The sequence below is a fragment of the Micromonospora sp. NPDC023644 genome (genome assembly GCF_040640115.1).
Lineage (GTDB): Bacteria > Actinomycetota > Actinomycetes > Mycobacteriales > Micromonosporaceae > Micromonospora.
In genome coordinates, this window is sequence record NZ_JBFABA010000018.1 from 57672 (window position 1) to 111579 (window position 53908).

General features: G+C 75.6%; 20 protein-coding genes (1 of these 20 running past the window's edge). 6 read left to right on the forward strand and 14 right to left on the reverse strand.

Annotated features, from left to right (window positions below; all coding sequences use genetic code 11):
- Positions 1 to 271 carry the end of a VWA domain-containing protein gene (locus tag AB0G08_RS16210; protein WP_358087982.1) on the forward strand. Its footprint begins 1172 nt before the window's first position, so 271 of the gene's 1443 nt are visible here — the last part of the coding sequence; its start codon lies off the left edge, out of view; its stop codon occupies positions 269 to 271.
- Positions 272 to 276: 5 nt separating this feature from the next.
- A complete protein-coding gene (locus AB0G08_RS16215) occupies positions 277 to 2001 on the forward strand; it encodes a hypothetical protein (protein WP_358087985.1) in 1725 nt (574 codons plus the stop codon).
- Between the two features lie 162 nt (positions 2002 to 2163).
- Here AB0G08_RS16215 and AB0G08_RS16220 read toward each other — a convergent pair whose 3' ends face one another.
- The 5 genes from AB0G08_RS16220 to AB0G08_RS16240 all read right to left on the reverse strand — a co-directional run bounded on the left by AB0G08_RS16220 (position 2164) and on the right by AB0G08_RS16240 (position 5743).
- Positions 2164 to 2544 carry a VOC family protein gene (locus AB0G08_RS16220; RefSeq protein ID WP_358087988.1) on the reverse strand — a complete coding sequence of 127 codons (381 nt, stop codon included), beginning with the start codon at positions 2542 to 2544 and terminating at the stop codon, positions 2164 to 2166.
- Between the two features lie 21 nt (positions 2545 to 2565).
- Positions 2566 to 2811 (reverse strand): DUF5988 family protein, encoded by a 246-nt coding sequence (locus tag AB0G08_RS16225; protein ID WP_357873360.1) that lies wholly within the window; start codon positions 2809 to 2811, stop codon positions 2566 to 2568.
- 252 nt (positions 2812 to 3063) lie between these two features.
- On the reverse strand, positions 3064 to 3801 hold the full coding sequence (locus tag AB0G08_RS16230; protein WP_357873362.1) for an ABC transporter permease: 738 nt from the start codon (positions 3799 to 3801) through the stop codon (positions 3064 to 3066).
- Positions 3798 to 4739 carry an ABC transporter ATP-binding protein gene (locus AB0G08_RS16235; RefSeq protein ID WP_358087991.1) on the reverse strand — a complete coding sequence of 314 codons (942 nt, stop codon included), beginning with the start codon at positions 4737 to 4739 and terminating at the stop codon, positions 3798 to 3800. The genes AB0G08_RS16230 and AB0G08_RS16235 overlap by 4 nt, the downstream gene beginning before the upstream one ends.
- A 320-nt stretch (positions 4740 to 5059) precedes the next feature.
- Positions 5060 to 5743 carry an HAD-IA family hydrolase gene (locus AB0G08_RS16240; RefSeq protein WP_358087994.1) on the reverse strand — a complete coding sequence of 228 codons (684 nt, stop codon included), beginning with the start codon at positions 5741 to 5743 and terminating at the stop codon, positions 5060 to 5062.
- A 232-nt stretch (positions 5744 to 5975) separates the two neighbouring features.
- Between AB0G08_RS16240 and AB0G08_RS16245 the strand changes: the two genes are divergently transcribed.
- Positions 5976 to 7385, forward strand: coding sequence for an acyl-CoA synthetase (locus tag AB0G08_RS16245; protein WP_358087996.1), 1410 nt, complete (start codon positions 5976 to 5978; stop codon positions 7383 to 7385).
- Here AB0G08_RS16245 and AB0G08_RS16250 read toward each other — a convergent pair.
- Complete coding sequence (locus AB0G08_RS16250) at positions 7382 to 8044, reverse strand: 4'-phosphopantetheinyl transferase superfamily protein (RefSeq protein ID WP_358087998.1); 663 nt, start codon at positions 8042 to 8044, stop codon at positions 7382 to 7384. The two genes, AB0G08_RS16245 and AB0G08_RS16250, sit on opposite strands and share 4 nt — an antisense overlap.
- Before the next feature lie 173 nt (positions 8045 to 8217).
- Between AB0G08_RS16250 and AB0G08_RS16255 the strand changes: the two genes are divergently transcribed.
- The gene (locus AB0G08_RS16255; protein WP_358088001.1) at positions 8218 to 8697 is read left to right on the forward strand and encodes a cold shock domain-containing protein; all 480 of its coding nucleotides are present in this window, start codon (positions 8218 to 8220) and stop codon (positions 8695 to 8697) included.
- Positions 8698 to 8739: 42 nt separating this feature from the next.
- Here AB0G08_RS16255 and AB0G08_RS16260 read toward each other — a convergent pair whose 3' ends face one another.
- The gene (locus AB0G08_RS16260) at positions 8740 to 10119 is read right to left on the reverse strand and encodes an AMP-binding protein (RefSeq protein WP_358088004.1); all 1380 of its coding nucleotides are present in this window, start codon (positions 10117 to 10119) and stop codon (positions 8740 to 8742) included.
- Between the two features lie 1388 nt (positions 10120 to 11507).
- On the opposite strand from AB0G08_RS16260, the gene AB0G08_RS16265 reads away from it, so the two are divergent.
- A complete protein-coding gene (locus AB0G08_RS16265) occupies positions 11508 to 14366 on the forward strand; it encodes an AAA family ATPase (RefSeq protein WP_358088006.1) in 2859 nt (952 codons plus the stop codon).
- Positions 14367 to 15206: 840 nt separating this feature from the next.
- A complete protein-coding gene (locus AB0G08_RS16270) occupies positions 15207 to 18023 on the forward strand; it encodes an AAA family ATPase (RefSeq protein ID WP_358088009.1) in 2817 nt (938 codons plus the stop codon).
- A gap of 474 nt (positions 18024 to 18497) precedes the next feature.
- Here AB0G08_RS16270 and AB0G08_RS16275 read toward each other — a convergent pair whose 3' ends face one another.
- The 7 genes from AB0G08_RS16275 to AB0G08_RS16305 form a co-directional block, all read right to left on the reverse strand.
- A complete protein-coding gene (locus AB0G08_RS16275) occupies positions 18498 to 19337 on the reverse strand; it encodes an ABC transporter permease (protein ID WP_358088012.1) in 840 nt (279 codons plus the stop codon).
- Complete coding sequence (locus tag AB0G08_RS16280) at positions 19334 to 20386, reverse strand: ABC transporter ATP-binding protein (RefSeq protein ID WP_358088014.1); 1053 nt, start codon at positions 20384 to 20386, stop codon at positions 19334 to 19336. The genes AB0G08_RS16275 and AB0G08_RS16280 overlap by 4 nt, the downstream gene beginning before the upstream one ends.
- An 87-nt stretch (positions 20387 to 20473) precedes the next feature.
- Complete coding sequence (locus tag AB0G08_RS16285; protein WP_358088017.1) at positions 20474 to 25963, reverse strand: type I polyketide synthase; 5490 nt, start codon at positions 25961 to 25963, stop codon at positions 20474 to 20476.
- 25 nt (positions 25964 to 25988) lie between these two features.
- Positions 25989 to 35483, reverse strand: coding sequence for a type I polyketide synthase (locus tag AB0G08_RS16290; protein ID WP_358088020.1), 9495 nt, complete (start codon positions 35481 to 35483; stop codon positions 25989 to 25991).
- 49 nt (positions 35484 to 35532) lie between these two features.
- Positions 35533 to 40533, reverse strand: a complete 5001-nt coding sequence (locus AB0G08_RS16295) for a type I polyketide synthase (protein WP_358088023.1) — start codon at positions 40531 to 40533, stop codon at positions 35533 to 35535.
- 36 nt (positions 40534 to 40569) lie between these two features.
- Positions 40570 to 51528: an SDR family NAD(P)-dependent oxidoreductase gene (locus tag AB0G08_RS16300; RefSeq protein WP_358088026.1), complete on the reverse strand. Its 10959-nt coding sequence runs from the start codon at positions 51526 to 51528 to the stop codon at positions 40570 to 40572.
- Positions 51529 to 51575: 47 nt separating this feature from the next.
- The coding region (locus AB0G08_RS16305; protein WP_358088029.1) for an SDR family NAD(P)-dependent oxidoreductase at positions 51576 to 53908 on the reverse strand (2333 nt) is incomplete at its 5' end.

The window sequence follows — 53908 nt, forward strand, 5'->3', positions numbered from 1 at the left end:
CGACGTCGCCCTGCTCGCCCGCGTCGTGGACGTCCTGGACGCCGCCGGCGGCCGGGTCCGCCTCAAGCCCGACGTCGACGCGCGGCTCACGCAGTCCTCCCTGGTCGTGGCCCACTACACCTCCCGGTGGGGTCCGCAGGAGCCGCCGGCACAGCGGGCCGGGCCGACCGCGCCGTGGCGGCACTGCGGCGAGGAGCAGAGCGGCGCGTACTGCGAGGGATGCGGGGCCCACCACGCTGCGGCGGACCGGCCCGGCGCCGGCCGGCCCTGACGCCGATGGACCTGGAGATCGGCAACCAGGTCGCCGGCGTCGTCAGCGGCGCGCTGGCCCTCGCCACCGCGGTCGTCGCCGTCCGCCGCCACACCCGGGGCCGGCGCGGCTGGTGGACCTCGCTGCGCCCCGTCTGGCAGCGGGAGGCGGACGCCGGCATCGTCCACCCGCGCCGCTTCGGGGGCTACGTCAAGCCGCTGTCCGAGGTGTACGTGCCGCGCCGCGCGGTGCCGCGACTCGCCCCGTCCGGCGACGGCGTCGACGTGGCGGACCTGCTCACCGGCGCCGGCAACGTGCTGCTGATCGGGGAGCCGGGCAGCGGGAAGACGGCGCTCGTGCGCTACGAGAGCGCCCGGTCGGCACGGCGGTGGCTCGCCGGGCGCGGCCGGCGCCGGCGCTCCCCGGCCGGGCCGGTGCTGGTGAGCCTGCCGGCCGCCGCCCTGGTGCACCAGCCGCTGCCCGCCGCGCTCGCCGAGGCGTACCCGGGCGAGGGCGCCCCGCTCGACGTCGAGCAGGCCCCCGCCCCCGGCCGGCGGTGGCTGGTCTGCGTCGACGCGCTCGACGCCGTCGCCGACCCGGACGAGCGGGCCGTCGTCCTCAACCGCCTCGCGGAGCTGGCCCGCTCCCCCGGCCCGGCCGGCACGCCGAGGCCCTGGCGGGTCCTGGTGACCACGCGGCACCTGGCGGAGGACGAGCTGGCCGTGCTGGGCGACGGCTACCCGGCGTACCACCTGGCGCACTTCACCGACGCGGACGTGGCGCTGCTGGCAGCCCGCTGGTTCCCCGACGGCGCCACCGCCCGCCAGTTCCTGGACTGGACCCGCGCGCAGCGCATCACCGAGCCGGTGCACAATCCGCTCACCGCCACCGTCGCGGCGCTGGTCTGGGAGGGCGGGCAGGCGGATGCGGCCACGGGGCCCGGCCCGGCCGCCCTGCTCGACGAGTTCGTCCGCGCCCTGCTGCGCGGCGGCCGCGCCAGCCTCGACACCGCCTGCGAGGCGCTGCGGCGCCGCCCGCCCGACGGCGGGTCCGTCGCCGCCTGGCTCGACACCCGGCACACCGACCTCGTCGAGGTGGCGGCGACCGCCGCCGTCGCCGGCGGCGACCCGGTGGCGGCGGTCGTCGACTGGTCGGCGGCGCACGCCCCGGCTCCCCCGGCGGCGGTGCTGCCCGACTGGCCCGTCCACGTACGGCGGATCCTGCTCGCCACCGACCTCTTCCGGGCCGACCGGCACGCGCTGGCCTCGGTCTGGCCGAGCCTGGTGGAGTACCTGGCGGCGGGCCCGCTCGCCCGCGACTGGCGGCCGGACGAGTGGGTGACGCTGATGAACACCAGCTCGGCGCGGTTCGTCGCGTTGCAGGCGATCAGCCGGGCCGCCGTCGCGCCGGCCTTCCTGCGCGCCCGGCTGGCGGAGCCCGACGGGGCGATCGCCGCCGGTCACCTGCTCGCCGGCCGGGGCACGACCGGGGCCGGCACGCCGTCGTTCCGGGCGGACGTGCTGGCGGCGCTGCTCACCCACTGGTCCGGTGGCCCGGACGGCCCCGCCGGCCGGGACGCCGCGCGGGAGTGCTTCTCGCTGTTGACGACGCTGGCGGCGGACCGGGCCGACCGGGACCTGCTGCACCAGATCGCCACGGATCCGCAGCGGCCGGGAGACGTCCGCCGGGCGGCGGCGCTCTTCTTCGCCGTACGCACCCGCAACGCCCACCGGGCCCGGGCGGGGGGTTGAGCGCCGGGCCGGGCGACGGCGGTGCGTCAGGAACGGTGACGCCGGGGACCGGCAGGGGCCGGCGGCTCCTCGGCCGGTCCTGGGGGCGGCACCATGGCGAAGGGCCCGCGCTCGGTGAGCGCGGGCCCTTCCACGTGATCCGACGCAGCGGTGGGGGCTCGCCTACGCCGCCCGCTGCGGGCCGACGACGGCCCAGCACAGGCCGGCGGGATCGCGCAGCGTCACCTGACGCGACGGGTCCGCCGGCGTCTCGACGCGGGCACCGGCGGCCACCGCCCGCCGCAGCACCGACTCGGGGTCCGTCCGCTCGATGGTCAACACGTCGTCCCCGCCCTCGGCCGCCGACGACGCGCCCGCCTCGTACCACTCGCTCACGGTCAGGCGGTGGCCGCCGACGGCCAGTTCCGCGTGCAGGACGTGCCCGTCGAGCAGGCACTCCCGTTCGATCGCGACGGCGTCGAAGACGTCCGTGTAGAAGGCGATGGCCTCGTTCGTGTCGCTGACCGTCAGGTAGTGCCCCGGCCGGTGGTTCTGTGCCCTCATGAGACTGGTGCCGCCCTTCCCCTACTCGGCGATCCGGGTCCGACCGGTCCAGCGGAAGACCACCGGGAGGTCGACCGCCCCCGGGGTGGCGCCCCGTTCGAAGTGCTCGTACCCGCCGTAGTGCAGGACCTTGATCTTCTCCTCCGCCTGCGCCACCCGGCGGCTGCGCAGGTCGGCCGGCAGATCGACCGGGCCGCCCTCCAGGACGACGTCGATGACGCCGACCGCGTCCCGGGTGACCAGATCAGCTTGCGAAACGTCCTTCATGACACGACCTCCGTCGCATTCGCACACCTCGGACGAGCCGCCGCGATGCGGCGGACGCGTCCACACAGGCCTGACGACACCCGTTGCCGGGTGAACGGACGCCGCGCGGTCGAACGCCCTTGTCGGTGACCGGCCGCCCGTTCTGCTCCGAACGTAATTCAGATCACATCAGGCCGACACCCTTAGGGCACCCCTAGGAACGGCCCTGGCCAGCCACGACGCCCCCCGCCCCGACCACGTACGTGGGGAGGGTCACTCCCACCGGAAGAACCGGGTGGCCGCCACGGAGCCGACGACGGCCGTCACGGCCAGGGCGATCAGCTGCGGCAGCTCGGGGTTGGCGCCCGCCCACGCCGCACCGAGCGTGTCCACCGTGGCACCCAGCGGCGAGTACTCGGCGATGGCGGCCAGGGCGGCCGGCATCCGGTCGCGCGGCAACCAGGCGCCGGCCAGGAAGAGCAGCGGGAAGAACAGCGCCGGGCCGATCGACTGCGCCGCCCTGGCCGACGGCGCCAGCGCCGCGATCAGCAGGCCGACGGCGAAGAGGCACGCCACCCCGAGCAGGAAGGCCAGCACGAACCCGGGAACGTTGGCCGGCGCCGGCTGGTCCAGCAGGAACCGTACGGCGGTCGCGGTGACCACCGCGCCGAGGACGCCCATCACGAGGTTGACCACCACCTGGGCCACCAGCAGGAGGCCGGGCTGCACCGGGGTGGTCGCCAGGCGGCGCAGCACCCGACGTTCCCGGTAGATGCCGAGCGCCATCGGCAGGGTGAAGAGCGCGAGCATGCCGATGGTGAGGGCCAACGCGAGCGACGGCAGGAAGGTCTGCTCGGCGTGCTGCCCGGTGTCGGCTGCCGTACCGGCACGCTGCGGCAGCCCGAAGACGAGCATCAGGCCGATCGGCAGGGCGAAGACGAAGAACAACGACACCGGTTCCCGCAGGAACAGCTTCGTCTCGACGGCGATCAGCTTGGACAGGGCGCTCACGACGACCTCCCGGGGGTCGGGGACTGCGCGGCGGTCCGGCCCGAGCGGCCGGTGAGGGAGACGAACGCGTCGTCGAGGGTGGGTTGCTCGACCCGCAGGGCGTCGTAGCCGATCCCGCGCCCGTTGAGCACGGACATGACCGCCTGGAGCACGTCCTTCGTGCCGGTCACCGTCACCTCGTCGCGGTAGCGCGACACCCCCGTCACGTCGGGCGACGCGAGCAGCAGGGCGTCCTCGACGGGCTCGGCGGGACGGAAGTGCACCCGGTGCTCGCTGCCGACGCGGGTGAGCAGGCCGGCGGGGCTGTCGATGGCCACCACCCGCCCCTTGTCGATGATCGCGAGCCGGTCGCAGAGGCGTTGCGCCTCCTCCATGAAGTGGGTGACCAGCACGACGGTGACGCCCCGGTCGCGGATCCGCTCGACCAGGTCCCAGGTGTCCCGGCGGCCCTGCGGGTCCAGGCCGGTGGTCAGCTCGTCGAGAATGGCGACCTCCGGCCTGCCGACCAGCGCCAGGGCCACCGACAACCGCTGCTTCTGCCCGCCGGAGAGCTTCTGGAAGTAGGTGTTGCGCTGCTCGGCCAGGCCGAGGTCGGTCAGCAGCTCGTCGATGTCGGCGCGGTTGCGGTAGAAGGACCGGTACAGGTCCAGCGCCTCCCACACCCGCACCTTGTCCGGCAGCTGGCTCTCCTGGAGCTGGGCGCCGACGCGCTGCCGCACCTCGGTGCGGTCGCGGATCGGGTCGAGCCCGAGCACCCGGATCGTGCCGCCGTCGGCGCGGCGCAGCCCCTGCACGCACTCGACGGTGGTCGTCTTGCCGGCCCCGTTCGGGCCGAGCACGCCGAAGATCTCGCCCTGTTCCACCGTGAAGGAGACGTCGTCGACCGCGATCTTCTCGCCGTACCGTTTCTGCAGATGATCGACTTCGATGACCGGCATGGGGGGTGGTCCTCCTTCACGTGCGGGTTGCCGTCGAGAAGGGCGGGACCCCTCGGCTGATCGCGGCGTCGGCTTACGGGAACGGGCCGGTGCCGGCCGGAGCCAGGCCGACCGACGCCCGACATCATCCGGCCAACCGATGCGCCGATCAACTGTTCAGCTGACGAATCGGGGGTACCGAACCGGGAGTCGACCCGGGACAGGGGTGCCGGCCGGAAACGTGGCTCAGGGGCAGGGGTGCCGACCGGTCACCGCAGGTGTCCGTCGCCGCGGACCTGTCACCGCCGGGCCGGGACCTGTCACCGCCGGGCCGGGACCTGTCACCGCCGGGCCGGGCAGAGCGGCAGCAGTTCGTCGAGCCGGCGCAGGACGACGTCCGGGCCGGCGGCGCGCAGGGTCTCCTCGTCGGACTCGCCCCACAGCGCGGCCACCGCCACCACCCCGGCCGCCCGCGCGCTGGCCAGGTCGCTGGGCGCGTCGCCGACCATCAGCGCCTCCCGGGGCCCGGCCCCGAGCAGGCGCAGCGCACGCCGCACGATGTCGGGGGCGGGCTTCGGCCGGGGAACCTCGTCCGAGCCCACCACGTGGTCGACGAGCGGCAGCAGGTCGAGCCGGCCGAGCAGGTCCCGGGCGCGGACCCCACTGCGGCCGGTGGCGACGGCCAGCCCGATCCCCCGCCGGCGTAGCGTGCCGAGCAGCTCCGGCGCCCCGTCGACCGGGGTGACCCGGTGCGCGAGGCGGTTGCTCTCCCGGACGAACGGCCCGGCCAGCGCCGCCGGCAGGCCCATCAGCTCCAGCACCTCCGGCAGGTACCGGCCCGGGTGGCGGCAGTACTCCTCCACCGGGGCCGGGCCGCCGCCGACCACCTCGGCGTACGCGAGGGCGAACGCCTCCCTGGCCACGGCGAGGCTGTCGACCAGCACCCCGTCGAGGTCGAGCACCACCGCGGAGACACCGTCGGGTGCCGCCGTCCACGCCGTCGCGTCCGCGTCCACAGAGGCCACCTTCCGCCCGTCCGACCCGGCCCACGCCCGCCGGTAGGGGTGGCAGGCCCCGGGGACCCCCGACTACGGTCAGGACCGTCGTCCCGGGCCCGCCGGCGCGGCGCACCGCGCCCACCTGCCGGGATCCACCGGCGCCCGACCGACCATACCGGCGGCCCGGGTGCCCGTCGCCCGGTGCCGGCGCGCCCGGCCGGGTCGGCCCGGGTCCGAGCCGCTGGAGAGGGGTCGCACCATGCCGCTGCTGAGCTGGCTCTCGCAGGGCGCCGACGAGCGTCCGGACGCGATCCGGGTCGACGACCGGGCGGTGTCCTGGGTGGAGCTGCGTCGCCTGGCCGCGGCGGTGGCCGACGAGCTGCACGGGGTCGACCGGGTGGCGATCGAGGCCACCGCGACCCTGGAGACGGTGGTCGGAGTGGTCGGCGCGCTGACCGCCGGCGCGGCGGTCGTGCCGGTCCCGCCGGACGCCGGGCCGATGGAGCGCGAGCACATCCTGCGCGACTCGGGGGCGACGGCGCTGCTGGCCCCGGCCGGCGCGGGCCGGACCACCGACGGCGCGGGCCGGACCGTCGTGCCCGTCGACCTGACGCGGCGGTCGGACACCGTCCACCCCGAGCCCGACCCGGCCCGTACCGCGGTGATCCTCTACACCAGCGGCACCACCGGCGCCCCGAAGGGCGCCGTGATCTCCCGCCGGGCGGTCGCCGCCTGCCTGGACGGGCTGGCCGACGCCTGGGCGTGGACGCCGGACGACCAGCTGGTGCACGGCCTGCCGCTGTTCCACGTGCACGGGCTGGTGCTCGGCGTGCTCGGGCCGCTGCGGCTGGGCAGCCGGCTGCACCACGTCGGCCGGCCGCGCCCCGAGCGGTACGCGGCCGCCAAGGGCTCGATGTACTTCGGCGTGCCGACCGTGTGGTCCCGGATCGCCGCCGACCCGGACGCGGCACGGGCGCTGCGTCCGGCGCGGCTGCTCGTCTCGGGCAGCGCGGCGCTGCCGGCGGCGGTCTTCGCGGACCTCGCCGCCCTCACCGGGCACCGGGCCGTCGAGCGGTACGGGATGACCGAGACCCTGATCACGGTGAGCGCCCGGGCGGACGGCCCGCGGCGGCCGGGCACCGTCGGGCTGCCACTGCCCGGGGTGCGCACGCGGCTGGTCGACGAGAACGGCGCGGCACTCCCCGCCGACGGGGCGGCGATGGGCGAGCTCCAGGTCGACGGTCCCACCCTGTTCGACGGGTACCTGAACCGTCCGGACGCCGACGCGGCGAGCCGCACCCCGGACGGCTGGTTCCGCACCGGGGACGTCGCCACCGTCGACCCGGACGGCTGGCACCGCATCGTCGGCCGGGCCTCCACCGACCTGATCAAGAGCGGCGGCTACCGGATCGGCGCCGGCGAGGTGGAGGACGCCCTGCTGGCGCACCCGGGGGTGCGCGAGGCCGCCGTGGTGGGGACCCCGCACCCCGACCTCGGCCAGCAGGTCACCGCGTACGTGGTGGGCGACGGCGTGGACGGGGCCGAACTGATCGACTTCGTGGCCCGGCACCTGTCGGCGCACAAGCGGCCACGCGAGGTACGCCTGGTCGACGCGCTGCCCCGCAACGCCCTCGGCAAGGTGCAGAAGACCAGGCTGACCGCGGACTAGGGCTGGACGGCCGGGATGCTGATCGCGGTGGCCACCAGTCCCCGGTCGACCAGGAACCTGCCGGCGAAGGCCGTCACCGTCGCCCCGCCGAGGACCGGGCCGGGCACCAGCAGCCGGGCCTGGAAGGTGCCGGCCGGATCGATCGCGATGTCGGCCTCGGAGAAGTCCAGCCACCGGCCGGTGAGCGGGAACCACGCCTTGTACACCGACTCCTTCGCGCTGAACAGCAGGCGGTCCCAGCAGACGGTGGGGTGGGCCGCGCCCAGCGTGGCGGTGCGCGTGCGCTCCGCCGGCAGCGCGATCGCGTCGAGCACCCCGTCGGGCAGCGGCGCGTGCGGCTCGGCGTCCACGCCGAGGGTGGCGAACGCCGTCGTACGGCCGAGGACCGCCGCCCGGTAACCCTCGCAGTGCGTCATGCTGCCGACCACCCCGGCGGGCCAGACCGGGGCGCCCCGCACGCCGGAGACGATCGGCGCCGGGGCGAGGCCCAGCTCGCCGAGGGCCAGGCGGGCACAGTGCCGCACGGTGGTGAACTCCCGGCGCCGCTTCTCCACCGACCGGGCCACGAGCGCCTCTTCCTCGGGGAACAGGGTCAGGCCGGTGGGGTCGGTGAAGGACTCGGCCACCGCCACGGCGGAGGGCAGGATCTGCTCGATCACGTTCGCCGATGCTAGGCGCTGCGGCGACCCTCGCCGCCCCGGGGCCGCCGGTACCCTGCACCATAGGGGTCGGGTACGGGTGCCGGGCCACGCGGGCGGCTGCCAGTCTGGGGCGGGCCCCGATCCCACGGGCGGGGCACGCGGATCTTGGGTCGGATGGATGCGGGAAGCGGATGCTCACTGGCAAGGTGGTGCGGTTCGACGAGGTGCGGGGCTACGGGTTCATCGCCCCGGACGACGGCAGCGACGACGTGTTCGTGCACGCGAACATGCTGGACGGTGACAAGTGGGCGTTGGCGCCCGGTGTCCCGGTGGAGTACGACGCGGTGCAGACCGACCGCGGCCCCAAGGCCGTGCTGGTGCGGGTGGTCGGCGCTGCCGCCGGAGCGGAACGGAACGGGGCGTCCGGCCCCGTCGCGCCGGCCCGGGCGGGCACGACGGTCACCGGCGGGCGCAGCCGGGACGGCGGGCAGGCCACGGGCGGCGCGGAGGACGACGAGGGCCTCTGCGACGTGCTCTCCGAGCGGGCCTTCTGCGCGGAGACCACCGAGGCGCTGGTGACCTCCGTGTCGGACCTGACGGGGGCGCAGATCGTGGCGGTTCGCGCCCGGATGCTGGACCTGGCCCGGCGGCACGGCTGGGTGGAGGGCTGACCGCGCGGCGCGGGAGTCGGTGGACCGGCCGCCCCGGCCGGTTCAGCCGGCGGCGACCAGCAGGGACTTCCTGATCCGGCCGAGCGCGCTGCGCGGCAGCTCGTCGACGAAGTGCACCCGCCGGGGACGTTGACCGGCCGAGAGGTACCGGCCCACGTGGTCGATGAGCACCTGCGCGGTCAACCCCTCGGCGACGACGTACGCGGTGACCTGCTCGCCGAGCGCGTGGTGCGGCGTGCCGACGACGGCGGCGTCCCGGACGCCGGGGTGACTCAGCAGCGCCTCCTCGATCTGCCCGGCGTGCATCCGCCGTCCCCGACTGTGCAGCACGTCGAGTCCGCGCCGCCCGATGATCCGGTACGAGCCGTCCTCGGCGACGGTGGCCAGGTCGCCGGTGGCGTGCCAACGACCGGCGGCGACGCTTCGCCCGCCCTCGACGTAGCCGCTGAACAGCGTCGGCCCGCAGATGCTCAACTCGCCGACCGATTCGCCGTCGGCCGGCACCGGGCGGGCCTCGCGGTCCAGCACCCGGGTCTCCACGCCGGGCAGGGGGGTGCCGACGGCACCGGCGACCGTGCGGTCGTCGGCCCGCCCGGTCAGCGCGACGAGCGTCTCGGTGGTGGCGTACGCCTGCACCGGTGCGTGCGAGGTGAGCAGCCGGAGCCGTTCGGCCACGGCGCGGGCCAGTGGGGCGTCCGCGGAGACCAGCATCCGCGCCGCGGACAGCGACCGGGCCCACCGGGCGTTCAGCGCGATCCTGGACCACTGTTCGGGCACCGCCAGGTACATGGTGCCGATCGGCCCGGCGGCGGCGTTCCGGTCGAGGTGGACGAAGCGGCTGCCGACCCGCAACGCGCCGAGCAGGCCGACGACCAGGCCGTACGCCCGGAACAGCGGCGCGCCCTGGACCACGACGTCCTCCTCGCTCCACCGCCACGCGTCGGCGAGCAGGTCGAGGTCGGCGGCGATGGCGCGACGCGAGATGCGCACCCCGCGCGGCGGCCCGCCCGCGCCGCCCGTGTAGAGGATGACCGCGTCGGCGCCGGGCGCCGGCTCGGGGTGCGGCGTCGAGGAGCGCTGGCGCAGGTCGACCGGGACCGTGGGCAGCCGGTGGGTACCGGAGGGGTTCCGGCCGAGCAGCACCGTCGCCCCGGACTGCCGCAGGATCCGGCCGCGTTCGCACTCGTCGGCGTCGGGGGGCAGCGGCACGAGCGGGACACCCGCGTGGACGGCGCCGAGCATTCCGACCACCGTCTCCAGGGTCGGCGTGCCGTCGACCGCTACCGCGCCCGCCCCCCTGATCCGGTCGGCGACCGCGGTGACGCAGCCGAGCAGGGCCTCGCTGGAGAGCGTGCCGCCGGCCACCCTGACCGCATCGGCCCGGTCCGCGCCAAATCCCCGCAGCGCCGGCAGCAGTGTCATCTGTGCTATCCCCTGCGCAGGGCGTCGACGAGTCGCGGCGGCAGCTGGGACATCACGACGGCCACGGAACCCTTCAGGTCATGGGCCCGCATGGCCCAATATCCGGCTATCCCGACGTTGGAAACGGGTGCCCCGAAATTAGGCCCGGCTATCGGCCCGGCACAACCCCTAGCTGCCCGACCCGGGTCCCCTGCCGGCGCTGACAGGCCAGGTAGGACAGGATTTCGGCCCTCCTCCGGCGACAGCAGGCCCGACCGCCCTTCCCGTGGCCGACACACAGGATGGACAACGGCTCCTCGGGCCTGACGGACATTGGAGGTGGCTTTTGCGGTCGAATTATCGATCAGCCCGGATAAACCGGCCGGACATTGGCATGGGCCACCCTTTTCCAGCATCGCGTTCCGCCATTCATACAGCGGTGCCGACGTCCACCGACAGACCCTGGGCGCATAATTCTTTTTTAACAACATAATCGTTTAATTTCCCAAAGGTCCGAATCGGTCGCGGGCCGGACGACGGTGCCGAGTCCCGATCCCCGCCTGGCCCCGACGGCCCGCGGTCGCACTTCGGCCACGCGATGTCTCACCAAGCAACAATCGGGAATCCTTCTAATTGCTTCCCCACCCACCGGGGGTCGGGCCGACCCCCGGAACCCGGGCCGGCGGGCCGGCCGCGCCGTCCACCCTGGGCGCGGGGTCCCGTCGCCGAGCCGCTGCGGCGCGCGGCCACCGGGCCGCAGCCGGCCATGCTGACACTGAGTTGAGCAGCGCTTACCCGAATGGCCTCCGTACTTCGCCCCACCTCCGGCGGGACGCCAGCAGGACCGGCGACAGGGGGCGGTCCCGGCACCGGCGGACGGCGGACCGGAGCCCCGCCGGGGGGCGGAGGCGCAGACGCGAACCGGACCCCTAGCACGCAAGATCGCGCCCGCCAATCGCCGAGCGGGCCGAAAAGGGCGGGACCAATGGGCCACAAAGGCGCCCTGTCACGTTACGAGATCACGCGACGACTTTCCGCTGTCAAACGCGCATCGAAGGCCCGGCCGGACCGGCGGCGACATAGACCCGATGTTTGCCCATCCTTTACAAACCTCGGCTTGCCGCCCAATTGCCGGACTGCCATACTCCCACCATCACAGTGGTCGATAGGGGGAGACCGACCCGGAGGGGTGGGGAATTATCGCCGACGCTGGCAGGGGGCGACCAGGAGTCGCCAGCCGATCATGTCGGTCGATGTTTCGCCGGCTTCGCTCGATGGTCGTCTATATTTGCTAATAATGGAATGGGTCAAGAATTGCCGGTCTCCGATTTCGTCGAGCTCCAGGGCCGTGCAGGGCGGACGGCTCGTCGGGTGACCGCGCACCACACCCTCCCTCAGGGGCCACGCCGATGGAGCTGATCGAACGGTCGTGCCAGCTCAGCCTGCTGGAGAGCCGGCTGACGGACCTGTGGCGAAACGACGCCTCCACGACCGACCGGACCGTGACCGTGCTGACCGGTCCGGTCGGCTCCGGCAAGACCACGCTGTTGCAGGCCTTCGCCCGGCGGGCCTGCGGCTCCGGAGCGCGTGTCCTCGGCGCGAGTGCCTCCCGCGCCGAACGCACCGTCCCGCTCGAGGTCGTCCGGCAACTCGTCCGGGCGGCGCCGTTGAGTGGCGCCGGCAGTCCGGACACCCTGGCCCGCCTCGAGCGGCTACTGGACGCGGGCGCCCTCACCTGGACCGACGCCGACGACACGGACCGCGAGGAGACGGCCCTGGCCACCGCCGCGATCGGTGGCGCGCTGCTGGAGATGACCACGCAGGGGCCGCTGGTCATCGCGGTCGACGACGTCCACCACGCCGACGTGCCGTCGCTGCGGTGCCTCGACTACGTGGCCCGACGGATCTCCGCCCTGCCCGTGCTGATCGTCCTGACGGAGGCGCCGCGCACCCGGCCGTGGCGTCCCGACGTGCACGCCGAACTGCTACAACCGGCGAGGCTGCAGCGCATCCGGCTGTCACCGCTCACCGCCGAGGGGACGTTCCAGCTGCTCGCCCAGCGACTCGGTGTTCCGGTCGCCCGGACCATCGCCGAGGAGAGCCACCGGATCAGCGGTGGCAACCCGCTGCTGGTGCAGGCGCTCGCCGAGGACCAGGCCGCCGCGCCCCGGCCCGCCGACCGCCCGGTGGCCGGGGAGTCCTTCCGGGAGGCGGTGCTGAGCTGCCTGTACCGCTGCGACCACCTGGTGCTCAATGCCGCCCGGGTGCTGGCCGTGACCGGCGAGCCGCTGCACGGCAACCTGCTGCCCCAGCTCGTCGACGTACGGTCCCGGGCCGCGCTGGGCGCGATCGACGACTCGACCAGCGCGGGGTTGATCACCGCGCAGGGGCTACGCCATCCGGCGGTGTGCCAGGCCGTGATCGACGGAACGACCGCCGAGGAACGCGCACGGCTGCACCTGGAGGCGGCCTGCCTGCTGCACGAGGACGGAGCGGCCCCGGCCCGGATCGCGCCCCATCTGGTCGGGATCGACGAGCTCGCCGAGTCCTGGATGGCGCAGACCCTGCTGGACGCCGGGGAGCAGGCGTTGCTCGACGGCGAGGTGGAGACCGCGCTGCGCTACCTGCGCCGCGCGCACCGGGGTTGTGCCGGCGAGTGCCTGCGGGCGCGGATCCGTTCCGCGCTGGTCCGCGCCGAGTGGCGCCTCGACCCGCAGGCCGCGATCCCCCACCTGGTCGGTGTCGTCACCGCCATCCGCGCCGGGCACCTCGGCAGCCAGCAGGCCGCCGGTCCCATCCAGTACCTGCTCTGGCACGGTGAGATCGACAAGGCCGTCGAGCTCGTCAGCCACCTGAGCGAACGGGCGGACAGCGCCGATCCGAGGTCCGCTGCCGAACTGCTCGTCACCACGAGCTGGATGTCGACCCTCTACCCCGGGGTGATGGTCGACCGCCCCGCGCCCACCGTGGCCGCCCGGGACCCGCTCACGCTGGCGAAGGTCAAGCGCGGGATCGCGGGAGCCACCCTGCTGTCCGCCGTGCTCGACCGCGGCGACGCCAGCGCGGTCGAGCAGGCCGAGCGGGCGCTGTCGACCACCGGGCTGGACGGCGAACCGAACATGTGGACCGCCGTCTGCGCGCTCATCGCCATGATCTACGCCGACCGGCTGGACCTGGCCGGCGACTGGTGCGACCGGCTGGGCCGCGACCCCGCGACCCCGCGCTACCCGACTCCGTCGGCGATGCTCACGGCCCTCCGGGCGACCGTCGCCGGACGGCTCGGCGACCTGCCCCGAGCCGAGAAGCTGGCGGACGAGGCGCTGGGTCAGCTCTCGCCGAAGGGCTGGGGGGTGGTGATCGGGATACCGCTCGCCGTCCGGATCCGGGCCCTCACCTTCATGGACCAGCTCGACGCGGCGGCGACCTGCATCCAGATGCCGGTGCCCCCGGCGATGTTCGAGACCCCGATCGGGCTGCACTACCTCCAGGCCCGTGGGATGCACGCCCTCGCGGCGGGCAGCCCGGAGGCCGCACTGGCCGACTTCCAGCTCTGCGGACAGCTGATGAGCCGCTGGCGGCTGGACTTCTCGGGCCTCGTCCCGTGGCGGACCGAGTCGGCGCGGGCGTTGCTCCGGATGGGCCGCCGCCAGCAGGCCGGCAGGCTGGTCCGCGACGAGCTGGCCCGGCTGCGCCCCGTCCACGTCCGGCACCGGGCCGCCGCCCTGCGGGTCCTGGCCGCCACGGAGGAGGGGCCGGACCGGATCCCGCACCTGCGCAGCGCCGTCCGGCTGCTGCGGCAGTGCGGCGACCGGATGGAGCTGGCGCACAACCTGGCCGACCTCGGGCACGCCTACCAGCAGGTCGGCGACCGGCGGCAGGCCCGCGTCGCGTCGCGGTCGGCCCGGCTGCTCGCCGAGGAGTGCGGCATCCCGATGCTGCGGCCCGGCGCCCCCACCGCCAGGAACGGTGCCGCCGAGGGCCGCCCCGACACGACGGCCGTGGTCCACGGGCTGACCGACGCGGAGTGCAGTGTGGCGACCCTCGCCGCCCAGGGGCACACCAACCGCGAGATCGCCGAGAAGCTCTTCCTGACCGTCAGTGCGATCGAGCAGCGGTTGACCCGGATCTACCGCAAGCTCGACGTCAACTCACGCAGCGAACTGGCCGCCCGGCTACGCCTGAACCGACCCGGCGCGACGGTCCTGGACCCAGCGCCGCGAGGCCCCGGCGACCCGGGCCGCTGGCCTCCCGGGCCCCGGCTGCGCTGACCGCCGCAGGCCGCCAACCCGGCCTACCGCCCACCCGGGCTCCGGCCGGCGCCGGCAGTCGCGACCGTTCCGACCGTCCCGGCGTCCCCCCTCGACCCGCGCCACCGTCGATCGTTCGCCGGCCGGTGAACCCAGTTCCCGCCGACCGTCGCCGGCCGTTCACCGTGGCCTCCGCCTCCGCCTCCGCCTCCGCCTCCGCCGAGCGTCGCCGGCCGTCCAAGCGGACCTCGCCTCCGCCGATCGTCGCGGCCGTCCACGCGGACCTCGCCTCCGCCTGCGCCGATCGTCGCGGTCCGTCCACTGCGGACCTACCCCTCGTCCGCCGTTCGTCGTCGGCCTATCCGCCGCACGGCCCCCGCGATGCCCGGCCGGTCGCCGCCACCGCCCGTCGCCGGGAGTCCGCTCGCGGCCACTTTCCGTGCCGGCGGGCATGCGCCGCGACGCCTGATGTGACACCATCGAGCCACACACCCGACACCAGCCACACATCGTGTCGTCACCTCCCCCGCCAGGCCGGGTCGGATACCCCTCACCGCGATTCGCGCAACCCCTAAATGCGGTTCAGAGCCGCAGGTTTGTGCGCGAAACGATGGGGTCTCGCGCCCGTTGTCGCACACCCGCGCCGGTGCCAGACTCGCCTCAACACGCGGACCGTACGGCCACAACCCCGGTCCGGCGGAAGATTTCCAGGTCCACCCGGCACGGCGGCCCGGTGCGCTCCACCCCTACCCGGTAGACGCGGGTGGAGGGGCGGCTGTCCGGCAAGGGGGAGGCGGCGTAGGTCACACCGGGGTTCCCGGTTCCGCGCCGCGTACGAGAAGGGCTGACACGCTGGTGTTGGTGCAGCAAGAGGAACAGACGACCCGCCTCCGGCGCGCGTTCCGCGCGTGCGAGGACCAGCAGCGCGGACACGTCGCGCTGGTCACCGGCGCCGTGGGGAGCGGCAAGACCAGCCTGCTGGAATCGTTCAGCGAGTGGGCGGCGGGCGCCGGCGGGCAGGTGATGAGCGCCGCCGGCTCCCGGGCCGAACGCGGGCTCCACCTGGGAGTGATCGGGCAACTGTTCCACAGCGCACGACTCACGCCGGAGGCGACGGCGCGGGTCGAGAAGCTGATGCGGGACGCCACCTTCGCCGTACCGCTGCCCGAGCCCGGCGGCGAGGCGGCCGACGGCGACCGGGCCTGGGCACCCCTGCTGCACGGCCTCTTCGCCACCCTGCTCGACCTGACCAACGCCGGGCCCCTGGTCCTCGCCGTCGACGACGTGCACCACGCGGACCCGGCCTCGCTGCACTGCCTCCTCTACGTGACCCGCCGGCTGCGCCACGCCCGGATCATGGTCGTGCTCGCCGAGGCGTCGACGCTGCGCCCGCCGCACCCACTGTTCCGGGCCGAACTGCTCAGCCAGCCGCACTTCTCCCGCATCGGCCTGCCACCGCTGACCGTGGACGCCATCGCCCGGCTGGTCGGCGGCGGAGCCGACGACGCCGAGGCCCGGAAGACGGCCGAACTCTGCGTGCGCATGACCGGCGGCAATCCGCTGCTCACCCGGGCGCTGCTCGAGGAGCGGGCCGACGGCGAGATGGGCGACGACTACGGCCCGGTCGTCGGCGACGCGTTCGACCAGGCCGTGCTCGGTTGCCTCTACCGGCACGAGCCGGGGGTACGCCGGGTGGCGCAAGCACTGGCGGTACTCAACCGGCCCGCGCCGGCCGAGCTGCTCGGCCACCTCCTCGACGTGGTGCCCGAGTCCACGGCCCCGGCGGTACGGGTGCTGCGCACCTCGGGCCTGATGGAGGCCGACCAGCTGCGCCACCCGCGCATCCTGCGCTCCATCCTGGGCGACATGTCGGCCGACGAACGACGGAGCCTGCACCAGCGGGCCGCCGAGGTGCTGCACGACCACGGCGCCGAGCCGAGCGTGGTCGCCGAGCATCTGGTGGCCGCCGGCTCCACGAGCGCCCCCTGGACGGTGCCGGTGCTCCAGGACGCCGCCGGGCACGCGTTGGCGTCGGGCCGGCCCGACGTGGCCGCCGCGTGTCTGCGCCTGGTCTTCCGCGCGCCGGTGGACGAGCAGCAGCGGACCACCACCACCGAGATGCTGGTGAACGCCCGCTGGCAGATCAACCCGCTGACCGTGAACGGGCAGCTGACCGAGCTGGTGGAGAAGGCGCGGGCCGCCGGGTGGTCCACCGAGGCGGGCCTGTCCGCCGTGCCCTACCTGCTCTGGCAGGGCCGGGTGGACGAGGCCACCGAGGCGGTCAGCGCCTTCTCCTCGGACGAGGAGCAGGGCTCGGCCGGCCTGGCCGGTCGCCTGCGGATGATGCAGCTGCTGGTCTCCCTCTCCCACCCGGACCACCTGACCACCGTGCGGGAGACCCCGAGCACCTGGAGCCGGGCGGCGAACGCGCCGACCACGATCAGCCCGCTGCTCCAGGCGGTGACGGTGCTCGGCACCGCGCTGACGCCGGCCGCGGACAACGACACCGTGGCCACCGCCGAGCAGCTGCTCCAGCGCCACCACACGGACGACGGCGCGCTGGGTCTGCTGACCGCGCCCCTGCTGGCGCTGCTCTGGGCCGGCCGGTCCGACCGGGCCGCGGTCTGGGGGGACGTGCTGCTCGGCCGGCCGGTGGCCCAGCACACCCCGGTGTGGCGGGCCGTCATCCGGGCGGTCCGGGCGGAGGCGGCGTTGCGCGTCGGCGACCTGCCCGGTGCCGAGCACCACGCCCGGGCGGCGCTGGAGGACATGCCCGCCCCGGCCTGGGGAGTGGCGGTCGCCGGCCCGCTGGCCACGCTGGTCGCCTGCGCGACCGAGTCGGGCCGGTTCTCCGAGGCCGACCGGTGGCTCGCCCACCCGGTCCCACCCGGCATGTTCCGCACCCCGCTGGGCCTGCACTACCTGGCCGCCCGGGCCCGGCACCACCTGGCCGTGCGTCGGCCACACGCCGCCACCACCGACCTGCGGCGGTGCGGCGAGCTGATGCGCGCCTGGGGCATCGACGCGGCCGGGCTGGTGCCGTGGCGGCTGGAGCTGGCCCGGGTCCAGCTCAGCGTCGGCAACAAGGCTCAGGCCACGCAGCTGCTCCAGGAGCAGCTGCGGGTGCCGCACGGGGTCGACGACCGGACCCGGGGTCGTACGCTCCGGCTGCTCGCCACCACCGCGGCCCAGGACCACCGGCGCAAGCTGCTCTCCGAGGCGGTCAACCTGCTCCAGTCCAGCGGCGACCGGCTGGAGCTCGTCCGGGCCCTCGGCGACACCGGTCAGACGCTGCAACGTGCCGGGGACTCCGCCCGCGCCCGACTGCTCGTCCGCCGGGCCTACCAGCTCGCCCAGGACTGCGGGGCGTCGGTGCTGGCCCAGCGGCTGATCCGCCGGGAGCCGGGCAGCGGGCTGCCGGCGTACCCGGCCGCCGCCGAGTTGCAGGAGCCCGACGACGGGCTGAGCGACGCCGAGCGCCGGGTCGCCGCGCTGGCCGCCCAGGGGCACACCAACCGGCAGATCTCCAGCAAGCTCTTCATCACGGTGAGCACGGTCGAGCAGCACCTGACCCGGGTGTACCGCAAGCTGGACGTGAAGCGGCGCACGGACCTGCCGTCGCGGCTCGTCGCGTACGCGGAGGCGCTGGCCGACGAGACCCAGGGCGCCGCGTCCTGACACAACGCCGAAGGGGCGCGGTGGGTGCGACCACCGCGCCCCTTCGGCGCGTACGACAGCCGGGAGATCAGCCGACGGCCAGCCCGACGGTACGACTCGCCGCCGCCTCGCTCGACGGACAGCGACGGCAACTGCTCCCGGCGGACGTGGGACGGCGGCAGCGAGATGCCGGCCGCGAAGGGCGACTGCCGGGTCTGCGCGGCGTCCATCGCCCAGCTGACGAGACTGTCCACCACGGCCACCGCCGGACGGACCCGGCCCGGTCGGCGCCACCCGCCGGCGGAACCAGCGCTGGGCGAACGGATCGGGCGTCCGGTCACCCGCACGGCGACGCCGATGGCCCGGGCCGACGGATCCAGGCGGGCCGGGCCGGTCACCCGGGCACACCGACGCCGATGGCCCGGGCCGCGGGAGCGGCTCGGGCCATCGGCCTGTCGAGATCTGTTCAGTTGGTCGGGTTCGGCCGCTGTTCCGTCAGTCCATGGCGCGGCGCATGAAGCCACGCATGCCGATCATCGAGAACACCACGAAGACCCCGGCGAGGACGCACATGCACAGCCAGAGCGGCAGCGACTCGACCCCCGGCGGGCCGACGAGCGACCGGGTCGCCTCGCTGATGTAGGTCAGCGGGTTGAGCGCGCAGATCACCTGGTACCAGCGCAGCGAGTCCAGGCCGAGCAGCGGGAACTGGGTCGCGCCGGTGAACATGAGCGGGGTCATCACCACGGTGAACATGATCTGGATGTGCTGCGTCGGCACCAGCGTGCCAAAGGCGAGGCCGACCGCCGCACCGACCAGCGCGCCGATCGCCAGCACCGCGATCACCTTGAGCACGACCGCCCAGGGCCAGGTGACACCGAGCATGAGCATGCCGACCGGGATCAGCACCACGCCGGCGATCAGGCCGCGGATGCCGCCGAAGACGATCTTCTCCAGGGCCACCAGCGGAATCGCCATGGGTGCCAGGAGGCGGTCCTCGATCTCCCGGGTGAAGGAGAAGTCCATCATCATCGGCAGGGCGGTGTTCTCCAGCCCGATCAGGAAGGCGTTCAGCGCGATGACGCCGGGCAGCAGCACGTTGCTGAAGTCGTCGCTGGCGTAGCCCAGGTCGCCGAGCACCTTGCCGAAGATCAGCAGCATGAACAGCGGCTGGATGAAGACCTGGAGCAGGAAGCCGACCAGCTCCCGGCCGGTGACGAACAGGTCCCGCGAGAGCACCGCCCGGAACGTGGCGAACTGGTCCAGCGCGCGCACCGGCGGCGGCGACGAGGCCGGCGACGGCGCGGACGGGGGGGCGGGGGCGGCGACGCTCACCGAAGTTCCCTTCCGGTCAGGTGGATGAAGACATCTTCCAGGCTGGGCTGGCCGATGTTCAGGTCACGGACCTCGCAGCCCAGGTCGGCGAGGATCTTCATCGCCATCGGGATGGCGTTGGCCGGCTGGCCGCTGGTGTAGACCCGGAAGGAGAGCGGGGCGTCCGGATCGGCGGGCGCGTCGGGGGCCGGCGCGGGCATCGGCATCGCGGGCATGCCCGGGAACGCCGGCGCGGCGGCGGGCGCCGGGGCGGTCACCTTGAAGTGTTCCACCTGCTCCACGTCCGGGATCGCGTCGAGCGCGGCCCGCACCTCCTCGGCGGGGGCGCCGGGGGTCACCACGAGGGTCAGGGTGCTGCTGCCCGGCAGCGTACGGGTCAGCGCGGACGGGGTGTCCAACGTGAGCAGCTTGCCGTGGTCGACGATGCCGACGCGGTCGCAGAGCTTCTCCGCCTCGTCCATGTCGTGCGTGGTGACGACCACGGTCACCCCGGCCCGCTTCAGCTCGGCGATGCGGTCGTGCACGAAGAGCCGGGACTGCGGGTCGAGGCCCGCCGACGGCTCGTCGAGGAAGAGCACCCGGGGCGAGTGCATCAGCGCGCGGGCGATCATCGTGCGCTGGGCGAGGCCGCCGGACAGGAAGTCGGTACGGTGGTTCGCGAAGTCCTTGAGCCCCATCTGATCCAGCAGCTCGTCCGCCCGCCGGATGCGCTCTGCCCGGGGCACGCGGTGGTAAGCCGCGTGGAACAGCAGGTTCTGCCGGACGGTCAGCGCCCGGTCGAGGTTCACCCGCTGCGGTACGACCGCCAGCAGCTGCCGGGCGACGGCCGGCGCACCGATCACGTCGGCGCCGCACACCCGGGCCCGGCCCGAGGTGGCCCGCACCCGCGTGGTCAGCACCCCGATCGTCGTCGTCTTGCCGGCGCCGTTCGGCCCGAGCAGGCCGAAGACCTCACCGGCGCCGACGGAGAAACTCAGTCCGTCCACCGCCGGTGGCATGTTGGGCTGGTACCGCTTGACCAGCTCCGTGACCACCACTGCCTCGTCCACGTCGTCATGCTCCGTCCTGAAACGTCGGTCCGATAGATGTACGTGTGCCGATAGGGGGCGCTAGGGGCACACCAGGGGCGGCAACGGTCACAGGCCCCGCGCGGTCAGCCACCGCTGCACCGTGCCGGCGAGCTCCGGCCCCCGGTCGGCGACCATGCTGAAGTGGTCGCCGGCCGCGTCCGCCACCTCGTGCGGGTACGGCCAGCGGGACCGCCAGCCGTCCTCCTCGCCGTCCCACTCCCCCAACGGCTCGCTGGCCCGGACCAGCAGGGTCGGCGCCGCCATCTCGGTCGGCTGCCAGTCCAGGAACAGGGGCAGGTAGCCGGCCCACGCGGTCGTCCGCCAGTCGTCCATCGGCGTGTACGCGCTGTCCCGGTCGATCATCCCGTCGAGCAGCTGCGGCACCCACCCGCCGAGCACCTCGCTGTTCGCCGGGTAGGTGTCCATGAGCACCACCGCGGCCGGCGTCCGGCCCTGGCGCTCCAGCTCGCCGGCGAGCAGGTTGGCCACCATCGCGCCGCCCGAGTGGCCGGCCAGCACGAACGGGCCGGCGCCGACGGCGCGCAGCACCGTGTCGGCGTGCACCCGCAGCAGGGCGTCGAGGTCGGCGGGCAGCTCCTCGCCCACCCCGAAGCCGGGGTTGGGCAGGGCCCAGACGTTGCGTACGCCCCGGAAGCCGGAGGCGAGCCGGGCGTACTCGTGGGCCCCGGAGAGCAGGGACATGGTGCAGCAGCACACCAACTGCGCCGGGGCGCCCCCCTCGGCCAGCCGGAGGATGCCGGCCGGGCGGGTGAGCTGCGCCGGTTCGCTGAAGCTGGGCCGGAACTGGGCGAGCTTGACCAGGAGTTCGGCGTACCCGGCGGGGTCCTCGCGCGCCTTCGGCTGGTTGAACAGCCCACCGAGCAGGCCGCCACCGGCGCTCTGCGGGGCGGGTCCCCCGGCGGCCTCCGGGGTGTCCCCGGCGGCGTCCGCGCCGACGAGCTGACCGTGCAGGTGGTGGGCCAGCGCCGTCGGGGTGGGGTGGTCGAAGAGCAGGGTCGCCGACAGCTCCGCCCCGGTCTCCTGGCGCAGCGCGTCCCGCAGCTCCAGCGCGGTCAGCGAGTCGAAGCCGAGTTCCAGGAAGTCCCGGTCCTCCTCGACCGCCCCGGGCGAGGCGTGCCCGAGCACCGTGGCCACGCGCGCCCGGACCAGGTCCAGGAGGATCCGGTGCCGATCGCCGGCCGGGACGCCGGCCAGCCGGTCCCGCAGCGCCCGGGCCGGGTCGGTCACCTCGCCACCGGGCCCGGCGTCCCGGTCCGCGGCGGCCGCCGCCTCGGGCACGCCGCGCAGCAGCGGACTGGGCCGTACGGCGGTGAAGGCCGGCACGAACGCGGGCCAGTCGAGGTCGGCGACCGCGAGCTGGTCGTCGCCGCGCCCCACGGCCTGCTGCAGCGCGGACACGGCCAGTGCGGTGGGGAGCGGACGGACCCCCCGGCGGCGCAGCTGCGCCGGGTCGGTGACCTCGTCCGCCCAGGGCACCCACGCGACGACGGTGGCCGGACGGCCGGCGGCGCGCCGGCCGGCGGCCAGCGCCTCCAGCCCGGCGCCGGCGGCGGCGGCGACCGCCGCTCCCCCGCTGCCCCAGACGGCGGCGGTGGAGGTGAAGACGACGAACTCGTCGACCGGCCGGTCGGCGCAGATCCGGTCGAGCAGTTCCACCTCGGCGGTGCGGGCGGCCACGGCGTCGGCTAGGTCGCGCGGGTCCAGCGCCGCGACCGGGTCGCCGGCCCCGTCGGAGTCGGCGACGTGCAGCACGGTGCGGACTCCGGTGCCGGCGGCGGCCAGCCGGTCCAGCGCCTCGGGCAGCGCGTCGAGGTCGTCGACGGCGGTGACGGCGACGTCCCGGCCCGTCGCGCCGGCGGACGCCGCGGGGCCGACGAGGACGAGGTGGGTCGCGCCGCGGTCGGCTAGCCACCGCAGCAGGTGCGGGGTGCGCACCGCCGCGGCCCCGTGCACCAGGACCGCGCCGCGGGGCCGCCAGTCCGCGTCGGCGGCGACGCCGGCCGGGGCGCGGGAGAGCCGCCGCGCGTACAGCCCGCCGGAGCGCACCGCCAGTTGGTCCTCGTCGCCGCCGGCGGCGACGAGCCGGGCGAGCACGGCGAGCGCGGCGTCGTCCGGCTCCGCCGGCAGGTCGACCAGCCCGCCCCAGAGCCGCGGCTGTTCGAGCGCCAGCACCCGGCCCAGGCCCCAGAGGTACGCGCCGGCGACGCCGGGCGCGGGGTCGTGCGCGCCGACGGCCACCGCGCCCCGGGTCACGGTCCACACCGGCGCGGTGCTGCCGGCGGCGCCGAGGGCCCGCACGAGCGCGGCGGTCGCGGCCAGCGCGGCCGTCCCGGTGGCCCCGGCCGGCTCCCCCGCCGCCAGCAGCGAGAGCACGACCGACGGGGCGCCGTCGGCGGGCAGGGCCCGGGCGATCTCGTCCGGGTCGTCGGCCACGGTCACGAGCACCGGGGCCAGGCCCTCGGCGCGCAGTGCGGCCAGCACGGCGGTGGCGTCGGTCGCCGCCCCGGCCACCACCAGGCACTCGCCGGTCGGCGCGGTGCCGGCGGTGGGCGCGGCGACGCGCGCCCACTCGGCGCGGTACCGCAGGCCGTCCAGCTCGGAGCCGCGACGCCGCCGGTCCCGGTAGGACGCCAGGGCGGGCAGCAGTTCGGCGAGCGCCTCGTGCCGGTCCGCGCCGAGGCCGAGCGCGGCGGCCAGCGCGGCCGGCTGGTCCTCCGCCACGGCGGCCCAGAACTCCTCGTCGTCGCCGGGTGCGGCGGGCTGACCGAGGTCGACGACGGGCGGGTCCGGCCAGTACCGCTCGTGGTGGAACGCGTAGGTGGGCAGTTCGATCCGGGCGGCGTCGCTGCCGGCGAAGAGAGCCGGCCAGTCCACCCCGGCTCCGCGCAGGTCGACGGCGGCGAGCGCGGCGAGCAGGGTGGCCGGCTCCGGCTGGTCCCGGCGGCCGAGCGGCACGAAGGCCGCCGGCTCGACGTCGGGCAGGCACTCGCGGGCCAGCGCGGTCAGGGCGCCGTCGGGGCCGAGCTCCAGGAAGGTCCCCACGCCGGCGGCGGCCAGGGTGGCGATCCCGTCGTGGAATCGGACGGTGTCCCGGACGTGGTCGACCCAGTAGCCCGGATCGGTGGCCTGGGCGGCGGTGAGCGGCTCGCCGGTGCGGTCGGAGACGACCGGCAGGGTCGGCGGGTGCCAGGTGACCTTCTCCGCGACGACCCGGAAGTCGGCCAGCATGGCGTCCATCCGGGCCGAGTGGAAGGCGTGGCTGACCCGCAGCCGGCGGGACCGCCGGCCCTGGGCGGCGAGCCGTGCGCCGGCCGCGAGCACGGCCTCCTCGTCGCCGGAGAGCACCACCGACCGGGGACCGTTCACGGCGGCCAGCGACACCCGCTCGTCGAGCAGCGGCATCACCTCCGCCTCCGAGGCCCGCACCGCCAGCATCGCCCCGCCGGCCGGCAGTTGCTGCATCAGCCGGCCCCGGGCGGCCACCAGGCTCGCCGCGTCGGCCAGCGACAGCACGCCGGCGACGTGCGCCGCGGCCAGCTCGCCGACCGAGTGGCCGAGCAGGTGCTGCGGGCGCAGCCCCCACGCGGTGACCAGCCGGAAGGCGGCGACCTCGTAGGCGAACAGCGCCGGCTGGGTGAACTCGGTCCGGTCCAGCAGCGCCGCCTCGGGCGAGTCGGGGTCCGCGAAGACCACCTCCCGCAGCGGTCGGCCCAGGTGCCGGTCCAGCTCCCCGGCCACCTCGTCGAAGGCGGTGGCGAAGACCGGGAACCGGCGGCAGAGCTCGGCGCCCATGCCGAGGCGCTGGGCGCCCTGGCCGGTGAAGAGGAACGCGACCTTGCCGGCCGGGCGGGCCACCCCGCGTACCACGCCGGAGGCGGTGCGGTCCTCGGCGACCGCGCGCAGGCCGGCCAGCAGCCCGTCGGGGTCGTCGCCGATCACCGCGGCCCGGTGCGGCAGCGCCGCCCGGGTGGTGACCAGCGAGTACGCGACGTCGGCCGGGGTCAGGTCGGGGTGGGCGGCCAGGTGGTCCAGCAGCCGCCGGGCCTGCCCGGCCAGGGCCGGCGCCGACCGGGCGGAGACGATCCAGGGGGCCGGCGGGGCGGGCGTACCGGCCGGCCGGGCGCCGGCGGTGTCCGCCTCGGCGGCCTGCTCGATGATCACGTGCGCGTTGGTGCCGCTGATCCCGAACGCGGAGATCCCCGCCCGGCGCGGCTGCCCGGTCTCCGGCCAGGGCTCCGCCCCGGTCAGCAGGGACACCGCCCCGGTTGACCAGTCGACGTGCGGGGTGGGCTCGTCCACGTGCAGGGTGGGCGGCAGCACCCCGTGCCGCATCGCGAGCACCATCTTCATCACCCCGGCCACACCTGCGGCGGCCTGGGTGTGCCCGATGTTCGACTTGACCGACCCCAGCCACAGCGGCCGGTCGGCGGGGCGCTCCTTGCCGTACGTGGCCAGCAGCGCCTGCGCCTCGATCGGGTCGCCGAGCGTGGTGCCCGTGCCGTGCGCCTCGACGGCGTCCACCTGGTCGGCGGCCAGCCCCGCGTTGGTCAGGGCCTGCCGGATCACCCGGCGCTGGGACGGGCCGTTCGGGGCGGTCAGCCCGCTGCTCGCCCCGTCCTGGTTGACGGCGCTGCCGCGCACCACGGCGAGGATCGGGTGGCCGTTGCGGCGGGCGTCGGAGAGCCGCTCGACCAGCAGCATGCCGGCCCCCTCGGACCAGCCGGTGCCGTCGGCGGCGGCGGCGAACGACTTGCACCGGCCGTCGGTGGACAGGCCACGCTGCCGGGAGAACTCCACGAAGACGGTCGGGGTGGCCATCACCGACACGCCGCCGACCAGCGCCATGGTGCACTCCCCCAGCCGCAGCGCCTGGCAGGCGAGGTGCAGCGCGACCAGGGACGAGCTGCAGGCCGTGTCGACGGTGACCGCCGGCCCCTCCAGCCCGAGGGCGTACGAGATCCGGCCGCTGGCCACGGCGGCGGCGCTGCCGGTGCCGAGGTAGCCCTCGACGCCGCCGCTGACCCCGGTGAGCAGCGCGGCATAGTCGCCCTGACTGCTGGTCGCCGCGTACACGCCGGTGGGTGCGCCGCGCAGCGTGGTCGGGTCGATGCCGGCCCGCTCGAACGCCTCCCAGGCGGTCTCCAGCAGCAGCCGCTGCTGCGGGTCCATGGCGAGGGCCTCGCGGGGACTGATGCCGAAGAAGGCGGGGTCGAAGTCCCCGGCGGAGTAGAGGAACCCGCCCTCCCGCACGTACGACGTGCCCCGGCTCTCGCGGGCGGGGTCGGGGTCGTAGAGCGCGCCCAGGTCCCAGCCCCGGTCGTCGGGGAACGCCGACATCGCGTCCGTGCCGGCGGCCACCAGGTCCCACAACTGCTCCGGCGACCCGACGCCGCCGGGGAACCGGCAGCTCATTCCGATGATCGCCACCGGCTCGCTGAGCGCGGCGGTGAGCTGCTGGTTCTGCTGCTTGAGCTTCTGGTTGTCGAGCAGGGACGCGCGCAGCGCGCCGACGACCTCGTCCAGTGAAACACTCATCGGGGGCTCCTCAGGGCCGGCCGGGTCACGAGTCGGAGCCTTCCAGTGCCATCCGGACCAGGCCGGCGACGTCGAGTTCGCGGATCTGGTCCTCGGGCGCGGGCGGCGCGGCCGGGGCGGCGGGCGCCACGGCCGGCGAGCCGGCGCTCGTACGGGCCAACTGGAGCAGCTGGTCGAGCAGGCCCGCCTGACGCAGCTCGTCCAGCGGGATCGCGGCGAGGGCCCGGCGGACCGACTCCTCGTCGCCGCCGTCACCGGCGTCCCCGTCCCCGTCTCCGTCTCCGAAGAGCTCCTCGTAGAGGTGGTCGGCCAGGCCGGCCGGGGTCGGGTAGTCGAAGACGACCGTGGTGGGCAGGTCGTGCCCGGTCGCCGCGCTGAGCAGGTTGCGCAGCTCCACGGCGGTGAGCGAGTCGAAGCCGAGGTCCAGGAAGCCCCGGTCGGTCTCGATCACGTCACCGGAGGAGTGGCCGAGCACCTTCGCCGCGTCCTCCTGCACCATCTCCAGCAGCGCGGCCCGGCGCTCCTCACCGGGCAGTGCCCGCAACCCGGCGAGCAGGTCCCGGGCGACGGGCACGGACGCGGCCGGCGCGTCGGCGGAGGCGACGGCCAGCGCGCGTACGGCCGGCAGGTCGGCCAGCAGCGGGCTGGGCCGCAGCGAGGTGAACAGCGGCTCGAAGGTCGCCCAGTCGACGTCGGCGACGGTGACGCAGGTGTCGCCGGCGGCCAGGGCGTGCCGCAGTCCGGCCATCGCCACGCCCGGCGGCATCACCCGCAGGCCACGGCGGCGCAACTGCTCCGCCGCGCCCTCGGTGAACATGCCCGACTCGGTCCACGGCCCCCACGCGACGGACGTGGCCGACAGGCCCCGGCCGCGCCGCCGCTCGGCGAGCGCGTCGAGGTAGGCGTTGCCGGCGGCGTACGCGCCCTGCCCGCCGCTGCCCCACACCGCCGCGATGGACGAGAAGAGCACGAACGCGTCCAGTTCGACGCCGTCGAGCAGCTCGTCGAGGTGCTCGGCGCCGGACAGCTTCGGGGCGATGACGTACGCCAGGTCCTCCAGGGTGGTCTCGGCCAGCGGCACCACCTCGCTGACCCCCGCGGCGTGCACCACCGCGCGCAGCGGCGGTCCCTCCCGCCCGAGGTCGGCCAGGAGCTCGGCCACCGCGTTCCGGTCGGCGGCGTCGCACCGGGCGACCCGGCAGTCCACCCCGAGGCCGGTCAGCTCGGCGAGCAGGTCGGCCGCGCCCGGGGTGTCGGTGCCCCGTCGGCTGGTCAGCACCACCCGTTCCGCGCCGGCGCCGGCCACCCAGCGGGCCACGTGCCCGCCGAGCGCGCCGGTGCCGCCGGTGATCAGCACCGTGCCCCGGGGCTGCCACGGCGCGGGGTCCCCGGCGGTGACGGCCGGGACGAGCCGCCGTACCAGCACCCCCGACTCGCGGACGGCGAGTTGGTCCTCCACGCCGCCGCCGGTCAGGATGCCGCCGAGCCGCATCGCCGTCCAGGGCTCGAGGTCGGTGGGCAGGTCGACCAGCCCGGCCCAGCGGCCGGGCTGCTCCAGCGCGGCCACCCGGCCCAGGCCCCACAGCATCGCCTGCCGGGGGTTGGCCGGGGCGTCACCGTCGCCGACGCCGACGGCGCCCTGGGTGACGCACCAGAGCCGGGCCGGGGCGTCGAGGTCGACGAGCTGCTGGAGCAGGTGCACGGTCGCGGCGAGGCCACGGGGCAGGGCGGGGTGCTCGCCGTGCGGGGTGTCGTCCAGGCCGAGGAAGGAGAGGATCGACAGTGGCCCGTCGGCCGCGCCGAGCGCCTCGGTGAGGACGTCGGCGAACCCGCCGCACAGCTCGTCGGAGTCGGCGGCGGTGTCCACGGGCACGATGGTCACCTCGGTGCCCAGGGCCCAGGTGCAGGAGTGCAGGTCGGGGTCGTCCGCGCGGTCGGCGGGCAGCAGCACCAGCCAGCGGCCGGGATCCTGCTCCTCCGGGGTCTCCGCGATGGGCTCCCAGACGACCCGGTACCGGCTGCCGTCCACCAGGGCCCGCTCCCGGCCACGCCGCCGCCACGCGGACAGGGCGGGCAGCACGGTGCCGAACGGCTGGTCGCGGTGCACGTCGAGATCGCGGGTCAGCGACTCGAGGTCCTCGGCCTCGACCGCCGCCCAGAAGCGGCGCTCGACCTCGGTGCGGTCGTCCTCGGCCGCCAGGGCGGCCCAGGGCGGCGGCTCCGGCCAGTAACGCTGCCGGTCGAAGGCGTAGGTGGGCAGGTCGACCCGCTGCGCGCCGGTGCCCTCGTAGAGGGTGGACCAGTCCGGGGAGACGCCGTGGGTGTGCAGCGCGGCGACCGCCCGCAGCAGGGTGGTCGGCTCGGCACGGTCCCGACGCAGGGCGGGCACGACCAGGGGGGCCCGGCCGCCGGCCGGGGCGTCCCCGGCCAGGACCGCCTGGGCGAGGGCGGTGAGCACCCCGTCCGGGCCGATCTCGACGTAGCCGGTGACGTTGCGCTCCCGCAGCGCCGCGACGGCGTCGGCGAAGCGCACGGCGTCGCGGGCGTGCCGCACCCAGTACTCCGGCGTGCCGAGCTCCGTCGCGTCGACGGGCGTGCCGGTGACGGTGGAGATCATCGGGATGGCCGGGGCCGCGTACCGCAGCCGTCCGGCGACGGCGGCGAGGTCGTCGAGCACCGGGTCCATCAGCGGGCTGTGGAACGCGTGGCTGACCGCCAGCCGCCGGATCCGGACGCCCCGGGCGGACCACTCGGCGGCCAGCTCCTCGACGGCGTCGCCGGCCCCGGACACCACGACGGCGGCGGGACCGTTGACGGCGGCGACGGAGACCCGGTCGGCGCGCTCGCCGAGCCCGGCGGTCACCTCGGCCTCGGTGGCGGCGATGGCGAGCATCGCCCCGCCGGCCGGCAGCGCCTGCATCAGCCGGCCCCGGGCGGCGACCAGCTCGGCGGCGTCGGCCAGGGAGAGCACCCCGGCGGCGTGAGCGGCGGCGAACTCGCCGATGGAGTGCCCGGCGACCGCGTCGGGGCGGACGCCCCACGCCTCGAGCAGCCGGAACAGCGCCACCTCCACGGCGAAGAGCGCCGGCTGGGTGAACTCGGTGCGGTCCAGCGCCTCGGCCTCGGCGGTGTCGGGCTCGGCGAAGAGCAGCGGCTTCAGCGGGCGGGGCAGGTGCGCGTCGAGGGCGGCGCAGGCCTCGTCCAGCGCGGCGGCGAAGACCGGGAACGCCTCGGCCAGCTCGCGACCCATGCCGGCCCGCTGGGCCCCCTGCCCGGAGAAGAGGTACGCCACCTTCGGCCGCGACGCGGCCACGCCGGTGACCACCAGTGGCGAGTCCTCGCCGGCGCCGAGGGCGCGCAGCCCGGCGCCCAGTGCGACCCGGTCGGCGGCGAGGACGACGGCCCGGTGCTCCAGGGTGGCCCGGGAGGTCGCCGACGACCAGCCGACGTCGACCGTCCGCGGGGCCTCCAGCCCGGTGAGCTGCTCGGCCCAGCGCTCCGCCTGGGCAGCCAGCGCGACCGCGGTCCGTCCCGACAGCAGCACCGGCACCACCGGCAGCCGGGCCGGGTCCCCCGTCGGCGGCTCGGCGACGGACGGCTCCGGGGCCTGCTCCAGGATGGTGTGCGCGTTGGTGCCGCTGATGCCGAACGACGAGACGGCGGCCCGGCGCGGGTGGCCGGTGACCGGCCACGGGCGGCCCTCGCCGAGCAGCTCGACCGCGCCGACGCTCCAGTCCACCTGGTCGGTGGGCTCGTCGACGTGCAGGGTCTGCGGCAGGTAACCGTGCCGCAGCGCCAGCACCATCTTGATGATCCCGGCGACGCCGGCGGCGGCCTGGGTGTGCCCGATGTTGGACTTGATCGAGCCGAGCCAGAGCGGCTCGTCGGCGGGCCGCTCCCGGCCGTACGTGGCGAGCAGCGCCTGCGCCTCGATGGGGTCGCCGAGCTTGGTGCCGGTGCCGTGCGCCTCGACGGCGTCCACGTCGGCCGGGGTGAGGCCGGCGTTGGCGAGCGCCTGCCGGATCACCCGCTGCTGCGACGGCCCGTTCGGCGCGGTGAGGCCGTTGGAGGCGCCGTCCTGGTTGACGGCGCTGCCCCGGATCACCGCGAGCACGGGGTGGCCGTTGCGGCGGGCGTCGGAGAGCCGCTCGACGAGCAGCAGACCGAGGCCCTCGCCCCAGCTGGTGCCGTCGGCGGCGGAGGCGAACGCCTTGACCCGGCTGTCCGGGGCGAGGCCCCGCTGCCGGCTGAAGCCGACGAACACCCCGGGGGTGGACATGACGGTGACGCCGCCGACGAGGGCGAGGGAGCACTCCGAGCGGCGCAGCGCCTGGCAGGCCCAGTGCAGCGCGACCAGCGACGACGAGCAGGCGGTGTCCACCGAGACGGCGGGCCCCTCCAGCCCGAGCGTGTAGGACACCCGACCGGAGAGCACGCTGCCGGCGTTGCCGGTCATCAGGTGCCCCTCGGCGCCCTCGGCGCTGAACATCAGGTTCCGGTAGTCCTGGTAGTTGGTGCCGACGAAGACGCCGGTGGGGCTGCCGCGCAGCGCGTGCGGGTCGATCCCGGCCCGCTCGATCGCCTCCCAGGACGCCTCCAGCAGGAGCCGCTGCTGCGGGTCCATGGCCAGGGCCTCGCGCGGGCTGATGCCGAAGAACCCGGCGTCGAAGTCGGCGGCCCCGGCGACGAAGCCGCCCTCGCGGGCGTAGCTGGTGCCCTCCTTCTCCGGGTCGGAGTCGAAGAGCCGGTCGAGGTCCCAGCCCCGGTCGGTGGGGAACTCACCGATCGCGTCGCCGCCGGCGGCGAGGAGCTGCCACAGCTGCTCAGGGGTGTCCGCCCCGCCGGGGAGGCGGCAGCTCATCGCCACGATGGCGATCGGCTCGTCGTCGTCGGCCGGCGCGGCCGGGGCGGGGGTGGCCACGTCCGGAGCGGCCCCGGTGAGCAGTTCGTCGAGGTGCGCGGCGAGCACCGTCGGGTTCGGGTAGTCGAAGGCGAGCGTCGCGGGCAGCCGCAGGTCGGTGGCGGTGGCCAGGAAGTTGCGCATGTCCACGGCGGTCAGCGAGTCCAGGCCGAGGTCGCGGAAGGGCAGCGTGGCCGGGATGTCGTCGGCCGCGCCGTAGCCGAGCGCGGTCGCCGCGCACTGGCGGACCAGCTCCAGCAGCGTCGCGGCGCGCTCCGCCGCGGCGAGCCCGGCGAGCCGCCGCGCCAGGGCCGACGGTACGTCCGGCTCCTCCTCGGCGGTCTCCGGCGGGGTCGGCCGCGTCGCCTCGCGCACCTCGGCGAGGTCGCCGAGCAGCGGGCTGGGCCGGACCAGGGTGAACGCGGGGGCGAAGCGGGCCCAGTCGATGTCGGCGATCAGGGTGGTGGTCTCGCCGCGGCGCAGCGCCCGGGCGAGCGCCTCGACGGCCAGGTCCGGGTCCATGCCGACCATGCCGCCCCGGCGCAGCCGCTGCTGGGCGCGTTCGTTGTCGGCGGGCAGGCCGGCCCCGCTCCACGCGCCCCAGGCCACCGAGAGGGCCGGCCGGCCCTCGGCCCGGCGCCGCTCGGCGAGGGCGTCGAGGAACGCGTTCGCCGCCCCGTACGCGCCCTGCCCGGCGTTGCCGGTGGTGCCGGCGACCGAGGAGAACAGCACGAAGGCGTCCAGGTCGAGGTCCCGGGTCAGCTCGTCCAGGTGGGCGGCGGCGGCGCACTTGGGCGCGGCGACGGTGTGCAGGCGCCGCGGGGTGGCGGTGTCCACGATCCCGTCGTCGAGGACGGCGGCGGTGTGCAGCACGGCGGTCACCGGGGCGTCGGCGGGGACGGCGGCGAGCAGGTCGGCCACCTGCGCCCGGTCGGAGACGTCGCAGCGGGCCACGGTGACGCGTACGCCGAGGTCGGTCAGCTCCGCCTCCAGCTCGGCGGCGCCCGGGGCGTCCGGGCCGCGGCGGCTGGCCAGCAGGACGTGCGCGGCGCCGGAGCGGGCCGCCCAGCGGGCCAGGTGCCCGCCCAGCCCGCCGGTGCCGCCGGTGATCAGCACGGTGCCGCGCATCCGCCAGGTGTCGTCGGACGCGGTCGGCTCGGGTTCGGTGATCCGGGCGAGTCGGCGGACGAAGACGCCGGACGCGCGCACGGCGAGCTGGTCCTCGCCGTCGCCGAACTGGTCCGCGCCGTCGCCGTCGTCGAACTGGTCCTCGTCGCCGGCGGCGCCGAGCGCCGCGCAGAGCAGGGCGCCGGCCTGCGCGTCGAGGGTCTCCGGCAGGTCGAGCAAGCCGCCCCAGCGGGCGGGGTGTTCGAGGGCGACCGCGCGGCCGAGCCCCCAGACGGAGGCGGCGACGGGGCTCGGCGCCGGGTCGTCGGCGCAGGCCGCGACGGCTCCCCGGGTCGCGCACCACAGCGGCGCCTCGACGCCGAGCGTCCCGAGCGCCTGCACCAGCAGGGCGGTGCCGGAGACGGCCAGCGAGGTCGCCGGGTGCTCCGGGTGCGCCCGCTCGTCCAGGCCCAGCAGCGAGAGCACGGCGACGGGCCCGTCCGGGCCGGGGAGCGCGGCGCGCAGCGCGTCGGCCAGCGCCGCCGGGTCGTCGGTGGCGTCCAGCGCCACGGGTACGACGTCCGCGCCGAAGTTGCCGAGCGCCGCCAGCACGTCGGCGACCAGGGGGTCGTCGCCCAGCGCCGCGGGCACCGGGACGAGCCAGCTGCCGGCGAGCCAGGTCAGCGGCAGGTCGGGCACGGCCCGCCAGGTAACCCGGTAGCGCCACCGGTCGATGTCCGGCGCGCCGTCGGGGGCGGCGAGGAAGACCGGCGGCGCGGGCCAGTACCGGTGGTGGTCGAAGGCGTACGTGGGCAGGTCGACGGCGGCCGCGGTGGGCAGGACCTTCCTCAGGTCGACGGGCAGGCCGATGGCGTGCGCGGTGGCGAGGTTGGTCAGCAGCCGGGTCGCGTCGTCGTCGTCGCGGCGCAGGCTGCCGAGGGTGTGGCCGGTGACGCCGCTGTCGTCGAGGATGGCCGTCACCGGCATCGTCAGCACGGGGTGCGGGCTGATCTCGACGAACGTGGTGTGCCCGGCGGCGACGGCCACCCGGACGGCGGCGTCGAAGAGCACGGTGCGGCGCAGGTTGTCGTACCAGTAGTCCGCGCCCATCGAGATCGGGTCGACCCAGTCCCCGGTGAGGGTGGAGACCAGGCGGGTGTGGCCGACCTGCGGCGTCACGTCGGCCAGGTCCGCGCGGAGCTGCTCGGCGACCTCCTGCACGGCCGGCGAGTGCGACGCGTAGTCGACGGGGATCAGCCGCGCCCGGACCCCCTCGGCCTGGCACGCCTGCACCAGGTCGGTGACGTGCTGCGGCGGGCCGGACACCACGACGGTGGTCGGGCCGTTGACGGCAGCCACGCCGACGCCCGGGAAGGCCGGCAGGCGCTCGGCGACCGCGTCGGCCGAGAGGTCCACCGACGCCATCGTCCCGGTGCCGCGCAGCACCGCCAGGGCGCGGGAGCGCAGCGCCACGGTCCGCGCGGCGTCCTCCAGGCTGAGGATGCCCGCGACGCACGCGGCGCCGATCTCGCCCTGCGAGTGGCCGATCACCGCCTGCGGGGTCACCCCCGCGTGCTGCCACACCGCCGCGAGGGCGATGCCGACGGCCCACAGGACGGGCTGCACGACCTCGACCCGCTCCAGCCACGACTCGTCGTCACCGGTCAGCACCGACACCACGTCGACGTTCAGGTACGGGGCGAGGGCCCGCTGGCACTCGGCCAGCTTCGCGTCGAACACCGGCGTCCGGCCGACCAGACCGGCGGCCATCCGCGCCGACTGGGCGCCCTGACCCGGGAACACGAAGACGGGGCCCGCGCCGGGGCTCGACGCCACACCGGTGACCACGTTCGCGGCCGGCAGGCCGGCGGCGACCGCGTCCAGCCCGGCAAGCAGCTCCTCGGCGGTCGAGGCGACCACGGCGGCGCGGTGGTCGAACGTCGACCGGGTGGCCGCCAGGGACCAGCCGACCGCCGCCGGGTCCGTCCCCTCCCGCCTGCGCAGGTACGCCGCGAGCCGGGCGGCCTGCCCGGCCAGGGCGGCCTTCGACCGGGCCGACACCGGCCAGAGGAACGCGTCGGCGGCGACCAGGCCGGGGGCGGAGCCGGACGGGCGGCCCTCGGTCGGCTCGTCCGGCTGCTCGATGATCACGTGGGCGTTGGTGCCGGAGATGCCGAACGAGGAGACGGCTCCCCGCCGCACCCGGCCCGCCTCGGGCCACGGCCGCGCCTCGGTGGCCAGTTCCACCGCGCCGGCCGTCCAGTCGATGTGCGGGGACGGCGCGTCGACGTGCAGCGTCGCCGGGACGAGGCCGTGCCGGATGGCGAGCACCAACTTGATCACGCCGGCCACGCCCGCGGCGGCCTGGGCGTGGCCGATGTTCGACTTCACCGAGCCGAGCAGCAGCGGCGGGGCCTCCCCCCGGTCCTGCCCGTACGTGGCGATGAGCGCCTGCGCCTCGATCGGGTCGCCCAGCTTGGTGCCGGTGCCGTGCGCCTCCACGACGTCGACGTCGGCGGTGGAGAGCCGGGCGGAGGCGAGGGCCTGGCTGATCACCCGCTGCTGCGCCGGCCCGTTCGGGGCGGTCAGCCCGTTCGACGCGCCGTCCTGGTTGACGGCGGAGCCGCGTACCACCGCGAGGACGCGGTGGCCGTTGCGGCGGGCGTCCGACAGCCGCTCGACCAGCAGCCAGCCGACGCCCTCGGAGAACCCGGCACCGTCGGCGGCGGCGGCGAACGACCTGCACCGCCCGTCCGGGGAGAGGGCGCGCTGCCGGCTGGATCCGATGTAGAGGCCCGGGGTGGCCATCACGGTCACCCCGCCGGCCAGCGCCAGGTCGCACTCCCCCGCCCGCAGCGCCTGCACCGCGAGGTGCAGCGCCACCAGCGACGACGAGCAGGCCGTGTCGATGGAGACGGCGGGCCCCTCCAGCCCGAGGGCGTACGACACCCGGCCCGACGCGACGGCCGCCGCGCCCCCGGTCATCGAGTGCCCCTCGTCGCCGTCCGGCGACACCATCAGCAGGGTGCCGTAGTCCTGCCCGTTGGTGCCGACGAACACCCCGGTCCGGCTGCCGCGCAGCGAGGCGGGGTCGATGCCGGCCGACTCGACGGCCTCCCAGGACGTCTCCAGCAGCAACCGCTGCTGGGGGTCCATGGTCAGCGCCTCGCGGGGCGAGATGCCGAAGAAGGCGGAGTCGAAGTCCCCGGCCCCGTCGACGAACCCGCCCTCCCGGGCGTACGAGGTGCCCGGGTGGTCGGGGTCGGGGTGGTAGAGGCGCTCCAGGTCCCAGCCCCGGTCGTCGGGGAAGGGGGCAACGGCGTCCCGGCCGTCCCGCAACAGCTCCCACAGGTCGTCGGGGTTGCGCACCCCGCCGGGCAACCGGCAGCTCATCGCCACGATCGCCACCGGCTCCAGTTCCTGGGACTGTGCCTCACTGAGCCGGCGGCGGGTGTCGTGGAGATCAGCCATGACCCGCTTGAGGTAGTCGCGGAGCTTGTCTTCGTTGGCCATCGGAGTGCCGCTTCCTCGAAAGGGACGGGAGAGAGCTGGAGCTGGAAGGTCAGGAGATGCCGAGGTCCTTGTCGACCATCGCGAACAGTTCGTCGTCGGTGGCGTCGTCGAGGTGCCGGCCGATGTCGGCGCCACCGCTGTCCTGGGCGAGCCGGGAGAGCATCGCCTGCAGGCGTACGGTGGCCCGCACCCGGGCCGCCTCGTCCCGCGCCACCACGTCGAGGCTGTCGGCGATCCGGTCCAGATCGTCGAGGAGGGCGGTCGGGGTGACCACGTCGTCGTGGGCGACCTCGGCGAAGAGGTACTCCGCCAGGGTCGTCGGGGTCGGATAGTCGAAGACCAGGGTGACCGGCAGGGCCACGCCGGTGGCCGAGCCGAGCCGGTTGCGCAGCTCCACGGCGGTGACGGAGTCGAAGCCCAGCTCCCGGAACGCCCGGTGCTCGTCCACCGACTCGGCGGACGGGTAGTTGAGCACGGCGGCGACCTGGCTGCGCACCAGGCCGAGCAGCACGGCCTGCCGGTCGGCGGCAGGCAGCCCGGCGAGCCGCTCCTGCAACGAGTCCGGGCCGTCGCCGGCCTCCACGCTGGCGACCTTCTCGGCCGTGGCGAGCCGCCGCACGTCCGGCAGGTCGCTGATCAGCGGGCCGGGCCGGGTGGCGGTGAAGGCGACGGAGAACCGTTCCCAGGCGATGTCGGCGATGGTGAGGAACGCCTCGCCGTGGTCCACGGCCTGGTGCAGCGCGGTGATGGCCGCGTCGGGGGTCATCTCGGGTACGCCGTGGCGGTGCAGCAGCTCGCCGAGCGGCCCGTCGGCCATGCCGCCGCCGGCCCACGCGCCCCAGGCGATGGAGGTGGCGGTCAGGCCGAGGCCACGGCGGTGCTGGGCGAGCGCGTCGAGGAACGCGTTGCTCGGGGCGTAGTTGCCGACGCCGGAGCTGGCCACGCTGCCGGCGAAGGACGAGAACATGATGAACGCCGACAGGTCGAGGTCGAGGGTCAGCTCGTGCAGGTTGTACGCGACGTCGACCTTGGCCTGGAGCACCCGCTCGATCTGCTCCGGCCGGATGTCGTTGATCATCGCGTCGTCGAGCACGGCGGAGGCGTGCACGACCGTGGTGAGCGGGTACTCGACGGGGATCGCGTCGATCAGGGCAGCCAGCGCGTCGCGGTCGGAGGCGTCGCACTCGACCACGGTGGCCTGGGCGCCCAGCTCGGTGAGGTCGTCGACGAGCTGCTGCGCGCCCGGCGCGGCCATGCCCCGCCGGCTGACGACGACGATGTTCTCCACCCCGCTGCGGGCCAGCCAGCGGGCGGCGTGCCCACCGAGCGCGCCGGTGCCGCCGGTGACCAGCGCCGTGCCGTACGGCTGCCACGGGTTGGCGGGCTGGCTGTCGCCGAGCGGGACCCGGGTGAGCCGGCGGGCGAGCAGGCCGCCGGGGCGTACCGCGATCTGGTCCTCCTCGCCGGCGGCCGTGAGGGCCGCGACCAGCAGGTCGGCGCAGCGCTCGTCGACGGCCTCGGGCAGGTCGACGAGGCCGCCCCAGCGCTGCGGGTGCTCCAGCGCGGCGACCCGGCCGAAGCCCCAGACCAGCGACTGCACCGGGGAGCGCAGCAGGTCGGCCATGCCGACGGAGGCGGCACCGGCGGTGACGCTCCACATCGGGGCGCGCAGGCCGACGTCGCCGAGGGCCTGGAAGAGCGCGACGGTGGCGGCGAAGCCGCCGGGCACGGAGGGGTGCAACGGGTGGGCCAGCTCGTCGAAGGCGAGCAGCGAGACCACGCCGGTCACCTCGGCGGCGGCGTCGACGCCGCCCGGTGCGGCGGCGAGCGCCTCCTGGAGCAGCTTGCCGAACTGGTCGCGGTCGACGTCGGGGGTGGAGACGGGAACCTCGACGAGGGTCGCGCCGGCCGCCGTGAACGCCTCCACGCAGGCGTCCTGCCAGGGCTCGATGATGTCGCCGGTCGGCATGACCACGATCCAGGTGCCGGTCATGCCCCGGTTGGCGACGCCGGTCAGCGGCTTCCAGGTGTCCTGGTAGCGCCAGCTGTCGATGTCGGACTGCCGGCGCCGCTGCCGGCGCCAGGAGGTGAGCATCGGCAGGGCCGGCAGCAGCGCGTCGAGGACCTCGTGGGCCGGGGTCTCCTCGGTGGCGATGGTCTCGGCGAGGGCGGTGACGTCCCCGCGCTCCACGGCGGCCCAGAAGCTCGCGTCGCTCGGGTCGCCCGCACCCGCGGCCGCCAGCAGGCTCTCCAGGTCGGGGCCGCCGCTGCCGTCCAGCCAGAACCGCTGGTGGTCGAAGGCGTACGTGGGCAGCGGCGCGACCTCGGTCTCGGCGAGGACGTTCGCCAGGTCGACGGGCAGGCCGATGGCGTGCGCGGTGGCGAGGTTGGTCAGCAGCCGGGTCGCGTCGTCGTCGCCGCGGCGCAGGCTGCCGAGGGTGTGGCCGGTGACGCCGCTGTCGTCGAGGATGGCCGTCACCGGCATCGTCAGCACGGGGTGCGGGCTGATCTCCACGAACGTGGTGTGCCCGGCGGCGATCGCCACCCTCACGGCGGCGTCGAAGAGCACGGTGCGGCGCAGGTTGTCGTACCAGTAGTCCGCGGTCATCGCGGCGGGGTCGACCCAGTCCCCGGTGAGGGTGGAGACCAGGCGGGTGTGACCGGCCTGCGGGGTGACGTCGGCCAGGTCCGCGCGCAGCTGCTCGGCGACCTGCTGCACGGCCTCCGAGTGCGAGGCGTAGTCCACCGGGATGAGCCGGGCGCGCAGGCCCTCGGCCTGGCACGCCGCCACCAGGTCGGCGACGGGCTGCGGCGGGCCGGACACCACGACGGTGGACGGGCCGTTGACCGCCGCCACGCCGACGCCCGGGAAGGCCGGCAGGCGCTCGGCGACCGCGTCGGCCGACAGGTCCACCGACGCCATCGTCCCGGTGCCCCGCAGCACCGCCAGGGCACGGGAGCGCAGCGCCACGGTCCGCGCGGCGTCCTCCAGGGTCAGGATGCCCGCCACGCACGCCGCGCCGATCTCGCCCTGCGAGTGGCCGACGACCGCGTCGGGGACGACGCCCGCCGCGCGCCACACGGCCGCGAGGGCGATGCCGACGGCCCACAGGACCGGCTGCACGACCTCGACCCGCTCCAGCCACGACTCGTCGTCACCGGTCAGCACCGACACGAGGTCCACATCGAGGTACGGGGCCAGGGCCCGCTGGCACTCGGCCAGCTTCGCGTCGAACACCGGCGTCCGGCCGACCAGACCGGCGGCCATCCGCGCCGACTGGGCGCCCTGACCCGGGAACACGAAGACGGGGCCCGCGCCGGAGCTGGTGACCGTGCCGGTGACGAGGTTGGCGGCCGGGTGGCCGGCGGCGAGGGCGTCCAGCCCCGCGAGCAGCTCCTCGGCGCCGAGCCCGACCACGGCGGCGCGGTGGTCGAACGTCGACCGGGTGGTCGCCAGGGACCAGCCGACCGCCGCCGGGGCGAGGTCGCCGTGCTCGCGCACGTGCCGCGCGAGCCGGGCGGCCTGGCCGGCGAGGGCGGGCTTCGACCGGGCCGACACCGGCCAGACGGTCACGTCCGAGGCGACCAGGCCGGGGCGTCGCGCGGGCGCGACGGCGGTGACCTCGACGGCCTCCTCGCCGTCGACGGCCGCCGGGTCGGCGACGCGCGGCCGGTACTCCTCCAGAATCACGTGCGCGTTGGTGCCGCTCACGCCGAACGACGAGACGCCGCCGCGGCGGGGACGGTCCAGCTCCGGCCACGGCTTGGACTCGGTGAGCAGGGAGACCGCCCCGGCGGTCCAGTCCACGTGCGGGGAGGGCTCGTCGACGTGCAGGGTCTCCGGCATGACGCCGTTGCGCAGCGCCATCACCATCTTGACCAGCCCGGCGACGCCGGCGGCGCTCTGGGTGTGGCCGATGTTCGACTTCACCGAGCCCAGCCAGAGCGGCCGGTCGGCGGGCCGGTCCTGCCCGTACGTGGCGATGAGCGCCTGCGCCTCGATGGGGTCGCCGAGGGTGGTGCCGGTGCCGTGCGCCTCGACCATGTCGACGTCGGCGGTGCCGAGCCGGGCGTTGGCGAGGGCCTGGCGGATGACCCGCTGCTGGGAGGGGCCGTTCGGGGCGGTGAGCCCGTTGGACGCGCCGTCCTGGTTGAGGGCGCTGCCCCGGATCACGGCGAGGACCGGATGGCCGTTGCGCTCGGCGTCGGCCAGCCGCTCCACGACGAGCACGCCGCCGCCCTCGCCCCAGCCGGTGCCGTCCGCGCCGGCCGCGAAGGCCCTGCACCGGCCGTCGACGGACATGCCGCGCTGCCGGGAGAAGACGACGAAGACGCCGGGGGTGACCATCACGGTGACGCCACCGGCGATGGCGAGGTCGCACTCGCCGCGGCGCAGCGCGTTCACGGCGAGGTGCAGGGCCACCAGCGAGGAGGAGCAGGCGGTGTCGACGGTGACGGCGGGGCCGTTGAGGCCGAGGGTGAACGAGATCCGGCCGGACGCGACGCTGGTGGTGTTGCCGGTGCCGATGTACATGTCGACGCCCTCGGGCACGTGCGGCAGGCCCATGCCGTAGTTCGAGGTGCTCAGCCCGACGAAGACACCGGTGGAGCTGCCGCGCAGCGACAGCGGGTCGATGCCGGCCCGCTCGATGGCCTCCCAGGACGTCTCCAGCAGCAGCCGCTGCTGCGGGTCCATGGCGAGGGCCTCACGCGGCGAGATCCCGAACAGGGACGGGTCGAAGTCACCGGCGCCGTCGAGGAACCCGCCGATGCGCGTGTAGCTCTTGCCCGGCTTGTTGGGGTCGGGGTCGTAGAGCGCCTCCAGGTCCCACCCCCGGTCGTCGGGGAACTCGGTGAGCGCGTCCCGGCCGTCGGCGACAAGCTCCCACAGGTCCTCTGGCGACCGGACGCCACCGGGGAAGCGGCAGCTCATCGAGACGATGGCCAGGGGTTCCTGGTCGCGCGCCTCGACGGTCTGCAGCTTGCGCTTGGTCTCGTGCAGGTCGGCGGTGACCCGCTTGAGGAAGTACCGCAGCTTGTCATCACTCATCGGGTGGCCCCTGCCTCGATCCGAAGGTTGGTCATCTCAGGAGATTCCAAACTCTTTGCTGATGAAGTCGAAGATCTCGTCGTCGCTGGCCGCGTCGAGGTCGGGCCGGTCCGGTTCGGCGGTGGGCCCGGCCCCCAGGTCGGACGCCTTGGCGAGCAGGTCCTGCATCCGGGCGGTGAACCGGGCCCGGGCCGCCGGGTCGAGCGGGATGGCGTTGAGCAGGCTCTCCACCGTGTCGATGCCCTGGAAGAGGGGCTGCGTGGAGGGCGCCGCGTCGGCGGCGATCTCGCTGGTCAGCTTCTCGGCGAGCGCGGTCGGCGTCGGGTAGTCGAAGACCAGCGTCGCCGGCAGCCGCAGCCCGGACAGGCCGTTGAGCCGGTTGCGCAGGTCGACGGCGGTGAGCGAGTCGAAGCCCAGGTCGGTGAAGAGCCGGTTCGGGTCGACGGCGTCGGCGCCGGCGTGGCCGAGGACGGCGGCGATGTTCGCCCGCACCACGTCGAGCACCACCTTGAGCCGCTCCGGGCCGGCCAGGCCGGCGAGCCGCTGGCTGAGCTGCACCCCGCCGGAGCGGGCGCCGGTGGCGTCGACGGAGCGCCGCAGCGGCACCCGGACCAGGGCCCGGAGCATCGGCGCGAGGGTGCCGGCCTCCGCCTGGCCCCGCAGCGTCCCGACGTCCAGGCGCATCGGCACGACGGCCGCCGCGTCGAGCCGCCACGCGGCGTCGAAGAGGTTCAGCGCCTGCTCGGTGGCGAGCCCGGCGGCGCCCTGCTCGGCCATCCGTCGCACGTCGTCGTCGCCGAGGTGGCCGGTCATGCCGCTGGCCTGTTCCCAGAGGCCCCACGCGAGCGAGATGCCGGCGAGTCCGCGTGCCCGGCGGTGCGCCGCGAGGGCGTCGAGGAAGGCGTTCGCCGCCGCGTAGTTGGACTGGCCGGCGCTGCCCAGGGTGGCCGCCGCCGAGGAGAAGAGGACGAAGGCCGCGAGGTCCGCGTCGGCCGTGAGGCGGTGCAGGTGCCACGCCGCGTCGATCTTCGGCACGGCGACCGCGTCCACCCGGTCGGGGGTCATCGACTCCAGCACGCCGTCGTCGAGGACGCCGGCGGCGTGCACCACGGCGGTGAGCGGGTGCGCGGCGGGCACCCCGGCCAGCAGCGCCGCCAGGGCGTCTGGATCGGCGGCGTCGCACGCGGCGACCGTCACCTGCGTACCGGTGCCGGCGAGTTCAGTGACCAGGTCGCCGATCCCCTCGGCCGCCGCGCCGCGTCGCCCGGCCAGCAGCAGGTGCCGCACGCCGTGGGTGGTGGCGAGGTGGCGGGCCAGGATGCGGCCCAGCACGCCCGTCCCGCCGGTGATCAGCACGGTGCCGTCCGGGTCGATCCCGCCGGGCAGCGGCTCCACCCCGGCCGGGACCCGCCCGAGCCGTGGCGTGCGGACCTGCCCGGCCCGCACGGCGAGCTGCGGCTCGCCGGAGGCGATCGCGGCGGCCAGCGCGGCGGCGCTGTCCGGGGTGTCGTCGAGGTCGACGAGCTGGCACCGGCCCGGGTGTTCGAGCTGCGCGGTGCGCAGCAGACCCCAGACCGGGGCCTGGCGCAGGTCGACCGCCTGCTGCTCCCCTGCCGCGACCGCGTTCCGGGTGACCAGCACGAGCCGGGACTCGGCGAACCGGTCGTCGGCGAGCCAGGTCCGCAACGCGGCGAGGGTACGGTGCGTCGTGGCCCGGGCCTGCCCGGCCAGCGCCGGGTCCGTCGGGTCCCCGGCGTCGCCGATCGGGACGATCACCGCCTCGGGGGTCGGCCCACCCCCGGCGAGCAGGTCACCGAGCGAGTCGAGGTCGACGTCGGTACGCACCCGGGCGCCGGCCGCCTCGCAGGCGGCACTGAGGGCCAGGTCGTCGCCGAGCGCCACCCAGCGGATCGCCGCCGGCACGGGGCCGGTGGGCACCGGCAGCACCGGCCAGTCCACCTGGAACAGCGACTCGTGCCGACCGGAGCGGGCCGCGCCGAGCGAGTCGCCGGAGACCCGGCGCATGATCAGCGAGTCGACGTGCAGCACCGGGGCGCCGGTGGCGTCGGCCACCTGGAAGGAGACGCCGACCTCACCGGCCGCGGCGACGCGCACGCGCAGGGCGGTGGCCCCGGCGGCGAGCAGGGAGACCCCGGTCCAGGCGAACGGGAGGCGCGGCACGCTGGCGTCGGCGCCGTCGCCCATCCGGCCGAGGAAGCCGCCGATCGACATGGCCTGCAACGCGCCGTCCAGCAGCGCCGGGTGCACGCCGAAGCGGCCGGCCTCGGCGTGGTGGTCGGCGGGCAGTTCGACCTCGGCGAAGACCTCGTCGTCGCGGGTCCACGCGGCGCGCAGGCCACGGAACGCCGGGCCGTACCCGAAGACGGTCGCCTCGATGCCGGAGTAGAAGTCGTCGGCCTCGACGCGCGTCGCGCCGGGCGGCGGCCACACCCCCAGGTCGAAGGCGGGCGCGGCGTCGGCCGGCTGCGGGCCGAGCAGACCGGTGGCGTGGCAGGTCCAGGCGACGTCGGCCAGGATCTCGTCGGAGCCGTCCCGGTAGGGCCGGGAGTAGAGCTGGACGGTACGCCGCCCGTCGTCGTCCCGGTCGCCGACCATGAGCTGCACCTGGAGCGCGCCGAGTTCGGGCAGCACGAGCGGGGCGAGCAGGGTCAGCTCCTCCACCGTCGGGCAGCCGGCCTGCTCGCCGGCGTACGTGGCCAGTTCCACGAAGGCGGTGCCGGGCAGCAGGATGTTGTCCATCACCCGGTGCTCGCCGAGCCACGGGTGGGTACGCACCGACAGCCGCCCGGTGAAGACCATCCGCTCACTGTCGGGGAAGGTCAGCGTGGCGCTGAGCAGCGGGTGCCCGGCGTCCTGGAGGCCGGCGGAGCTGACGTCCTGCGCCCGGTGGACCGGAGGCTCGACCCAGTACCGCTGGTGGTCGAAGGCGTACGTGGGCAGCGCGACGGTGTCGGCCTCGGCGAGGACCGTGGTCAGGTCGACGGGCAGGCCGATGGTGTGGGCGATGGCGAGGTTGGTCAGCAGCCGCGTCGCGTCGTCGTCGCCGCGCCGCAGGCTGCCGAGGGTGTGGCCGGTGGCGCCGGTGTCGTCGAGGATCGCCGTCACCGGCATCGTCAGCACGGGATGCGGGGAGATCTCCACGAACGTGGTGTGCCCGGCCGCGACGGCCACCCGCACGGCCGCGTCGAACCGCACGGTCTGCCGCAGGTTCTCGTACCAGTAGTCCGCCGTCATCGAGGACGGCTCCACCCAGTCCCCGGTCAGCGTGGAGACGAGCCGGACGCTCCCCTGCCGCGGGGTCACGTCGGCCAGGTCGGCGCGCAACCGCTCCGCGACCTCCTGCACCGCGGCGGAGTGCGACGCGTAGTCCACCGGGATCAGCCGGGCGCGCACGCCGTCGGCCTGGCACGCCTCGACGAGGTCGGCGACCGGCTGCGGCGGACCCGACACCACGACGGTGGAGGGGCCGTTGACCGCCGCGACACCGACGCCGGGGAAGGCCGGCAGACGCTCGGCGACGGCGTCGGCGGAGAGGTCGACCGACGCCATGGTGCCGGTACCGCGCAGCACCGTCAGGGCCCGCGACCGCAACGCTACGGCCTTCGCCGCATCCTCCAGGGACAGGATGCCGGCGACGCACGCGGCACCGATCTCGCCCTGCGAGTGACCGATCACCGCAGCCGGAGCGACACCCGCGTGCTGCCACACCGCCGCCAGCGCCATGCCCACGGCCCACAGCACCGGCTGCACGACCTCGACCCGCGCCAACCACGACTCGTCGTCACCGGTCAGCACCGACACGAGGTCCACGTCCAGGTACGGGGCCAGGGCACGCTGGCACTCGGCCAGACGCGCGTCGAACACCGGCGTACGACCGACAAGGCCGGCGGCCATCCGCGCCGACTGCGCACCCTGCCCCGGGAACACGAACACTGGACCCGCGCCGTGCGACAAGGCCGTGCCGGCGACCACGTTGCCGGCCGGCGCCCCGGAGGCCAGGGCGTCGAGCCCCGCCAGCAGGTCCTCGACGGTCGAACCGACCACGGCGGCCCGCTGGTCGAACACCGACCGGGTCGTGGCCAGGGACCAGCCAACCGCAGCCGGATCGACCTCGCCGCGCCCGCGCACGAACTCCGCCAGGCGGGCCGCCTGACCGGACAGCGCGCCCTTCGAGCGCGCCGACACCGGCCACACCGCGACGTCCGACGCCACCAGGCCCGGGCCGGGCTCGGCCGGAGCGGCGACCTCGAACGGCTCGTCGGCCTGCTCGATGATCACGTGGGCGTTCGTGCCGGAGATGCCGAACGACGACACCGCCGCCCGACGCGGGCGGTCCACGGCCGGCCACGGTCGCGACTCCGTCGTCAGCTCGACGGCGCCGGAGGTCCAGTCGATGTGCGGGGACGGCTCGTCCACGTGCAGCGTCGCCGGCACCATCCCGTGCCGGATGGCCTGCACCATCTTGATGACGCCGGCGACGCCGGCGGCGGCCTGCGCGTGGCCGATGTTCGACTTGATCGAGCCGAGCAGCAGCGGCCGGTCGGCCGGCCGCTCCCGCCCGTACGTGGCGAGCAGGGCCTGCGCCTCGATCGGGTCGCCCAGCGTGGTGCCGGTGCCGTGCGCCTCCACCACGTCCACGTCGGCGGTGGACAACCGCGCCGACGCCAGCGCCTGCCGGATCACCCGCTGCTGCGACGGCCCGTTCGGGGCGGTCAGGCCGTTGGAGGCGCCGTCCTGGTTGATCGCGGAGCCGCGCACCACCGCGTACACGGTGCGGCCCTGCCGACGGGCGTCGGAGAGTCGCTGCACGAGCAGCATGCCGACGCCCTCGGACCAGCCGGTGCCGTCGGCGGACGCGGCGAAGGACTTGCACCGCCCGTCGGCGGCGAGGCCGCGCTGCCGGGAGAACTCGACGAACGCGGTCGGGGTGGCCATCACCATGACGCCCCCGGCGAGGGCCATGTCGCACTCGCCGCGCCGCAGCGCCTGGCCGGCCCAGTGCAGCGCGACGAGGGACGACGAGCAGGCCGTGTCCAGCGACACCGCCGGCCCCTCCAGCCCGAACGTGTACGCCACCCGTCCCGAGATGACGCTGCTGGTCATCCCGGTCAGCATGTAACCCTCGGCGGCCTCCGGCGAGTACGCGAGCAGCGAGCCGTAGTCCTGGCCGCTGGTGCCGACGAAGACGCCGGTGCTGCTGCCGCGTACGTCGGTGGGGTCGATGCCGGCCGACTCGAAGGACTCCCAGGTGGTCTCCAGCAGCAGCCGCTGCTGCGGGTCCATGGCCAGGGCCTCGCGGGGCGAGATGCCGAAGAAGCCGGGGTCGAACTTGTCCACGCCGCTGAGGAAGCCGCCGCCGCGGGCGTAGAAGGTGCCGGGGGCGTCCGGGTCGGGGCTGTAGAGGCTGTCGAGGTCCCAGCCGCGGTCGGTCGGCAGGTCGCTGATCGCGTCGACTCCGTCGACCACCAGCCGCCACAGGTCGTCGGGCGACCACACCCCGCCGGGCAGCCGGCAGGCCATCCCGATGATCGCGAGGGGCTCGTCGTCGCCGACCGACACGGTGGGGGTCGCGGGCCGCACCGGAACCGGGGTGCCGGCGATCTCCGTACCCAGGAAGGCCGCCAGGTCGTGCGGGGTCGGGTAGTCGAAGACGAGGGTGGCCGGCAGGCGCATCCCGAACGCGTTGTTGAGCCGGTTGCGCATCTCGACGGCGGTGAGCGAGTCGAAGCCGAACTCGCTGAACGCGCGGCGCGGCTCGATGGCCGCCGGGTCGGGGTAGCCGAGCACGGCGGCGGCCTGGCCCCGGACGATCTCGACGAGCGCGGCGGCCCGTTCGGACTCGCCGAGCCCGGCGAGCTGCTGCACCAGCGACGCGCCGGTGGCGGCCGCGGCGGCGCGGGCGGGCGTGCGGATCAGCGCCCGGTACAGCGGCGGAATGCTTCCGCCGGCGAACTGCACCTTCATCGCGGCGAGGTCCAGCCGGGCCGGGACGAGCGCGGCGTCGGTGGTGCGGCAGGCCGCGTCGAAGAGGGCGAGCCCCTCCTCGGCCTCCATGGCGGCGACGCCGGAGCGGGAGATCCGGTTGAGGTGGACGTCGTCCAGCTCGGTGGTCATGCCGCTGCGGTCGGCCCAGAGGCCCCAGGCGAGGGTGAGGGCGGCGAGGCCGCGCGCCTTGCGGTGCTGGGCCAGCCCGTCGAGGAACGCGTTGGCGGCGGCGTAGTTGCCCTGGCCCGGGCCGCCGGCGGTGGCGGCGAGCGAGGAGTACGAGACGAACGCCTTCAGGTCGAGCTCGGCGGTCAGCTCGTGCAGGTGCCAGGCGGCGTCCACCTTCGGCCGCAGCACGCCGTCCATCCGCTCGGGGGTGAGCGAGGAGATGACCCCGTCGTCGCGGACGCCGGCGGCGTGGATGACGGCGGTGAGGGGGTGCTCCGCCGGGATGCCGGCCAGCAGCTCGGCCACGGCGTCGCGGTCGGCGACGTCGCAGGCGGCGACGGTGACGCTCACGCCGAGCGCCTCCAGCTCGGTGCAGAGTTCCGCGACGCCCCCGGCGGCGCGACCGCGCCGGCTGGTGAGGATCAGGTGCCGGACGCCGTACGTGCTCACCAGGTGCCGGCTCATCAGCTGGCCGAGGGTGCCGGTGGCGCCGGTGATCAGGACGGTGCCGTCCCCGTCGAACGGGGCGGCCGGCGGCTCGCTCGGGGCGGGGACCCGGGTGAGCCGGGCGCCGGCGGCGACGCCCGCGCGGATGACGACCTGCGGCTCGTCGGTCGCGACGGCCGGGACGAGCGCGGCGGCGCAGCCGGCGATGTCGTCGACGTCGACCAGCACGAACCGCTCGGGGTTCTCCGACTGGGCGGAGCGGAGCAGGCCGATCACGGCGGCGCCGGCCAGGTCGGTCAGGTCGGTGTCCCACTCGGTGGCGACCGCGCCCGAGGTCAGCACCACCAGCCGGGAGGCCGTGTAGCGGTCGTCGGCGAGGAACTGCTGGAGCACGGCGAGCGCCCGGTGGGTCACCTCGGCGACGGCCTGGGGCACGTCCGCCGACGCGGGCGGGTCGAGGAACGGCACGACCAGCACGCCGGGTGCCTCCGTCCCCTCGTCCATCGCCGTGGCCAGGGCGGTCAGGTCCGGGTACGCCGCCACGGCCGTGCCGGTGGCCGCGACCGCGTCCGTGAGCGCCGCCGCGTCGCCGAGCACCGCCCAGTCGACGGTGGACGGGCCGGCGGGCAGCGCGAGCGGGGCCCACTCGACCCGGAACAGCGAGTCGGTGCCGCCGCCCCCGGCGGTGCGGAGCTGGTCGGCGGAGACCGGCCGCAGGACGAGGGAGCCGACGGAGATGACGGGCGCGCCGGTGACGTCGGTGAGCAGCAGCGAGATGCTGTCGGGGCCGGTGTGCGAGACCCGGACCCGGGCCGCCGCGGCCCCGGCGCCGTGCAGGGCGACGTCGTTCCAGGAGAACGGCAGCCGACCGTACCCGGGGGGCATGTCCGCGCCGGACGGCTCGCCGGCCGGCGTGGTCAGGCCGAGGGTGTGCAGCGCGGCGTCGAGCAGGGCCGGGTGCAGGCCGTACCCGCCGGCCTCGGCGGCGGGGGCCTCGGGCAGCGCCAGCTCGGCGAAGAGGTCGTCGCCGCGCCGCCATGCGGAGCGCAGGGCGATGAACGACGGGCCGTAGTCGTAGCCCTGGGCGGCGAGGTTGAGGTAGAGGTCGTCGGTGCCGACCTCGGTCGCGCCGGGCGGGGGCCAGGTGGTCAGGTCGGACCAGCCGACGGGGCCGCTCGGCGCGGCCGGGCCGCTGGCCAGCACGCCGCTGGCGTTGCGGGTCCAGGCCCGCTCGCCGGCACCCTCGGTCGGCTCGCCGTCCTGGGCGGAGTGCAGCGACACGGACCGGCAGCCGGTCTCGTCCGCCGGGCCGATCCAGAGCTGGATGTCCACGCCCCCGGTCTCCGGCAGGATCAGCGGCGATTCCAGGGTGAGTTCGCGGACGTGGTCCGCGCCGACGTGCGCGCCGGCCTGGAGGGCGAGTTCGACGAAGCCCGTCCCGGGCAGGAGCACGGTGTCGAAGACGACGTGGTCGGAGATCCACGGGTGGGTACGCCGGGCCAGCCGGCCGGTGAACAGGAAGCCCTCGGCGTGCGCGACGCCGACGGCGGCCCCGAGCAGGGGGTGCTGCGCGGGCCGCAGGCCGACCGCGGTGACGTCGCCGGTCCACCCCGCCCCCGCCTCGGGCCAGTAGCGCTGGTGCTGGAAGGCGTACGTGGGCAGGTCCACCCGCCGCGCGCCGGTGCCGGCGAACCACGGCTGCCAGTCCACCACCACCCCGTGCACGTGCAGCTCGGCCAACCCGGCCAGCAACCCCTGCGCCTCGGGCCGGTCCTTGCGCTGCACGGCGACGCTCAGCGCGGCGTCGTCGCCGGGCAGGATGTCGGCCGCCATCGCGGTCAGCACGCTCTGCGGGCCGACCTCCAGGAACGTGTCGACCCCGGCGGCCCGCAACGCGGCCACCCCGTCGGCGTACCGGACCGCCTCCCGCACGTGCCGCACCCAGTAGTCGGCGGTACGGATCTCGTCGGCGTCGGCGAGCGCCCCGGTCACGTTCGACACGATCGGCAGCGCCGGCGCGGCGAACGTCAGCCCGGTCAGGACGGCGCGGAACTCGGCGAGCATCGGCTCCATCAGCGGGCTGTGGAACGCGTGGCTGACCGTGAGCCGGCGCGTGCGCGCGCCCCGGTCCCGCCAGGTCCGCTCGACCTCCGCCAGGGCCGCCACGTCGCCGGAGACGACCACCGAGGTCGGCCCGTTCACGGCCGCGACGCCCACCCGGCCGGCGAGCCCGTCGAGCGTGGCGAGGACGTCGGCCTCGGCGGCCGCGACGGCGAGCATGCCACCGCCGGTGGGCAGCGCCTGCATCAGCCGGCCCCGCGCCGCGACGAGCGCACACGCGTCGGCCAGGGACAGCACCCCGGCCACGTGCGCGGCCGTGACCTCACCGATCGAGTGGCCGCCCACGAACTCGGGCGTGATCCCGAACGACTCCACCAGGCGGAACAGCGCCACCTCGACCGCGAAGAGACCGGCCTGGGTGAAGACCGTCTGATCCAGCAACGCCGCGTCGGCCGTACCCGCCTCGGCGAACAGCACCTCCCGCAACGGGCGCGGCAGCAACGCATCCAGGTACACGCACGCCTCGTCCAGCGCGGCGGCGAAGACCGGGAACCCGGCGTACAGCTCCCGGCCCATGCCGGCGCGCTGCGCGCCCTGGCCGGAGAAGAGCACCGCCAGCGAACCCCGGCCGCCGGCCTGGCCCGTGACGACCGCGCCGGACGGGTCGCCGGCGGCGAGGGCGCGCAGCCCGGCCAGCAGGTCGTCGCGGCCGGTCGCGGAGACCACGGCCCGGTGGTCCAGGGTGGAGCGGGAGGTGACCGACGAGAACGCCACGTCGAGCGGGCGCAGGGTGTCGTCGGCGGCCAGCCGGGCCGCCCAGCGGCCCGCCTGAGCGGCGAGACCGGCCGCGTCACGGGCCGACACCGGCACCGGCACGACCGGCCGCTCGACCACCGGCGCGGCGGCGCCCGACGGGGACTGCGAGGGCTCCGGGGCCTGTTCCAGGATGGTGTGCGCGTTGGTGCCGGACACCCCGAACGAGGAGACCGCCGAGCGGCGCGGCCGGCCCACCGCCGGCCACGGCGTCGCCTCGGTCACCAGCGAGACCTCGCCGGCCGACCAGTCGACCTCGGGGGTCGGCTCGTCCACGTGCAGGGTCGGCGGCACGACGCCGTGCCGCATCGCCATCACCATCTTGATCACACCGGCGACCCCGGCGGCGGCCTGGGCGTGCCCGATGTTCGACTTGACCGACCCGAGCAGCAGCGGCGGGGAGTCCCCCCGGTCCTGCCCGTACGTGGCCAGCAGCGCCTGCGCCTCGATCGGGTCGCCGAGCCGGGTGCCCGTGCCGTGCGCCTCCACCACGTCCACGCCACCGGCGGCGAGGCCGGCGTTGGCCAGGGCCTGCTGGATCACCCGCTGCTGCGACGGCCCGTTCGGGGCGCTCAGGCCGTTGGACGCGCCGTCCTGGTTGACCGCGCTGCCCCGCACCACGGCGAGGATCGGGTGGCCGTTGCGCTGCGCGTCCGAGAGCCGCTCCAGCAGCAGGACGCCGACGCCCTCGGACCAGCCGGTCCCGTCCGCGGCGGCGGCGAACGCCTTGCACCGGCCGTCGGCGGCGAGGCCGCGCTGCCGGGAGAACTCGACGAAGGCGGCCGGGGTGCACATCGCGGTGACGCCGGCGACGATGGCGAGGGTGCACTCCCGCTGCCGCAGCGCCTGCCCCGCGAGGTGCAGGGCGACCAGGGAGGACGAGCAGGCGGTGTCGATGGTGACCGCCGGCCCCTCCAGCCCGAAGGTGTAGGCGATCCGGCCGGAGACCACGCTGCCGGCGTTGCCGGTCATCAGGTGCCCTTCCAGGCCCTGCGCGGCGCCCATGAGCACGGTGCCGTAGTCCTGACCGGTGCTGCCGGCGAAGACGCCGGTGCGGCTGCCGCGCAGCGAGTGCGGGTCGATGCCGGCCCGCTCCAGGGCCTCCCACGAGGTCTCCAGCAGCCAGCGCTGCTGCGGGTCCATCGCCAGCGCCTCGCGGGGGGAGATCGCGAAGAAGCCCGGGTCGAAGTCGGCCAGGTCGTGGACGAAGCCGCCCTGGCGGGTGTACGACGTGCCGGCCTGCTCCGGGTCGCTGTCGTAGAGCGACCCGAGGTCCCAGCCGCGGTCCTCCGGGAAGTCGGAGACCACGTCCCGACCGGACGCGACGACCTCCCACAGGTCCTCGGGCGACCGCACCCCACCGGGGAAGCGGCAGCTCATGGAGACGATGGCGACCGGTTCCTGTTCACCGGCCTCCACCTCGCGCAGGCGCTGACGCACCTGGTGCAGGTCAGCGGTGACCCGCTTGAGGTAGTCGAGAAGTTTCGCCTCGTCAGCCATGGACCGCGCACTCCTTGTGTTGACCCGTCGTCGCAGCAGCGATCACGTCAGGACATCCCCAGCTCGCGGTCGATGAAGTCGAAGACCTCGTCCGGCGTCGCGTCCTGGAGCTTCTCGGCGACGGTGTCGCCGTCCGCCGGCGCGTCGGCCTCGTTGAGGGAGGCCAGCAGCGCCCGCAGTCGCTCGGTGATCCGAATTCGGGCGCTCCGGTCCGGCGCCGAGCCGGAGAGCGCCGCTTCCAACCTGTCCAGCTCACCGAAGACCGGCGCGACCCCGACCACCCCGCCGTCGACGATCGCGGCCCGCACGTACTCGGCCAGCCCGGCGGCGGTCGGGTAGTCGAAGACCACCGTGGCGGGCAGCCGCACGCCGGTCGCCGCGGTGAGCCGGTTGCGCAGCTCCACGGCGGTCAGCGAGTCGAAGCCGAGTTCCCGGAACGCCCGGTCCGGCTCCACGGCGTCCATCGAGGCGTGTCCGAGCACCGCGGCGGCCTGCCCGCGCACCAGCTCCAGCAGGGTCTTGCGGCGTTCGGCGTCGGTCTGCCCGGCGAGCAGGGCGGCCAGGGACTCCGCGGAGACGCCGGTGTCCTCGGCCCGCTCGGCGACCGCCCGCCGCGCCTCGGCCACGCCCGCGATGAGCGGGCTGGGCCGGACGGCGACGAATCCGGGCACGTACCGCGCCCAGTCGATGCCGGCCACCATCGTCGCCGGCTCGCCCCGCGCGACGCACTGCGCGAGCGCCGTGAGCGCGGGTCCGGTGTCGAGACGGGCCACGCCGGTGCGTCGGCGGCGCTCCTCCACGGCCTGGTCGGTGGCGGCCATCCCGCCGGCCGCCCAGGGACCCCAGGCGACCGAGGTGGCCGGCAGACCCTGCCGGTGCCGCTGCTCGGCGAGGGCGTCGAGGTAGGCGTTGGCGGCGGCGTAGCTGCCCTGACCGGCGGCGCCGAGCTGGCCGGCCATCGCGGAGAACAGCACGAACGCGCGCAGTTCCCGCCCGACGGTCAGCTCGTGCAGGTGCAGGGCGCCGAGCACCTTCGGTCGCAGGACGGTGGCGAGGCGGTCGGCGGTGAGCCCGTCGAGCACCCCGTCCTCCAGGACGCCGGCCGCGTGCACCACGCTGGTCAGCGGCGCGTCGGCCGGCACCTCGTCGAGCAGCTTCGCCAGCGCCGCCCGGTCGGCGACGTCGCAGGCCGCGACGGTCACCCGGGTGCCCGCCCCGGTCAGCTCCCGAGCCAGCTCGGTGGCGCCGGGGGCGTCCGCGCCACGACGGCTGACCAGCATCAGGTGCTCGGCTCCCCGGGCGGCCAGCCAGCGGGCCACCTCCGCGCCGAGCGCGCCGGTGCCGCCGGTGACCAGCGTCGTGCCCGGGTAGCCGGCCTCGTCGGTGGCCGCCTCGCCGCCGGGCGCCCGCACCAGCCGGCGTACCAGGATGGTCGCGCCGTCGACCGCGAGCTGGTCCTCGCCGTCGAGGCCGGCGAGCGCGGCGCAGAGCAGGTCCCAGCCGTGGTCGTCCAGGGTGGCCGGGACGTCGACCAGGCCGCCCCACCGCTCGGGGTGTTCCAGGGCGACGACCCGGCCGAGGCCCCAGAGCAGCGACTGCTCCGGTCGGCCGGGCGCTCCGCCCCGGGTGGTGCCGGCGGCGCCCCGGGTGACGCACCACAGCGGCGCGGCCACGTCGAGGTCGCCGAGCGCCTGGATCAGCGCCAGCGAGCGGGCGAGGAAGGGCGGCACCGGCTGGGTGTCGTCGACCGCGCCGTCGGCGAGGGCGAGCAGCGACAGCACCCCGTCCACCGGGGCCACCTCGCCGTCGGCGGTGCGGGTGGCGCTGGTCAGGTGCGCGGCGAGGGCGGCCCGGTCGGTCAGGTCCTCCGGCAACGCCACCAGCCGGACGTCGGCGCCCCGGCGGGCCAGCTCGGCGACGGCGGCCTCGCCCTCCTCCGGGCGCCGCTCGTCGGCGATCACCCACCAGGCGCCGGGAAGGAAGCTGACGGGCGTGCCGGTGTACGGCTGCCAGACGCTGCGGTACCGCAGGTCGTCCAGGGTGGAGCGGTTGCGCTGCTGGCGCCGCCAGGAGGCGAGCACCGGCAGGGCCGCGCCCAGCCGTTCCAGGGACTCCGCCGCGTCCTGCTCGGTGAGTTCCGCGAGCGCGGCCAGGTCCTCGCGTTCGACGGCCGCCCAGAACGCGGAGTCGACGCCGCTGGGGGTCTCCTCGGTGCCGTCCTGCCCGGTCGTCGTGGTCGGCCAGAACCGGCTCCGGTCGAAGGCGTACGTGGGCAGCGCGACGGCGTCGGCCTCGGCGAGGACCGTGGTCAGGTCGACGGGCAGGCCGATGGTGTGGGCGATGGCGAGGTTGGTCAGCAGCCGCGTCGCGTCGTCGTCGC

Coding starts and splice junctions, on each gene's coding strand:
- AB0G08_RS16215 (WP_358087985.1), top strand. CDS start 277: ATGGACCTGGAGATCGGCAACCAGGTCGCCGGCGTCGTCAGCGGCGCG.
- AB0G08_RS16220 (WP_358087988.1), bottom strand. CDS start 2,544: ATGAGGGCACAGAACCACCGGCCGGGGCACTACCTGACGGTCAGCGAC.
- AB0G08_RS16225 (WP_357873360.1), bottom strand. CDS start 2,811: ATGAAGGACGTTTCGCAAGCTGATCTGGTCACCCGGGACGCGGTCGGC.
- AB0G08_RS16235 (WP_358087991.1), bottom strand. CDS start 4,739: ATGCCGGTCATCGAAGTCGATCATCTGCAGAAACGGTACGGCGAGAAG.
- AB0G08_RS16245 (WP_358087996.1), top strand. CDS start 5,976: ATGCCGCTGCTGAGCTGGCTCTCGCAGGGCGCCGACGAGCGTCCGGAC.
- AB0G08_RS16255 (WP_358088001.1), top strand. CDS start 8,218: ATGCTCACTGGCAAGGTGGTGCGGTTCGACGAGGTGCGGGGCTACGGG.
- AB0G08_RS16260 (WP_358088004.1), bottom strand. CDS start 10,119: ATGACACTGCTGCCGGCGCTGCGGGGATTTGGCGCGGACCGGGCCGAT.
- AB0G08_RS16265 (WP_358088006.1), top strand. CDS start 11,508: ATGGAGCTGATCGAACGGTCGTGCCAGCTCAGCCTGCTGGAGAGCCGG.
- AB0G08_RS16285 (WP_358088017.1), bottom strand. CDS start 25,963: ATGAGTGTTTCACTGGACGAGGTCGTCGGCGCGCTGCGCGCGTCCCTG.
- AB0G08_RS16290 (WP_358088020.1), bottom strand. CDS start 35,483: ATGGCCAACGAAGACAAGCTCCGCGACTACCTCAAGCGGGTCATGGCT.
- AB0G08_RS16295 (WP_358088023.1), bottom strand. CDS start 40,533: ATGAGTGATGACAAGCTGCGGTACTTCCTCAAGCGGGTCACCGCCGAC.
- AB0G08_RS16300 (WP_358088026.1), bottom strand. CDS start 51,528: ATGGCTGACGAGGCGAAACTTCTCGACTACCTCAAGCGGGTCACCGCT.